This window comes from Nonomuraea sp. NPDC026600, from assembly GCF_040638335.1.
Taxonomy (GTDB): Bacteria; Actinomycetota; Actinomycetes; order Streptosporangiales; family Streptosporangiaceae; genus Nonomuraea.
Map to the genome: position 1 here is coordinate 1 of NZ_JBEZYD010000012.1, position 56,449 is coordinate 56,449.

The 56,449-nt window shown below is 70.0% G+C and carries 56 protein-coding genes (1 of these 56 cut by a window edge); 36 read left to right on the top strand and 20 right to left on the bottom strand.

The features are described from left to right. Positions 1-208: 208 nt before the first annotated feature. Entirely contained in the window at positions 209-706 is a 498-nt protein-coding gene (locus AB0F17_RS26925) for a hypothetical protein (RefSeq protein WP_358027890.1), read from the top strand. 115 nt (positions 707-821) lie between these two features. Beyond that, positions 822-1,214 carry a hypothetical protein gene (locus tag AB0F17_RS26930; protein WP_358027892.1) on the top strand — a complete coding sequence of 131 codons (393 nt, stop codon included), beginning with the start codon at positions 822-824 and terminating at the stop codon, positions 1,212-1,214. Here the strand turns inward: AB0F17_RS26930 and AB0F17_RS26935 are convergent. The 3 genes from AB0F17_RS26935 to AB0F17_RS26945 form a co-directional block, all read right to left on the bottom strand. Then, entirely contained in the window at positions 1,211-2,431 is a 1,221-nt protein-coding gene (locus AB0F17_RS26935) for an SMI1/KNR4 family protein (RefSeq protein WP_358027894.1), read from the bottom strand. The genes AB0F17_RS26930 and AB0F17_RS26935 overlap by 4 nt on opposite strands. A gap of 153 nt (positions 2,432-2,584) precedes the next feature. Next, positions 2,585-3,796 (bottom strand): YbfB/YjiJ family MFS transporter, encoded by a 1,212-nt coding sequence (locus AB0F17_RS26940; RefSeq protein ID WP_358027897.1) that lies wholly within the window; start codon positions 3,794-3,796, stop codon positions 2,585-2,587. 172 nt (positions 3,797-3,968) lie between these two features. After that, positions 3,969-5,135, bottom strand: a complete 1,167-nt coding sequence (locus AB0F17_RS26945; protein WP_358027900.1) for an LLM class flavin-dependent oxidoreductase — start codon at positions 5,133-5,135, stop codon at positions 3,969-3,971. Positions 5,136-5,240: 105 nt separating this feature from the next. Between AB0F17_RS26945 and AB0F17_RS26950 the strand changes: the two genes are divergently transcribed. Next, positions 5,241-5,990, top strand: a complete 750-nt coding sequence (locus AB0F17_RS26950; protein WP_358027902.1) for an SDR family oxidoreductase — start codon at positions 5,241-5,243, stop codon at positions 5,988-5,990. A gap of 202 nt (positions 5,991-6,192) precedes the next feature. On the opposite strand, the gene ugpC is transcribed toward AB0F17_RS26950, so the two are convergent. Further along, positions 6,193-7,410, bottom strand: a complete 1,218-nt coding sequence (gene ugpC, locus AB0F17_RS26955; RefSeq protein ID WP_358027905.1) for a sn-glycerol-3-phosphate ABC transporter ATP-binding protein UgpC — start codon at positions 7,408-7,410, stop codon at positions 6,193-6,195. 170 nt (positions 7,411-7,580) lie between these two features. On the opposite strand from ugpC, the gene AB0F17_RS26960 reads away from it, so the two are divergent. After that, entirely contained in the window at positions 7,581-8,693 is a 1,113-nt protein-coding gene (locus AB0F17_RS26960; RefSeq protein ID WP_358027907.1) for a LacI family DNA-binding transcriptional regulator, read from the top strand. 260 nt (positions 8,694-8,953) lie between these two features. Here AB0F17_RS26960 and AB0F17_RS26965 read toward each other — a convergent pair whose 3' ends face one another. Then, positions 8,954-9,439 (bottom strand): glutathione peroxidase, encoded by a 486-nt coding sequence (locus tag AB0F17_RS26965; protein WP_358027910.1) that lies wholly within the window; start codon positions 9,437-9,439, stop codon positions 8,954-8,956. A 187-nt stretch (positions 9,440-9,626) separates the two neighbouring features. On the opposite strand from AB0F17_RS26965, the gene AB0F17_RS26970 reads away from it, so the two are divergent. Both AB0F17_RS26970 and AB0F17_RS26975 read left to right on the top strand, forming a co-directional pair. Further along, positions 9,627-10,034, top strand: coding sequence for a transglycosylase SLT domain-containing protein (locus tag AB0F17_RS26970; protein WP_358027913.1), 408 nt, complete (start codon positions 9,627-9,629; stop codon positions 10,032-10,034). A gap of 336 nt (positions 10,035-10,370) precedes the next feature. Then, complete coding sequence (locus AB0F17_RS26975) at positions 10,371-10,907, top strand: lytic transglycosylase domain-containing protein (protein ID WP_358027916.1); 537 nt, start codon at positions 10,371-10,373, stop codon at positions 10,905-10,907. 20 nt (positions 10,908-10,927) lie between these two features. Here AB0F17_RS26975 and AB0F17_RS26980 read toward each other — a convergent pair whose 3' ends face one another. Further along, a complete protein-coding gene (locus AB0F17_RS26980) occupies positions 10,928-11,572 on the bottom strand; it encodes a TetR/AcrR family transcriptional regulator C-terminal domain-containing protein (RefSeq protein WP_358027919.1) in 645 nt (214 codons plus the stop codon). An 84-nt stretch (positions 11,573-11,656) separates the two neighbouring features. Here AB0F17_RS26980 and AB0F17_RS26985 point away from each other — a divergent pair, with 84 nt between their 5' ends. The 12 genes from AB0F17_RS26985 (at position 11,657) to AB0F17_RS27040 (ending at position 25,197) form a co-directional block, all read left to right on the top strand. Further along, positions 11,657-12,769, top strand: coding sequence for a ferritin-like domain-containing protein (locus tag AB0F17_RS26985; protein WP_358027921.1), 1,113 nt, complete (start codon positions 11,657-11,659; stop codon positions 12,767-12,769). A 98-nt stretch (positions 12,770-12,867) separates the two neighbouring features. Continuing rightward, positions 12,868-14,106: an NAD(P)/FAD-dependent oxidoreductase gene (locus AB0F17_RS26990; protein ID WP_358027924.1), complete on the top strand. Its 1,239-nt coding sequence runs from the start codon at positions 12,868-12,870 to the stop codon at positions 14,104-14,106. Between the two features lie 123 nt (positions 14,107-14,229). Further along, complete coding sequence (locus AB0F17_RS26995; protein WP_358027927.1) at positions 14,230-15,321, top strand: GNAT family N-acetyltransferase; 1,092 nt, start codon at positions 14,230-14,232, stop codon at positions 15,319-15,321. Then, positions 15,318-16,469: a DegT/DnrJ/EryC1/StrS family aminotransferase gene (locus tag AB0F17_RS27000; RefSeq protein WP_358027929.1), complete on the top strand. Its 1,152-nt coding sequence runs from the start codon at positions 15,318-15,320 to the stop codon at positions 16,467-16,469. The genes AB0F17_RS26995 and AB0F17_RS27000 overlap by 4 nt, the downstream gene beginning before the upstream one ends. Positions 16,470-16,531: 62 nt before the next feature. Further along, complete coding sequence (locus AB0F17_RS27005) at positions 16,532-17,368, top strand: STAS domain-containing protein (RefSeq protein WP_358027932.1); 837 nt, start codon at positions 16,532-16,534, stop codon at positions 17,366-17,368. Further along, on the top strand, positions 17,368-17,733 hold the full coding sequence (locus tag AB0F17_RS27010; protein WP_358027934.1) for an STAS domain-containing protein: 366 nt from the start codon (positions 17,368-17,370) through the stop codon (positions 17,731-17,733). The genes AB0F17_RS27005 and AB0F17_RS27010 overlap by 1 nt, the downstream gene beginning before the upstream one ends. Beyond that, a complete protein-coding gene (locus AB0F17_RS27015; RefSeq protein ID WP_358027937.1) occupies positions 17,730-18,131 on the top strand; it encodes an anti-sigma regulatory factor in 402 nt (133 codons plus the stop codon). Before AB0F17_RS27010 ends, AB0F17_RS27015 begins: the two co-directional genes overlap by 4 nt. Position 18,132: 1 nt before the next feature. Continuing rightward, positions 18,133-19,158, top strand: a complete 1,026-nt coding sequence (locus AB0F17_RS27020; RefSeq protein ID WP_358027939.1) for an ATP-binding protein — start codon at positions 18,133-18,135, stop codon at positions 19,156-19,158. Beyond that, positions 19,145-20,809: an ATP-binding protein gene (locus tag AB0F17_RS27025; protein ID WP_358027942.1), complete on the top strand. Its 1,665-nt coding sequence runs from the start codon at positions 19,145-19,147 to the stop codon at positions 20,807-20,809. Before AB0F17_RS27020 ends, AB0F17_RS27025 begins: the two co-directional genes overlap by 14 nt. Then, a complete protein-coding gene (locus AB0F17_RS27030) occupies positions 20,802-22,394 on the top strand; it encodes a fused response regulator/phosphatase (protein WP_358027945.1) in 1,593 nt (530 codons plus the stop codon). The genes AB0F17_RS27025 and AB0F17_RS27030 overlap by 8 nt, the downstream gene beginning before the upstream one ends. Positions 22,395-22,502: 108 nt before the next feature. After that, positions 22,503-23,255 (top strand): STAS domain-containing protein, encoded by a 753-nt coding sequence (locus tag AB0F17_RS27035; RefSeq protein ID WP_358027947.1) that lies wholly within the window; start codon positions 22,503-22,505, stop codon positions 23,253-23,255. A 91-nt stretch (positions 23,256-23,346) separates the two neighbouring features. After that, positions 23,347-25,197, top strand: a complete 1,851-nt coding sequence (locus tag AB0F17_RS27040; RefSeq protein ID WP_358027950.1) for a CheR family methyltransferase — start codon at positions 23,347-23,349, stop codon at positions 25,195-25,197. 22 nt (positions 25,198-25,219) lie between these two features. Here AB0F17_RS27040 and AB0F17_RS27045 read toward each other — a convergent pair whose 3' ends face one another. Beyond that, the gene (locus AB0F17_RS27045; protein ID WP_358027953.1) at positions 25,220-26,104 is read right to left on the bottom strand and encodes a TetR/AcrR family transcriptional regulator; all 885 of its coding nucleotides are present in this window, start codon (positions 26,102-26,104) and stop codon (positions 25,220-25,222) included. 64 nt (positions 26,105-26,168) lie between these two features. Between AB0F17_RS27045 and AB0F17_RS27050 the strand changes: the two genes are divergently transcribed. The 6 genes from AB0F17_RS27050 to AB0F17_RS27075 all read left to right on the top strand — a co-directional run bounded on the left by AB0F17_RS27050 (position 26,169) and on the right by AB0F17_RS27075 (position 31,361). Next, positions 26,169-27,953, top strand: coding sequence for a right-handed parallel beta-helix repeat-containing protein (locus AB0F17_RS27050; protein ID WP_358027956.1), 1,785 nt, complete (start codon positions 26,169-26,171; stop codon positions 27,951-27,953). An 82-nt stretch (positions 27,954-28,035) separates the two neighbouring features. Further along, positions 28,036-28,209, top strand: a complete 174-nt coding sequence (locus AB0F17_RS27055) for a hypothetical protein (RefSeq protein ID WP_214636116.1) — start codon at positions 28,036-28,038, stop codon at positions 28,207-28,209. A gap of 27 nt (positions 28,210-28,236) precedes the next feature. Then, positions 28,237-29,364 carry a histidine kinase gene (locus AB0F17_RS27060; protein ID WP_358027959.1) on the top strand — a complete coding sequence of 376 codons (1,128 nt, stop codon included), beginning with the start codon at positions 28,237-28,239 and terminating at the stop codon, positions 29,362-29,364. A gap of 40 nt (positions 29,365-29,404) precedes the next feature. After that, a complete protein-coding gene (locus tag AB0F17_RS27065; RefSeq protein WP_358027961.1) occupies positions 29,405-30,145 on the top strand; it encodes a response regulator transcription factor in 741 nt (246 codons plus the stop codon). A gap of 173 nt (positions 30,146-30,318) precedes the next feature. Then, positions 30,319-30,588, top strand: a complete 270-nt coding sequence (locus tag AB0F17_RS27070; RefSeq protein ID WP_358027964.1) for a hypothetical protein — start codon at positions 30,319-30,321, stop codon at positions 30,586-30,588. 5 nt (positions 30,589-30,593) lie between these two features. Continuing rightward, on the top strand, positions 30,594-31,361 hold the full coding sequence (locus tag AB0F17_RS27075; protein ID WP_358027966.1) for a hypothetical protein: 768 nt from the start codon (positions 30,594-30,596) through the stop codon (positions 31,359-31,361). An 8-nt stretch (positions 31,362-31,369) separates the two neighbouring features. Here the strand turns inward: AB0F17_RS27075 and AB0F17_RS27080 are convergent, their stop codons facing one another. Continuing rightward, positions 31,370-32,830, bottom strand: a complete 1,461-nt coding sequence (locus AB0F17_RS27080; RefSeq protein WP_358027969.1) for a benzaldehyde dehydrogenase — start codon at positions 32,828-32,830, stop codon at positions 31,370-31,372. 69 nt (positions 32,831-32,899) lie between these two features. Next, a complete protein-coding gene (locus AB0F17_RS27085) occupies positions 32,900-33,700 on the bottom strand; it encodes an IclR family transcriptional regulator (protein ID WP_358027973.1) in 801 nt (266 codons plus the stop codon). A 94-nt stretch (positions 33,701-33,794) separates the two neighbouring features. Here AB0F17_RS27085 and AB0F17_RS27090 point away from each other — a divergent pair, with 94 nt between their 5' ends. The 8 genes from AB0F17_RS27090 to AB0F17_RS27125 all read left to right on the top strand — a co-directional run bounded on the left by AB0F17_RS27090 (position 33,795) and on the right by AB0F17_RS27125 (position 43,648). Then, entirely contained in the window at positions 33,795-35,096 is a 1,302-nt protein-coding gene (locus tag AB0F17_RS27090) for an ABC transporter substrate-binding protein (protein ID WP_358027976.1), read from the top strand. Next, positions 35,093-35,821, top strand: a complete 729-nt coding sequence (locus AB0F17_RS27095) for an ATP-binding cassette domain-containing protein (protein ID WP_358027978.1) — start codon at positions 35,093-35,095, stop codon at positions 35,819-35,821. The genes AB0F17_RS27090 and AB0F17_RS27095 overlap by 4 nt, the downstream gene beginning before the upstream one ends. Beyond that, positions 35,818-36,531, top strand: coding sequence for an ABC transporter ATP-binding protein (locus tag AB0F17_RS27100; protein WP_358027981.1), 714 nt, complete (start codon positions 35,818-35,820; stop codon positions 36,529-36,531). The genes AB0F17_RS27095 and AB0F17_RS27100 overlap by 4 nt, the downstream gene beginning before the upstream one ends. Further along, positions 36,528-37,403 (top strand): branched-chain amino acid ABC transporter permease, encoded by an 876-nt coding sequence (locus AB0F17_RS27105; protein ID WP_358027984.1) that lies wholly within the window; start codon positions 36,528-36,530, stop codon positions 37,401-37,403. Before AB0F17_RS27100 ends, AB0F17_RS27105 begins: the two co-directional genes overlap by 4 nt. After that, positions 37,400-38,395: a branched-chain amino acid ABC transporter permease gene (locus tag AB0F17_RS27110; RefSeq protein ID WP_358027986.1), complete on the top strand. Its 996-nt coding sequence runs from the start codon at positions 37,400-37,402 to the stop codon at positions 38,393-38,395. The genes AB0F17_RS27105 and AB0F17_RS27110 overlap by 4 nt, the downstream gene beginning before the upstream one ends. Continuing rightward, on the top strand, positions 38,392-39,849 hold the full coding sequence (locus tag AB0F17_RS27115; RefSeq protein WP_358027989.1) for an aldehyde dehydrogenase family protein: 1,458 nt from the start codon (positions 38,392-38,394) through the stop codon (positions 39,847-39,849). Before AB0F17_RS27110 ends, AB0F17_RS27115 begins: the two co-directional genes overlap by 4 nt. A 161-nt stretch (positions 39,850-40,010) precedes the next feature. Continuing rightward, positions 40,011-41,807 (top strand): ABC transporter ATP-binding protein, encoded by a 1,797-nt coding sequence (locus tag AB0F17_RS27120; RefSeq protein WP_358027992.1) that lies wholly within the window; start codon positions 40,011-40,013, stop codon positions 41,805-41,807. Continuing rightward, the gene (locus AB0F17_RS27125; protein WP_358027995.1) at positions 41,804-43,648 is read left to right on the top strand and encodes an ABC transporter ATP-binding protein; all 1,845 of its coding nucleotides are present in this window, start codon (positions 41,804-41,806) and stop codon (positions 43,646-43,648) included. The genes AB0F17_RS27120 and AB0F17_RS27125 overlap by 4 nt, the downstream gene beginning before the upstream one ends. Before the next feature lie 69 nt (positions 43,649-43,717). Here the strand turns inward: AB0F17_RS27125 and AB0F17_RS27130 are convergent, their stop codons facing one another. The 5 genes from AB0F17_RS27130 to AB0F17_RS27150 all read right to left on the bottom strand — a co-directional run bounded on the left by AB0F17_RS27130 (position 43,718) and on the right by AB0F17_RS27150 (position 45,721). Beyond that, entirely contained in the window at positions 43,718-44,101 is a 384-nt protein-coding gene (locus AB0F17_RS27130; protein ID WP_358027998.1) for a hypothetical protein, read from the bottom strand. 160 nt (positions 44,102-44,261) lie between these two features. Continuing rightward, on the bottom strand, positions 44,262-44,570 hold the full coding sequence (locus AB0F17_RS27135; RefSeq protein ID WP_358028001.1) for a hypothetical protein: 309 nt from the start codon (positions 44,568-44,570) through the stop codon (positions 44,262-44,264). A 52-nt stretch (positions 44,571-44,622) separates the two neighbouring features. Next, entirely contained in the window at positions 44,623-44,952 is a 330-nt protein-coding gene (locus AB0F17_RS27140; protein WP_358028004.1) for a DUF202 domain-containing protein, read from the bottom strand. 7 nt (positions 44,953-44,959) lie between these two features. Continuing rightward, entirely contained in the window at positions 44,960-45,286 is a 327-nt protein-coding gene (locus AB0F17_RS27145) for a DUF202 domain-containing protein (RefSeq protein WP_358028006.1), read from the bottom strand. A gap of 45 nt (positions 45,287-45,331) precedes the next feature. Next, positions 45,332-45,721 carry a hypothetical protein gene (locus tag AB0F17_RS27150; protein WP_358028009.1) on the bottom strand — a complete coding sequence of 130 codons (390 nt, stop codon included), beginning with the start codon at positions 45,719-45,721 and terminating at the stop codon, positions 45,332-45,334. Between the two features lie 99 nt (positions 45,722-45,820). Between AB0F17_RS27150 and AB0F17_RS27155 the strand changes: the two genes are divergently transcribed. Further along, positions 45,821-46,078 carry a UBP-type zinc finger domain-containing protein gene (locus tag AB0F17_RS27155; protein WP_358028012.1) on the top strand — a complete coding sequence of 86 codons (258 nt, stop codon included), beginning with the start codon at positions 45,821-45,823 and terminating at the stop codon, positions 46,076-46,078. Here AB0F17_RS27155 and AB0F17_RS27160 read toward each other — a convergent pair. Next, positions 46,075-47,646 carry a Na+/H+ antiporter gene (locus tag AB0F17_RS27160; RefSeq protein ID WP_358028014.1) on the bottom strand — a complete coding sequence of 524 codons (1,572 nt, stop codon included), beginning with the start codon at positions 47,644-47,646 and terminating at the stop codon, positions 46,075-46,077. The genes AB0F17_RS27155 and AB0F17_RS27160 overlap by 4 nt on opposite strands. Positions 47,647-47,709: 63 nt before the next feature. Next, complete coding sequence (locus AB0F17_RS27165) at positions 47,710-48,873, bottom strand: hypothetical protein (protein ID WP_358028017.1); 1,164 nt, start codon at positions 48,871-48,873, stop codon at positions 47,710-47,712. Between the two features lie 250 nt (positions 48,874-49,123). Between AB0F17_RS27165 and AB0F17_RS27170 the strand changes: the two genes are divergently transcribed. Continuing rightward, complete coding sequence (locus tag AB0F17_RS27170; protein WP_358028019.1) at positions 49,124-51,094, top strand: ATP-dependent DNA helicase; 1,971 nt, start codon at positions 49,124-49,126, stop codon at positions 51,092-51,094. Positions 51,095-51,205: 111 nt separating this feature from the next. Here the strand turns inward: AB0F17_RS27170 and AB0F17_RS27175 are convergent, their stop codons facing one another. The 3 genes from AB0F17_RS27175 to AB0F17_RS27185 form a co-directional block, all read right to left on the bottom strand. After that, on the bottom strand, positions 51,206-51,811 hold the full coding sequence (locus AB0F17_RS27175; RefSeq protein ID WP_358028021.1) for a TetR/AcrR family transcriptional regulator: 606 nt from the start codon (positions 51,809-51,811) through the stop codon (positions 51,206-51,208). 113 nt (positions 51,812-51,924) lie between these two features. Beyond that, positions 51,925-53,682, bottom strand: a complete 1,758-nt coding sequence (locus AB0F17_RS27180; protein WP_358028024.1) for a GMC family oxidoreductase — start codon at positions 53,680-53,682, stop codon at positions 51,925-51,927. Then, positions 53,683-54,450 (bottom strand): gluconate 2-dehydrogenase subunit 3 family protein, encoded by a 768-nt coding sequence (locus tag AB0F17_RS27185; RefSeq protein ID WP_358028026.1) that lies wholly within the window; start codon positions 54,448-54,450, stop codon positions 53,683-53,685. It lies immediately after the preceding gene. 80 nt (positions 54,451-54,530) lie between these two features. Here AB0F17_RS27185 and AB0F17_RS27190 point away from each other — a divergent pair, with 80 nt between their 5' ends. Together AB0F17_RS27190 and AB0F17_RS27195 are read left to right on the top strand one after the other, a co-directional pair. After that, positions 54,531-54,812 carry a hypothetical protein gene (locus tag AB0F17_RS27190; protein WP_358028028.1) on the top strand — a complete coding sequence of 94 codons (282 nt, stop codon included), beginning with the start codon at positions 54,531-54,533 and terminating at the stop codon, positions 54,810-54,812. 258 nt (positions 54,813-55,070) lie between these two features. Further along, the gene (locus AB0F17_RS27195; protein ID WP_358028031.1) at positions 55,071-56,324 is read left to right on the top strand and encodes a serine hydrolase domain-containing protein; all 1,254 of its coding nucleotides are present in this window, start codon (positions 55,071-55,073) and stop codon (positions 56,322-56,324) included. On the opposite strand, the gene AB0F17_RS27200 is transcribed toward AB0F17_RS27195, so the two are convergent. Further along, positions 56,312-56,449: the end of a BTAD domain-containing putative transcriptional regulator gene (locus tag AB0F17_RS27200; RefSeq protein WP_358028033.1), read on the bottom strand. 3,084 nt of this gene lie beyond the right edge of the window; only the last 138 of its 3,222 coding nucleotides appear in the window; its start codon lies off the right edge, out of view; it ends in the stop codon at positions 56,312-56,314. The genes AB0F17_RS27195 and AB0F17_RS27200 overlap by 13 nt on opposite strands.

Sequence of the window (56,449 nt, forward strand, 5' to 3'; positions counted from 1 at the left end):
CTTCCTCACCACCGAGGCGGTCATCGCCGAGAAGCCCGAGAAGAACCCTGCCGCCCCGGCCATGCCGGGTGGCGGAGACATGGACTTCTAGGCCGGGTCTCCTCCCGAGGGTCGGGTAGGACCGCCGCGGTTCTACCCGGCTCTCGGGCAGGTGGGACAATAGAGCTGTTCATCCCCCTTGGCGAACTCTCCAGGAAAGGGGGCGGCCATGGCGACCATCGCTCATCACCCGGCGACAGGCGCGGTGCCCGGCGCCCTGCGCCTCGGCGCAGGCCTCATGGCACTGGCCGGCCTGGCGTTCATCGGCTATGCGGTGATCTTCTTCGTCCGTAACTTCACCGGCGGGTTCTTGGAGCTCGGCATCGGCCCGAACGAGGTTGACGTCGGCCGGGCCCAGGTCCAGGCGTTCAGTCCGGAGCTGTTCAGATATATCTCGCACCTGCACATCGCGCTGTCGGGGTTCATCGCCTCGACCGGGCTGGCCACCGCGGCACTCGCCTGGTTCGGGGTCAGGCACGGACTGTGGTGGGCGTACGTGACCGCGATCGTGGCGCCCGTGCTGGCCCTCGTCATCGCCCTGCCCGCGCACTACCCGTACCATCTCGCCACGGTCGGCCACCTGGGGCTCATCTACCTGGCCACCGCCATCTTCGTCGTGGGCGCGCTGGTGGCGCTCAAACCGATGCTGCAGGCGCGACACACCTGATCCGCGATCTCAAAGATTCCCACCCTGTCGGCAAACTGCGGGAATTCCCGGTTGTCGCGCGCGAAGTGCGGGGTATCCACCCTCCCAGATATCACTCCGCACAAGGTGGGAAATCATGGCGTCCACATATGGTACCGACCAGGTCGATGGCACGTCCGGCACCTCGTCAGTCGAATTCATCCCGGAAGACTCTGTCAAGAGCAGCGGCGAATTCGGCAAGATCGTACGCTCAGGCGTCCCTTCGAGCACGTTCTGGCACTTCGTCGACTTCAGCGGGAGCGGGCCCTTCGCCCACCGGGAGTCCCTCGGCACGGATAAAGTCAACGCATTCTCTCAGGTAGCCGTCTCGATGACCGAACTCGACAGCGATGGAAACCCATTTCTGGGAAGTGCCATCATGACGGTGAACAACGTCGTCCCACGCGCCAATGGCGACATCATCGTGAGAGGACATATCCACTGGGACAGCACTCTGCAAGTACGACTTAACTACATCATCGTGAACTAGCCTCGCCGGCGGATATCCCAATCGAGCTCATCGGCGACTGTTCTGGGCTTCCAGTAGCCGATGGAGCCGCCGTTCTCCATGGCGTCGGCGGTGGCCTTCAGCAGGGCGTAGTACGAGCGAATGCGGACCCCTCCCGGCATGAAGCTCATACTTCCCTCGTGATCGGTCTCGCCGACGTCACGTTTCACCGAGTCGATCACGAGCCGGTTGCCCACACCGTCGGACCCGAAGGGGAGCATGCGCCCGTCCCACCACTCCGATCGAGGATCGGCCGGCTCCCCTTCGTCTTCATCGTCCATCTCGCACAGCCTTCGCCACGTGTCACGGATCCCTTGGAGATTCAAGTTCCCGTTGCCCAGGAAGCCGAAGGGCGAGGTGTCATCCACTACGGCGGCTCCATCGTGTCGCAGTAGCGAGGCCCGCAGGTCGTCGGGGAATCGTAAGCCCATCTGCGCCTCCGCCGCCGCGATGCTCTCCGCCTTTCCGGGCTTGCCGAGCGTGCGATAGCTCCTGGGGGCGTGGGCCTTGAGCCATGCTTCGATGCGTTGCCACTGCCGGTTCACCGCCCGGGTCGCCTTGGCGTCGAGCTTCCGCACGCGCGGGGTGCGGTTCTCGGGCCGGCAGTCCGCGTCGAGGCTCGGCTGAGCGGCGGGGACCGGCTCTTGCCTCTCCACGTATTGGGCGGGCTCAGAGTAGTCATTGTCGTCCGGAGTAGGTGCCTGCTCGTACTCGGCGACCAAGCAGCGCTCAATATCGCACGGCTCTTCCTGGTACGAGATCTCCCCGATGGTCTCTACCCCGTCATCCTTGGAGAAGGTGACGAATTCAAGGGCTTGCGAGCCGACTACCAGCAGGCAGAGCGCCAGTCCGGCGATTCCCCAGCGGGTGAGGCGGCGTCGGGTGGCTTCGTCCAGCGGCTCCCCTTTCTGGCCGCCTCCGAAGAACATTTTTACCGCGGGGCGGTCGAAGACGGAGGGCTCGGCGGCGTAACGCTCGAGGTCCTCAGCGGTGGGCGTGCCGAGGATCGGTGCTGGAGGCCACTGCGCTACAGGCTCGACCTGGGCGGGAAACGAAACCTCGGAAGCCGCCCCGTCCGGCTGAACTACCGGCCAACGCGTCGAGCGGCGGCGAGAGCGCACGATCACAGCAACTGTCGCTGCCACAACGGTAGCCGCAAGCACGAGCCATAGCCCGCGTAAGGTGATCAATCGCCGCACGTCCGGCAGAGTACCTCTAATTTGACTACACGGAGATCAAAAAGCCGTTCCGTACGCAGGATGTGCCGATCGAGCTTTATCCCGGACGTGTTCTCACCGGCGCGTAAGTCGAACCATCCGGACGTCGACGAATAGGCGCGCGATTACCGCAGCTCAGTCGGGCGTTCGGGCGTGGCTTGAAAGTGGGGCGGATGGGGCCTGAAGCTGCGGGAACCGGATCCACACGCCGACGGCCGCGAGTACGGCGGCGAGGACCACGGCGCCGCCGAGGAGCAGGGCCTGGCGGTAGCCGTGCTGGAGCAGAGGGGCGGCCAGCACGGGACCGAGGATCTGGCCGGCGCTGTATCCGGCGGTGAGCAGGGCAACGGCGCGCGGTCCCCGGAGGTGGGTGCCGATGGCCAGCGCGAGCGTACTCACTCCCATGAACGTGCCGCCGAACAGCACCGCCGAGATCAGCGCTGGAGCGACGCCGCCGAGGAGGGCGGGCAGCGCGACCCCGACGACCTGAATGGTCAGCGCCGCGAACAGCAGAGAAGGCCGCGACCAGCGGTGCGCCAGCCAGGCCCACAGCGCGCTGGACGGCAGGGCGGCGAGGCCGACCAGGATCCAGGCGCTGCTGCCGAGCGGGCCGGGGACGCTCTGTTCGATCGCCGCGACCAGGAAGGTGCCGGCGATGATGTAGCCGATGCCTTCGAGGGTGTAACTGCCGAACAAGGGCCAGAACCACCGGTGCGTCCTGGGCCGGTCGGGAGCCGCCCCTTGGCCGGCGGAGGCCGGCTGGGGCGCGGGAGTCAGTCCCCACGCGGCGGCGGCCAGGAGGGCGGCCAGGGCCGCGCAGCTCCACCACGCGGCTTGCCACGTGGTGACGGAGCGCAGCAGGAGCACCAGGAGGCCGGACAGGGCGATACCGGCGCCGACTCCGCCGAAGGCCCATCCGGTCAGGTGCTGCACTTGCCCGCGCAGGCGGGTCAACGCCGCGCTGACGGCGATCACGAAGATCAGGGCGCTGGCCACGCCGGCGATCAGCCGCAGCCCGAACCACACAGCGCCGTCGTGGGTCACCGGCATCAGGGCCAGTGTCGCGATCAGGATGACCAGCGAACCGCGCAGAACGATGACCGACCGCACCAGAGCGGGAACGAAGGTGCCCGCGAGCGCCCCCACGAGGTAGCCGATGTAGTTGGCCGTGGCCAGCGACGCGCCGAGCTCGGCGGACAGCCCGGCCTGGGCGTGCATCAGCGGCAGGATGGGGGTGTAGACGAACCGCCCGACGCCTATCCCGGCAGCCAATGCCGCCGCCGCCTGCCCCACGACCAGCCACGGCGACCGCCCATGGACAGAGGTGGAACGGGTCGTCGTGCTCACGTCTTTCTCCGATCGCCGGCTGCCGCCCCAGGCTAACCACCCCCGGACAGGTCGGATCACCCCGGGTCGGCCGACGGAACGCCGGGTCAGGAGCGTTGGAAGGGCAGTGGCGTGCTGAGGCGCGTGATCAACGCCTCAGGGTTCGTCGCCCGGCGGTGGCCCTTCGATGCGATCAGTCCTTGATGTTCGCCTCGGACTGGTACTTGTTCATCATGTGGGTGACCGCGGCCAGTTGCGCCTCGGCGTGCCCCTCGCGGACCGCGCTCGCCCGGGCCCGCGCGTCCAGGGTCGGCTGCGCCTGGCCCTGGAACTCGGGCATCACATGCTGGGCGATGAGCTCGTAGGACCGGTTGGTGGCGGCGGGGTCGGCCCAGTCGTGCGCCATCAACAGCATCGCCCCGAAGCCACCGGACTGGTCGACCAACCGCTGCACCTGGGCCTTCGCGTCCTCGACGGTGCCGATCACGCCGATGCCGGACCCGCGGACGAAGTCGATCATCTCCTTGAGGTCGCCGCCCGAAACGGCCATCTGCGGGAAGGCCGCCACTTTCTGGAAGTACCGGAACCACGCCTCGATGCCGTACTCCACGTCCCTGACGGCCTGCTCGCGGGTCTCGGCCACGTGCATGATGCCGACCAGCCGCCAGGCGTCGCGGTCGACGGTGGTCCCGTACGTCGCGGCGCGCTCCTCCATGACGTTCCAGTGATGCGCCAACGCGTCGAACCCGTCGGCGCTCAGCGTGGCGCCGATCGACAGCAGGCCGAGGCCGTGGCGTCCGGCCAGGCGCGGACCGGTCGGCGAGGCCACCGCCGCGACGGCCACCTCGAACATCGGGTCGGAGTACGGCCGCAGTTGCAGCCGCGCGTCGACCAGCGTGTGCGTACGGGTCCGCGCGGTGACGCTCTCGCCGCGCAGCAGCCGCAGCACGATGTCCAGGTTGTCGTCGAGCAGTTCGCGGGTGTCGGTGGGGTTGAGCCCGATCATCGCCGAGTCGGTGGGCAGCGAGCCGGGACCCACACCGAGCATGATCCGCCCGCGCGTCAGGTGGTCCAGCAGCACCATGCGGTCGGCGACCCAGAGCGGGTTGTGGTACGACAGCGAGGTCACGCCGGTCCCGAGCCGGATGTGCCGGGTCCGCTGCGCCGCGGCCGCGATGAAGATCTCCGGCGCCGCGATGATCTCTGAACCGGCGGAATGATGCTCGCCGATCCATGCCTCGTCGTATCCCAGCCTGTCGAGATGCTCCATGAACGCCAGATCGCGCTCGATGGCCAGGGTGGGATTCTGCCCCGCGGCATGGAAGGGGGCCATGAAGACGCCGAAACGCAGCCTGCTCATCGCTGCTCCTCGTGATCTCGACTATGGCTTCAGTTCACTCGAGAATTTCCGCGGCGGCAATATGACCCGCCAGGCGGTGGGGAGCAGAGCGGCTAAGGTTCTGCCATGCCTACCGCATTGATCACGGGCGCGACCGCCGGCATCGGCGCCGCCTTCGCCCGCCGGCTGGCCGCCGACGGGTTCAGCCTGGTTCTGGTGGCTCGCGACGAGGCCCGGCTGAGGGAAGTCGCGGGTCAGCTCAAGCTCAGGTACGGCGTGAGCGTCGAGCCGCTGCCCGCCGATCTGGCCACGGACGACGGCCTGGCCCGGGTCGAAGGGCGGCTGCGCGACGGGGTCGATCTCCTGGTCAACAACGCCGGGTTCGGCCACCCAGGGAAGTTCCTGGAGGTGTCGGTCGAGGACGAGACGCGCATGCTCAAGCTCCACTGCGAAGCCGTGCTCCGGCTGACGCTGGCCGTGCTGCCCGGCATGCGGGAGCGCGATCGGGGCGCGGTGATCAACGTAGCCTCCGTGGCGGCCTTCTTCACCCGAGGCACCTACAGCGCCTCCAAGGCGTGGGTGGTCAACTTCAGCGAATCGACCGCGTCCGAGGTGGCCGGTCCGCGGATCAAGGTGATGGCCTTGTGTCCCGGCTTCGTGCGAACGGAATTCCACGCACGGGCGTCGATGGACGCGTCGCAGATCCCCGGCTTCCTCTGGCTCAAGGCCGACAACGTGGTCAACACGGCCATGCGCGATCTTGCCATGGGCAAGTGGGTGTCGATCCCCGACGTGCGCTACAAAGTGATCGTGGCGATCGGCAGACTCATCCCCCGCAGGCTCGTCGGCAACGCGGGAGCGAAAATCGGCCGCTAGAAGGCACGGGCCGTAACGGCGGGGCGTACCTGCGGCAAGAAGAGGTCGGGCCCCCGCCGCGGGAGGGGGTCGCGGTGGGGGCCCAGGTGGGTGCGAGCGACTCGCGCCCGGTCGGTCGGAGCAGGCTCACGACCGAGGTCGGGTGCGAGGGGCTCGCATCCGGTCGGTCGAGAGCAGGCTCACGACCGAGATCCGGTGGAGATCACTTGCCGACGTTCGCCTCGTGGCCGATGGCCAGGCCCGAGGTGGGGTCGAAGAAGTGCAGGTTGTGCGTGTCCAGCACCAGGTCGAGGCTCGAACCCGGACGCGCGTGGCTGCGGGCGTTCACGCGCGCGGTCCACAGCGACTTGTCACCCAGCAGCGGCAGCGCCGCCTCCTCGTCGTCGCCCGTGTCGGCGGCGGCGACGGTGTCCTTGTGCTCGACCGGCGGGGCGTCGATCAGGAACAGGACGTTGATCTCGGAGCCGAGCTCCTCGGTGACCTCCGCCTTGACGGCCAGCGTGGCCCAGCCGTTGGCGTTCTGGCCGGCCGAAGCGGCGTCCTCGAAGTCGGACGGGCGGATGCCAAGGATGATCTGCTTGCCGATGTACTGGTCGAGGCCCGGCTTGTCGGTGAACGTCGACTCCGGGATGTCCAGCTTGAGGTCGGCGAACGTGACGGCGGCGCCACCGTCGCGGACCAGCTCGGCGGTGACGAAGTTCATGGCGGGCGAGCCCATGAAGCCTGCAACGAACAGGTTGACCGGCTTGTCGAACAGGTTCTGGGGCGTGTCGACCTGCTGCAGGATGCCGTCGCGCAGGACACAGACGCGGTCGCCCAGCGTCATGGCCTCGACCTGGTCGTGCGTGACGTAGACGGTGGTGACGCCGAGGCGCTCGTGCATCTGGTTGAGCGAGGCGCGCATGGAGACGCGGAGCTTGGCGTCGAGGTTCGACAGCGGCTCGTCCATCAGGAACGCCTGCGGCTCACGGACGATGGCGCGGCCCATCGCGACACGCTGGCGCTGACCGCCGGAGAGTGCGGCCGGCTTGCGCTTGAGGTAGGTCTCCAGGCCGAGCATCTTGGCGGCGTCGTTGACGCGCTTCTGGATCTCCGGCTTGGGCATCTTGCGAAGCTTGAGGCCGAAGGCGAGGTTCTCCTCGACCGTCATGTGGGGGTACAGGGCGTAGTTCTGGAAGACCATCGCGATGTCGCGGTCCTTCGGCGGGAGGTGGTTGACCACCTTCTCGCCGATCGAAATCTCGCCACCGCTGATGTCCTCCAAACCAGCGATCATCCGGAGCGCGGTCGACTTACCGCAACCGGAGGGGCCGACCAGCACCATGAACTCGCCGTCCTTGATTTCAAGGTTGAGCCCGTTCACAGCCTTCACGCCACCGGCGTAGATCTTGTCGACATTGGTCAGAACGATGGATGCCATGCCATTCCTTCGCGCTCCCGAGCGGTGACCCGGATGTTGTGCGGGGGGTACCCACTCTCATGGATACGTTTTCAAGCATCTCACCCGAAACGGACAAGAGTGTCAAGAGAGCAGCCCATGTTGGTGGCACGGGCTTCCAGCGCGACGGAAACCATGATGGAATCGTTTCCATGGAATCGAGGCGGGCGACCATCAAGGACGTGGCCGAGGCGGCCGGTGTGGGCGTCGCGACCGTGTCCCGGGTCCTGTCCGGCGGCTCGGCCAGTCCGGAGACACGGGAGCGGGTGCTGGCCGTCGCCGCCCACCTCGACTACCGCCCGAGCGCGCTCGGGCGCAACCTCCGCCAGCGCCGCACCGGCGGCATGGGGCTGTTCGTGCCCGACCTCACCGACACCTTCTACGGCCAGCTGGCCGAGGGCGTGCTGGCCTGCGCGCGCTCGGCGGGCGAGCCGGTGGTGCTCGGCTCGACGGGCGACGATCCCGAGCAGGAGGCCGAGCTGGTCGGCATGCTGCTGGAGCAGGGCTTGGACCGGGTGATCGCGGTCCCGTCGGGCGGCACCGAGACGTGGGGCCCGGCGATCAAGGCGGGCATGACAGTGGTCTTCGCCGACCGGCTGCCGTCCGACGCGCCAACCGACGCCGGGCCCGGCACACGCCCCGGCTCGCTGTCCGGCTCGCCGTCCGACGAGGGTTCCGGGGCGGCCACGGTCACCGACCTCATGCTGCTCGACGGCCTGCCGCCCGCGTCGCGTGCCCGGCCGCTGGACGTTCCCGCCGTGCTGGCGGATGACCGGGCCGGCATCCGTACGGCGGTGCGCTACCTGAGAGGGCTCGGCCACCGGCGGATCGCCTTCCTGGGCGGCCCGGGGCACGGCAGGCGGGTGGCGGCCTTCCGCGAGGCGGTGGGGGCGCCCGTGGACGAGGATCTGGTGGTGTTCGCCACGGGCAGCCGCGACTCGGCCTACGCCGCCGCCTCCGGGCTGTTCCAGAGCCGTCCCGACCTGACGGCGGTGGTGACCGGAGGCAACGTGCTGGGCGAGGCGGCCGTGCTGGCGGCCAGGGAGCTGGATCTGCGGGTGCCGCGCGACGTGTCGCTGGTGATGTATGACGACGTGCCGTGGGCCGAGCTGTGCTCCCCGCCGCTGACCGTGATCGCCCAGCCGGGCCGCGACATGGGCTACCGCGCGGCGGAGCTGGTGCTGCGGGCGGGGAGCAGGCGGCCACGGAGCGTGCTGCTGCCGACGGAGCTCATCGTCCGCGGCAGCTGCGGCCCGCGCCACTAGCCGCGCTTTCCGCACGAACCGCTTCGTCACCGGCACCGCGAGCGACCGCCACTCCCGCCCCTCCGAAAGACCCCGAGCGACCGCCGCCCCCGCTCCTCCGAAAGACCCCGAGCGACCACCGCCCCCGCTCCCCAGAAGGACCCCGAGCGACCACCGCCCCCGCTCCCCAGAAGGACCCCAGCCGAAGTGCGGCGGGGAGTGCGGAAACATAGGCCAGTCGTGATGACGTGCCGAATACCGGCCCAGCCGGCCGCAAGCCGCTAGACGAGCTTCTCGATCGCCGCGATGACGGCCGGGTCGTCCGGCGTGGTGCCGGGGCGGAAGCGGGCGACGACGGCCCCGTCGCGGTCGACGAGGAACTTCTCGAAGTTCCACTGGATGTCGCCGCCCGCGCCGTCGGCATCGGGCGTCTCGACGAGTTCGCCGTAGAGGGGGTGCCGGTCGGGGCCGTTCACCTCGGCCTTCTCCAGCAGCGGGAAGTCGACGCCGTACGTGGTGGCGCAGAACTCCTGGATCTCCTCGGCCGAGCCGGGCTCCTGGCCCATGAACTGGTTGCACGGCATGCCGATCACGCTGAACCCGCGCTCGCCGTACTGCCGCTGCAGCTCGACGAGACCGGTGTACTGCGGGGTGAGGCCGCATTTGGAGGCCACGTTCACGATGAGCACGGCCTTGTCACCGACGAGTTCGGCGAGCGTGGTCGGGGCGTCCGCGAGGGTGCGGACCGGAATGTCACGAAGACTCATGATCCGACCCTACAGAACGCCTCCGCCCGCAGTTTGTGATGTAGTCCACATTTTCCGGACATTTCCCCTGAACAACCATAAAACGTGATCTTTGCCAACGATCTACTTTTTCATGGTCAATTCGCGATAAATCGGGCTGATAGGGCAGGGTGGCGCGGTCCCCCGAACCCATCGAAAGGGAACCCGCATGCCCATGCTCCGCCGTACCAGCGTCTTGATCCTGTCGGCCACGCTCGTGGCGACAGGCGGCGCGACGGCCGCACAGGCGCAGAGCTCCCAGGCACTCAAAAGCGCGGTCGCCAAGAACAAGGCGATCGCCAAGCCCATGGTCAGCAAGCGCGGCTGGAACAAGGCCCAGTTCCGGTGCCTGGAGCGGCTCTGGTCGAGAGAGAGCGGCTGGAACCACCGGGCCGGCAACGGCTCGGGCGCCTACGGCATCCCGCAGGCGCTGCCCGGCCACAAGATGTCCACCAAGGGCCATGACTGGCGCACCAACCCGCGCACGCAGATCGCGTGGGGCCTCGGCTACATCAAGCAGCGGTACGGCTCCCCCTGCCGCGCGTGGGCGCATTTCCAGTCCCACCACTGGTACTGATCCAAACCCCGCAGCCGCCTCCGTTTTCGCGAAAGACCAGGTCAACGCGCGAACGGGCCACACCATGGCGGTCCAGCGAGAACGCTAAATATCCCTAGCCACCGCGCCAACGTCTTCCCAAAGTCAACCACTGAGAGTGATGAACAGTGACTGACGGTAATAGAAACCGGCTAGAGGAAACGTCGTGGAGCCCTCCGGGCCGCCCAGCACTATCGGGCGTAACGGAAGCCCGGGGGGCCGCGCGGACCCTCCGCGTCCGAGCCACGGACGCGGACCGGCAGGGCGCCGGGGAAGCAAGAGCGCCCGTCCGCACGCGACCCGACAGCTAGGATCGACATGGACAGCAAACGCGCCCTGCGCTACACGTTCATCACTCTGACCGCGCTCACGACCGTCACCGGACCTTCGACGCTCGCCGGAGCCGCATCCGAATCGCGGATCGTCAAACCACCGATCGCCGAACCGCCGATCGCCAAGCCGCGGATATACGAGGGCTCGTGGCACGCCCCCGTGATCAGGACCCGGACCTGGACCACCGCCGCCAAGCCGAAGATCAAGGCCGTGCCGCGGAAGACCAGGAACAAGGGCATCGCCCTGGACCAGGTCGTCCAGCGGGCCTGGTCCTACCAGGAGTTCCAGTGCCTGGACGATCTCTGGACCAGGGAGAGCAACTGGAACCACCGCGCGTACAACAGCTCTTCAGGCGCCTACGGCATCCCACAGGCGCTCCCGGCAGGAAAGATGCGAGGCGCGGGCCCGGACTGGAAGTCCAACCCCGAGACGCAGATCCGCTGGGGCCTGGCCTACATCAAGGGGAGATACGGCCGGCCGTGTGGCGCCTTGGGCCACTTCAGAGCACACAACTGGTACTAGAGAAACGAGGGCATCCGGGATCACCGGGTGCCCTCCCTCTTCGGGAGCACCGCGATCGCCTGGATCAGCAGCTCGACGCCGAAGTCGAACTCGGCGTCGTGGTCACAGCTGGCCAGCAGCGGCGCCAGCCCGCTCACCTCGGGGAACAGCGCCGGATCGACGTCGTCCGGGTTGACCATGTGCCGGTGCAGCGGGGCGAACGTGGGTGTCACCCCGACCTCGCGCAGCAGCGAGCCCACGATGTAGGCGATGAACATCCGCAGCACCCGCACCGCGTCGATCCCGTCGAACCCGGCGCTGCGCAGCGTGGCCAGGGCCCGCTCGACCGGCAGCAGCCCGGCGTTGGAGTGGAGCTGGCGGCTGACGACGAGCATCGTGGAGCGCGGGTGTCCGTGCGCGATCTGGCGGAAGGCGCGGGCCTGCATCCGCACCCGGTCGGTCCAGTGGGCATCGGGATCGTCGGTGAACTCGATCTGGCTGAGCACCGCCTCGGCGACGCCGTTCAGCAGGGCGTCCTTGTTCGGCACGTGGTTGTAGAGCGACATCACGCCGACGCCGAGCTCCGCCGCGATGCGCCGCATGGACACCGCGTCGGCCCCTTCGCGCTCGATGAGATCGATCGCCGCGGCGACGATGCGGGTCCGCGAAAGAGGCTCGGTGGGCATAGCTCATTCTATTGACGGACGTACGCCGTACGTGCAAGCCTCGATGAGGACGTACGGTGTACGTAACCCCCCTGCGGAGGACTCATGTCGACTCACCGCCTCTACACCATCCCCGCCGAACTCTCCACATGGGACGTGGAGATGTCCGGAGCCAGCAGGTTCACGTGGGAGTACGACGACGGCCGGGATCGCATGCTCGCCTTGTACCAGAAGGGCAAGGACAAGCAGTGGGACTCCACCAAACGCATCGACTGGGACCTGGAGGTCGACCCGTACAACGTCCTGGGCATCCCGGACCAGACGATCGCCATCTATGACACGCCGCTCTGGCACCGGATGGACGAGAAGCAGCGTCGGGACGTCCGCCTGCACGGCGCGGCGTGGCAGTTCTCCCAGTTCCTGCACGGCGAGCAGGGCGCGATGATCTGCTCGGCCAAGATCGTGGAATCGGTCCCGGACCTCGACTCCAAGTTCTACGCCGCCACCCAGACCATGGACGAGGCCCGGCACGCCGAGACCTACGCCCGTTTCCTGCAGGAGAAGGTGGGCCTGGCCTACCCCATCAACGAGCACCTCAAGGCGCTGCTCGACTCGACGCTCAGCGACTCGCGGTGGGACATGCCCTACCTCGGGATGCAGGTGCTGATCGAGGGCTTAGCGCTGGCGGCGTTCGGCGTGATGCGCGACATCACCACCAAGCCGCTGCCCAAGCAGATCCTCGCCTACGTCATGCAGGACGAGGCCCGGCACGTGGCGTTCGGCCGGATGGCGCTGCGCGACTACTACGGCAGCCTGACCGAGGCCGAGCGGCGCGAGCGCGAGGACTTCGTCATCGAGGGCTGCTACCTGATGCGCGACCGGCTCAGGGGCCGGGAGACGTGGGAGAACCTGGGCCTGTCGAAGGCGGAGGTCGAAGAGGCGGAAATGGCCACGGAGCACTCGGAGTACCTGCGGCTGTTCCGGTCGCTGCTGTTCAGCCGGATCGTGCCGTGCGTGAAGGACATCGGGCTGTGGAGCCCGCGCCTGCAGCAGGCGTACGCGGACATGGGCGTGCTGGACATGGCGGGCCAGTCGCTCGACACGCTGATGAAGCAGGACGAGGACATCGCCGACAAGATCGACGAGGCCCGCTTCGCCGAGGAGGAGACCGAGCGCCACGCCGAGGTCGCCGAGACCATCGAACTCGGCGCCTCCTGACGTCAGCGGCCTGACCGCAGACCCGGCGAGTGGTTTAAGAGTTCCCCTTTGTGCCATATGCACCGAGACAGCGCATTCGCCAGAGGGGGCACCTCTTGATGGTCCAGGAACCGCGGTCCGGCAGGCCGCCGCACGTCGTCGTCGTGGGCGCGGGCTTCGCCGGGCTGAACGCCACGCGGGAGCTGGCCCGCGGCGGCGCGCGCGTCACGCTCGTCGACCGCCACGCCTACACCACCTTCCAGCCGCTGCTCTACCAGGTGGCGACGGCCGGGCTCGGCCCCGGCGACGTGTCGTATCCGACGCGGGCCTACGCCGCCAAGTATCCGACGGCGCGCGCCCTCAGGGCCGCGCTGACCAAGGTGCACCCGGCCGAGCGGCGCGTGGACCTGGACGACGGCACCTCGCTCGACTACGACTACCTCGTGCTCACCACCGGCGTGACCACCAACTGGTACGGCATCGAGGGCGCGCGGGACCACAGCTATCCCATCTATTCGGTCCACGACGCGATCGTGCTGCGCAGGCGCCTGCAGAACCTCCTGGAGGAGGTCGCGGCGGGCCGGCGGGAGAGCGCGCACGCCGTGGTGGTCGGTGGGGGCGCGACCGGGGTGGAGATGGCGGGCACGATGGCCGAGCTGCGCCACCGGACGCTCCCGCTGACCTTTCCGGAGATCAGCCCCAAGCAGACGAGCGTCACCCTGGTCGAGCGGTTCGACTACGTGCTCGCGCCGTACAAGCCCCGGCTGCGGGACGCGGCCGCGAAAGCGTTGCGCAAGCGTGGCGTGCGCCTGCGGCTGGGCAGCACGCTGACCTCGGTCGAGGCCGACGCGGTCGTGCTGAGCGACGGCACCCGGCTGCCGAGCGACGTGACCGTATGGGCGCTCGGCGTCGCCGCGCCCGCCGAGGTGTCGAACCTGGGCCTGCCGCAGGGCAAGGGCGGCCGCATCACGGTCACCCAGGCGCTCAACGTCGAAGCGCACCCCGAGATCTTCGTCGCCGGCGACCTGGCGGGGCCGCCCGATCCGCTGCCGCAGCTCGCCCAGCCCGCCATCCAGATGGGCAAGCACGTGGGCAAGCAGATCCTGGCACTCGCCCATGGCCGTCCCGCGGCGCCCTTCTCCTACCGCGATCCCGGCATCATGGCCACGGTCGGCCGGGGCGAGGCCGTGCTGCAACTGGCCAACGGCCTGACCATGCACGGCCTGCCCGCCTGGCTGGCCTGGATCGGACTGCACGTGACGTACCTGCTGGGCGGGCGCAACCGGGTGAGCGTCCTGGTCGCCTTCTTCACGCGTTACGCCGGGCCGCGCCGCAGCGCGGCCACGGTCGTCGAGTGACGCCGGGAAAGGACTGACCGGCAAACGCGAGCGGATATCACTTTGTTACGCCTGCTAAGCCCCTTCGAGGCCGGGCTGCTATATACAGTCCACTAGCCATCAATAGCCACAAAAGGGGAATCCTTGGCGAAAGTAACCGTCGTGCCGCCGAGTGAGCTTGGCTCATCCGAGATCGCGGCCTGGCGGCAGATGCAGCAGGCACAGCCGCATCTCGCCAACCCCTTCCTCAGTCCCGAGTTCACGATCGCGGTGGGCGAGGTCCGGCCCGCTTCCCGGGTCGCGATCATCGAGGACGCGGACGGCGTCGCCGGTTTCTTCCCGTACGAGCGGCAGGCCGGAGTCGGCATGGCCATCGGCGCCTGGGTGTCGCTGTGCCAGGGGATCATCCACCGCCAGGGGGCCGACTTCGACGTCCACGGGCTGCTGGAGGCGTGCGGGCTGGACGTGTGGGAGTTCGGCTGCCTGGTGCCGGGCCAGTCGTGGTTCCGGCCGTACGAGACGCTGGAGCAGCAGGCGGTGATCCTCGACCTGGCCGACGGCTACCCGGCCTATCTCGCCGGGCTCCGCGACCGGTCGCCGAAATTCCTCAAGACCACCCAATACAAAGAACGCAAACTCGGCCGCGATCTCGGCGAGGTTTCCGCGGTCTTCGCCGTGGAATCGGCTGACCAGCTGCGATTACTGCGCGCGTGGAAGTCGGCGCAATACGTGCGCACCGGCCGGGCTGATCGTTTCGGCCAGGACTGGGTGATCGAGCTCGTCGAAAGGCTGCACGCCATCGACGGGAAAGAGTTCGGCGGGGTGCTGTCCATGCTCTACGCGGGCGGCGAGCCGGTGGCGGGCCATTTCGGCCTCCGTACGGACTCGGTGCTCGTCGGCTGGTTCCCCGCCTACGATCCGGCGTACGCGAAATACTCGCCCGGCCTGATCCAGCACCTGCGCATGGCCGAAGCGGCCGCCGAGCTCGGCATCACCTCGCTCGACCTCAGCATCGGCGCCGGCTACGAATACAAGGGCGCCCTGTGCAGTAGGAACGTTCCCATCACCGAGGGCATCGTGCGGCGCCGCACCTTCGGCGCCGCCGCCCACTGGATGCGCACCGAGCCGATCCGCCGGGTCCGCCGCCTCATCCTCGACGTGCCCTTCCTGTACGGCCTGGCCGACCGCGTGCTGAAGCGGTACGGCCGGTTGCGCGCCCGGGCCGGCAGCCGATGAGCCCGCTGGAAGACCTCATGCGGCACCGGATCGGCCAGGACTGCCTGCACGTGCCGTCCGCCCGGTTCGGCCTGCTGCTGGCGCTGCGCCACTGGTTCGACCCCGGCGACCGGGTGCTGATCGCGCCGACCAACTGCGAGACCGTGCTGTTCATCGCCCTGGCCGCCGGCCTGGAGCCGGTGATGGCACCGGTGTCGTGGCGCGACGGCAACATCGACGCGCCGCGGGTCAACTGGAGCGGCCTGTCCGGCGTCATCACCACGCATCTGTACGGCCAGCCGGACCAGATGACGAACCTGATGAAGCAGTGCGAGCGACGCGGCCTCGTCCTCATCGACGACGCCGCCCATGCCTTCCTGACCATGGTCGGCGGCCGCGCGGCGGGCACGTTCGGCCAGGCAGGCGTGTTCAGCCTGGCCAAGCACGGCCGGGCGATGTCCGGCGGCTTCCTGACCACCCCCAATCCGGGCGCGCTGGCGGCGCTGGCCGAGGCGAGGGAGGCGCTGCTGCTGCCCGGCGAGCCGCGCGACCAGGCGGAGGCCGTGCTGCAGCCGATGCTCCGCGAGACGCTCTACCGCACCGGCATGGTCCGGCTGATGTGGCACGCCTCGCGGCGGCTCGGGATCGTCAAGTGGACCGGGCACCGCCTCTCACCCCGTGAGGACGCCCTCCTAGCCGTCAGGGGCGATCTGACAGCGATGGACCCATGGCTGGGGATCGACCTCGACGGCTGGCGGATGCGCCCCGGCCCCGCGCTCTCCCGTTACCAGCGCTCGCGCCTGCGGGTGATCGACCGCGAGCGGGAGCGCCGCCTGGCCGGGGTCGAGGCGCTGCGCCGGACCCCGTGGGTGGCGGCGGGCGTCCGCGAAGCCCCCATACGTCCGCTCCTGCGGGTGCCGCTGATGGTCGAGAAGCGGGACGAGATCGTCGCCGGGCTGGAGAGGCTGGGCGTGGTGCCCGGTTTCATCTACGATCCGCCGCTGGACGACTACCTGCCGATGATCCGGCAGGGGCCCACGCCCGAGATCGCCCGCTGGTGGACCAGTCACGTGCTACCGGTCGACCCGCTCGACGCCCCGCGCATGGTGCGGCTGCTGACCCGGCTGGGCGCCCGTCCGGCAGACGGCGCGAGGTTCGACAGAGCATGATGCGGAACAGTGTCGTTAGCATCCCCGGCAATGCCGGTGAATTCTCTCTTCCAGGAGTGACCTTGACCGTCGATGCCGATGTCGCCAGGCGACGTATCGAAGAGCTGCTCCGTGAGAACGAGGAGCGGATCCTGCACCGGTGGACCCTGATCGCCAAGGCGACCGGCGAGGAGCTCACGGAGATCTACCGAGCGCTGCTCTCCTCCCTGGAGCACGGCAGCGGCGACCTCGCCGATCTGCGCGGCCTGCTCGCCGAGCTGTCGCGCACCCGCGCCCGCCAGGGCTTCACCCCCGCGGACACCTCCAGGGCCGTCTTCGGGCTGAAGGAGGCGCTGTACGAGGTCGTCGAGGGCGACGGCGCCCCCGACGCGCTGCGCGGCTTCATCTGGTTCTCCAGGCTCATCGACGACCTCGGCCTGTTCACCTTCGAGTCGTACACGACCGCCCGTGAGCGGATCATCCTCGACCAGGCCGAGCAGTTGCTGGAGCTGTCGACGCCGGTCGTCAAGCTGTGGGAGGGCATCGTGGCGGTGCCCCTGGTCGGCACGCTCGACTCGGCCAGGACCCAGGTCGTGATGGAGAAGCTGCTCCAGACGCTGGTCGACACCGGCGCCGAGCACGCGGTGATCGACATCACCGGCGTTCCGGCCGTCGACACCCAGGTCGCCCAGCACCTGCTGAAGGCCGTCGTCGCCGCCCGGCTGATGGGCGCCGAGTGCGTCATCTCCGGCATCCGCCCGCAGATCGCGCACACCATCGTCACGCTCGGCATCGAGTTCGGTGACATCGTGACCAAGGCCTCGCTGGCCGACGCGCTGGCCTACGCGCTCAGGCGGAGCGGCATCGAGGTGATCGCGCCGAGGGCGACCCGCATCGCGGTGCGGACGGAGCACGTCTGATGGACCGGGTGCCCATCCTCAAGCTGGGCGACATCCTGATCATCTCCATCCAGATCGACCTCGATGATCAGAGCGTGCTCGCCCTTCAGGAAGACCTGGCCGACGCGGTGGTGACCACCGGAGCGCGCGGCGTCATCATCGACATCACCGGCGTGGAGATCGTCGACTCCTTCATCGGCAGGATGCTGTCCACCATCGCCGCCACGACGCGGATGCTCGGCGCCCAGACCGTGGTCGTCGGCATGCGGCCCGCCGTGGCGATCACCCTGGTCGAGCTCGGCCTGTCGCTGGGCGGCGTACAGACCGCGCTCAATCTGGAGAAGGGAATCGCGCGCCTCGACCATGTGAGAGGCGCGACCCCGTGAGCGCCGGCTGGGAGGTGCCCATCGCCGGCAACGCCGACGTCGTGCTGGTCCGCCAGCGGGTCCGGAGCGTCGCCGTCGAGGTGGGGCTGTCTCTCGTCGACCAGACCAAGGTGGTGACCGCGGCCAGCGAGCTGGCCCGCAACGCCCTGGTGTACGCCGGCGGCGGCCTGGCCACGATCGAGCTCATCCAGAACGGGGCCCGCCAGGGCCTGAGAATCGCCTTCAGCGACGAGGGTCCGGGGATTCCGGACATCGAGCAGGCGCTCACCGACGGCTGGACCACCGGCACCGGCCTGGGGCTCGGGCTGGGCGGATCACGGCGGCTGGTCGACGAGTTCGACCTGGTCTCCGCCCCCGGCAAGGGCACGACGGTGACGGTGACGAAATGGGCTCGATGACATGGTGGCGGTGAGATACGCGCACGACGACACCTGGGTACGAGCCGAGAACTCCAGCGCGGTGGGCACCGTCCGCCGGATGGCCGTCGATCTCGCCGAGGCAGCCGGGTTCGACGCCGAGCGTACGGGGCAGACGGCGGTCGCGGTCACCGAGGCCGTCTCCAATCTGGTCAAGCACGCGGTGGAGGGCGTCGTCATGGTCCGTTCCCAGCCGGTGAACCCGGCCGTCGTGGAGCTGGTCGCCATCGACAGGGGTCCGGGCATGCCCGACGTCGCCCGCGCCCTGCGCGACGGCTACTCCACCTCCGGCACCCTCGGCATCGGGATGGGGGCGATGGCCCGCATCTCCTCCTGGTACGACGTCCACTCCCTGCCCGGCAAGGGGACCATCCTGGTCATGCACTTCACCGCCGCCGACGCGCCCAGCGCGGCGCCGCACGCCAGCGGTCTGAGCCGCCCCATCGGCGAGGAGGTGGTCTCCGGCGACTCCTTCGCGATCGCCGCGACAGGTGACGGCGCCACGCCCGAGACGACGGTGCTGCTGTGCGACGGCCTGGGCCACGGCGAGCTCGCCGCCCAGGCGTCCAGGACCGCGGTGGAGCTGTTCCTGCGGGCAGCCGACCAGGAGCCGCTGGCGACACTCGAACGCCTGCACCGGGGCCTCGGACATACCCGGGGAGGGGCGGTCGCGGTGGCGCGCATCAGGACCACCAGCGTGTCCTACGCCGGGCTGGGCAACATCTCGGGCTGGATCGCCGACGCCGAGGGCCGCCGGGGGATGGTCTCGGTGCCCGGCATCGCCGGCCACCAGGCCCGCCACCTGCGCCAGTACGACTTCGACCTGCCCGAGCACTCCACCGTGGTGCTGCACTCCGACGGGCTGACCGAACGCTGGCACCCCTCCGCCGTGCCCGGCCTGTTCGCCCGCTCCCCCGCGGTCGTCGCCGCCGGGCTGCTGCGTGAGGCGGGCAGCCGGAGGGACGACGCCTGCGTGGTGACCGTGAGGCCCGGCGATGACCGCGACTGAGCTGGCCAGGGCCCGGCTCGACCGCGACCAGGACGTCTTCGTGGTGCGCCGCCTGGGCAAGGCCGCCGCCGAGCTGGCCGGGCTGGAGGCTCAGGACCAGGTCAGGGTGGCGACCGCGCTGAGCGAGGTCTGCAGGGAACTGCTCGGCGCCGGAGCGGTCGTCGTCTTCTCGCTGGACGAAGGGAATCTACTCATCACCATGGATCACGCACCGGGAGCCGACCTCGCCCGATCCGAGGGGCTGGCACTGGCCGGCCGCCTGGTCGACGCGGTCACCCTCGAGGCCGGACGTGGGCGGGTCGCGATCGCCAAGCGGCTGCCTCCCCACTCCCCCCGGCTCCCGATCGACCAGATCCGCGAGCGCCTGGCCGGGATGGCGCCGGTCAGCGCGATCGAGGAACTGCGCCAGCAGAACAAGGAGCTGGCCTCGACCCTGGAGGAGGTGCTGCAGCTCAACGCCGAGCTGCAGGAGACCAACACCGGCGTGCTGGCCCTGTACAACCAGCTCTCGACCGAGCTGGAGGAGACCAACAGGGGCGTGGTCGCCCTCTACGCGGAGCTGGACGAGAAGTCCGGCCAGCTCCGCGAGGCGGGCGAGGCCAGGAGCCGGTTCTGGGCGACGGTCAGCCACGAGCTGCGCACCCCGCTCAACTCCGTCATCGGCCTGGTCAGGCTGCTGGTCGGGCCCGGCAGCGAACCGCTCAGCGAGGAGCAGACACGTCAGGTGCGCTTCATCGGCGGCTCGGCGCAGACGCTGCTGGAGCTGGTCGGCGAGCTGCTCGATATGGCCAAGGCCGAGTCCGGGCGGCTCGACCCCCAGTCGTCGGTCGTCCACCTGCCCACGCTGGCCAACCACCTGCGCCTGACGATGCAGCCCACCAGCGAACCCGGCGACGTCCCGCTGCGCGTCGACGTCGCGGCCGACGTCGACGACGTCTACACCGACGAGGTGATGCTGGCCCGCATCCTGCGCAATCTGCTGTCCAACGCGCTGAAGTTCACCCCGGAGGGCGAGGTACGGCTGAGCGCCCACGCCGACACGGGCACCGACGAGGTGGTCATCACGGTCACCGACACCGGCATCGGCATCCCCGAGCGCTATCTGAAGAGCGTGTTCGAGGAGTTCTTCCAGGTGCCGAGCGTGCTCCAGGTCAAGACCAAGGGCACCGGGCTCGGCCTGCCGTACGCCCGCCGGCTCGCCGAGGCGCTGGGCGGCACGCTGGAGCTGGCGAGCGACGTCGGGCGGGGCACCTCGGTGACGATGCGGCTGCCGCACCACGACGGCACGCCCGAGGTGCGCCGGGTGCTGATCGCCGACGACGACGAGGCGTTCCGCGCCGCCGCCCGCAGAATGCTGTACGGCTTCGCCGTCGAGACAGAGGAGGCGGGTGACGGGATCGCCGCGCTGGAGATGATGACGGCGCGCCCGCCGGATGTGATCCTGCTGGACATGCTGATGCCCCGGCTGGACGGCCACGCGCTGCTGCAGCGCATGGCCGAGGACGAGGCCCTGGGGCAGGTGGGCGTCGTCGTGGTGACGATACGGCCCGACACCGCGCCGTCCGGCCATCCAGTGCTGTCCAAGCAGGGGCTACGCCGTGACCAGCTGCTGCAGGCCATTCGCGACGCGGCGGGGACGGATCGTGACTGAGTACGAGCCGGGAGCCGCGACCGGGCCCGCGACCGTGCTGGTGGTCGACGACACCCCGACCAAGCGCTACATCCTGTCGAGCTGGCTGCGCAGGGCGGGCCACACCGTGGTCGAGGCCGCCGGCGGCGAGGAGGCGCTGGCCGTGCTCGCCGCGCGCCGGCCCGACCTGGTCGTGCTCGACGTACGGCTGCCCGACCTCGGCGGCTTCGAGGTATGCGAGCGGATCAAGGCGGACCCGGCGACGACCTCGATCCCGGTCATCCAGGTGTCGGGCAACGCCATCACCTCGGCCGACCGTACGGAGGGCCTCGAACGCGGCGCCGACGCCTACCTGTCGGAGCCGATCGAACCGGCCGAGTTCGCGGCGACGGTAGAGGCGACGCTGCGTTACTACCGCGCCAGGCGGCGGGCGGAGCTGATGGCCGAGCGCATGGCAAAGCTGGCCGACGTCACCTCGAAGATGAACGCGGCCGACTCCTTCGACCGGCTGCTCACGGTGGCCGTCGAGGGCATGGTCGGCATCCTGGGCCGCTACACGGTCGCGCTGGCACTGCCACCGGACGGCCGGATGCGCCGCGTCCGCGCCCGGCCCGGCGAGACGGCCGGCAACAGGTCGGCCATCCCCAAGCTGCTGGACCGGCTCAGCGACATGTCGCTGGGCGAGGCGGCGGGGGCCAAGGTCTTCACCGTGCCGGCCGCCGAGTGGGTCGAGCTGGTGAAGGACGTTCGGGTCAGCGCGCCGATCACGGGGGTGCTGTGCCGTACCAAGAGGGGCCAGCCGCCCGTCTACCTCGGGCTGGAGGCCGACCCGCCGCTGGACGGCGACGAGATGAACGTGCTGAGACAGCTCGGCCAGGGCCTGGCGCTGGCGGTCGACGCGCTGCGCGTCTACACCGAGGAGCACACGACCTCGCTCACCCTGCAGCGCAGCCTGCTGCCCACGCGCATCCCCGACGTGCCCGGTCTGACGGTGACGTTCCGCTACCAGCCGGCCGTGGACAACATCGAGGTCGGCGGCGACTTCTACGAGGTGCTGCGGCTCGGCGACCAGGTGCTGGTGGCGATCGGCGACGTGGCCGGCCACTCGCTGCACGCGGCGACCATCATGGCCGAACTCCGGCACGCGCTGCGTGCCTCGCTGATCGACTCGGTCGACCTGAGCGCGTCGATGGACCTGCTCAACAAGGTGCTGCGCCGATATCACCCTGGCATGACGGCCACCGTCTGCCTGCTGCTCATCGATCCGGAGACCGGCGTGGTCGAGATGGCCAACGCCGGGCACATCCCGCCGATGCTGGCCGGTCCCGGCGCCCATTATCTGGGCCTGGGCAACCTGCTGCTGGGCGTGGCGCACGAGGACTACAAGGTGACCCGGCTGGAGCTGCCCGCGGGCGTCACGATGCTGCTGTTCACCGACGGGCTGGTGGAGGACCGCGGCATCCTGCTCGACGACAGCCTGGAGCAGGCCAGGCAGGTGGCCGAGACGGTCGAGGACGATCTGGAGGAGTTCTGCGACCGGCTGCTCGCCGCGTTCGGCTCGCGGGAGGACGACGTGGCCATCGTGGCGGTACGGCGCGAGACCTGACGCGCGGGAGCCTGGCCCTCTGCCCGATGGGGGAGCACGATGGGCAGGAGCGGAATTTCGCCTCGGAGATCGCGGCCTCGGGCGGGCCTCAGCGGAGGGGATCGAGCGATGTTCCTGTCAGTACGCCTGACGACGGTGTCGGCCACCGTCGTGGTGCTCCACCTGACGGGGGAGCTCGACTCCACCACCGCGCCGGTGCTGGCCGCCACGCTGGAGCCGCTGATCGAGTCGCCGGTCGAGCAGGTGATCGTGGGTGCCGGTGACCTGTGGTTCTGCGACCTGACCGGCATCGACAGGCTCGCCGCCACCCACCGGGCCCTGCGCGTCAAGGGAGGCGGCCTGGCCGTCGCCGAGGCCGGGTCCTCGCTGTGCCGCCTGATCGAGCTGGTGACCGAGCATTCCCGCGCGCCCATGCGGGTGTACGCCACCCTGGAGGAGGCTCTCACGGCGGCGGGCGTCAACCCCGGAGATCCCTTGCCTCCCGCACGCCGCCATCTGCCACGGCTGCGACGGTTGCCCCGTGCCCAGCCCGCGCGGGCCGGCAAGCACTCCCGGCGGCGCCCCGGCCCCGCACTCCCGGAACTCCCCGCCCCGCCTCCGGCGAGCGCCGCCGAGTCCGGCACGAACCTCACCCTCGTCTCGGCCATCGCCCGCGCGCACGCGCTGCGTGAGCAGGCGGCCACGCAGGTGGAGGCGCTGAAGCAGCGGACCCACCGCTACAACCAGGTGCGGCTGACGATGTTGGAGACGCGGGCACGCTGCCTGGCGGCCGTGACCACCATGCGCGCCAACCGGGCCAGAGCCGCCCTGACGTTGTCCGCGAGCGCGCCTCCCGTTCCCGGGAGCGGCCACCTCGGCTGATGGGCGGTGGCCCCGCCGCAGTCACGGATCGCCCGCCATGGTGACAATCTGCTGCCCTCCTGAGCAGCTCGGCTCGGCGTACTCTTCCTCTGTGACACCAGAGGAAGAGCATGATTTCGATGACCTCCTCGTCCTTCTCAAGGAGACACGGGGGTTCGATTTCACCGGTTACAAACGCACCACGCTCATGCGTCGCATCGGCCGGCGCCTGGAGTCGCTGAAGCTGCGCGACTACAGCGAATACCGCGACTTTCTCGAGCTCGAGCCGGAGGAGTTCACCCGGCTCTTCGACAGCCTGCTGATCAACGTGACCAGCTTCCTCCGTGACCCGGCGGCGTGGCAGGCACTGCGCGAGAGCGTGATCCCCAGCTTGCTCAGCGGCAGGAACGCGACCAAGGCGATCAGAGTGTGGAGCGCGGGCTGCGCCACGGGCGAAGAGGCGTACAGCGTGGCCATGGTGCTGGCCGAGGAGCTCGGCATGGAGCGCTTCCGCGAGCGGGTGAAGATCTACGGCACGGATCTCGACGAGAAGGCTCTCCACGTCGCCAGGACCGGGATCTACGACGAACGCCGGCTCCGCGAACTGCCGGCCGACTTACGCGACACCTACTTCGAACCGGTCGAGAACGGTTTCGCCGTCCGCCGCGACCTGCGCCGCCAGCTCATCTTCGGCCGCAACGACCTCACGCACAACGCGCCGATCTCGCGGGTCGACCTGCTGCTGGCCCGCAACACGCTGATGTACTTCACCACCGAGACGCAGCTGAACATCCTGCGCCGCTTCCACTTCGCGCTGGCCGATCCCGGCTTCCTGTTCCTCGGCAAGGCCGAGACGATGCTCAACCACAGCGACAGGTTCGAGCCGGTCAACCTGCGCATGCGGCTGTTCAGGAAGGTCGTCTCCACGTTCCCCGCGGATCGCGCGCCGTGGCCGATGGGCGGATCGGGCGAGGCGCACGACCACCGCCCGCCCGCGCTGGAGACGGCGGCGCTGGGTTCGGGGCCGGTGGCCCAGCTCGTCGTCGACAGCGCCGGCACCCTGGCCCTGGTCAACTCCCGGGCGGAGTCCCTGTTCAACCTCAACCCCCGCGACATCGGGCGCCCCTTCCAGGATCTGGAGGTGTCCTACCGGCCCGTCGAGCTGCGCTCGGTGATCGAGCGGGCCTGTCAGGACCAGCGCCCGGTCGAGCTGCGGGAGGTCACCTGGCATCGGGCCGGCGTGGCCGACGGCGGCGTCTTCGACATCTCGGTCGTCCCGCTCCTGGCCGGCGGCGAACACGTCGGCGTGGGCATCCACTTCTCCGACGTCACCCGCTATCGCAGGCTGCGCGACGAGGTCGAGCAGGCCAACAGGGAGCTGGAGCAGGCGTACGAGGAGCTGCAGTCGCTCAACGAGGAACTGGAGACCACCAACGAGGAACTCCAGTCCACCAACGAAGAGCTGGAGACCACCAACGAAGAGCTCCAGTCCACCAACGAGGAACTGGAGACGATGAACGAGGAGCTCCAGTCCACCAACGGCGAGCTCCAGCACATCAACGACGTGCTGACGTCGCGGAGCGTCGAGCTGGACCAGGCCAACCAGTTCGTGTCCGCGGTGGTGCGCGGTCTCGGCGACGCCGTGGTGGTCCTCGACCACGAGCTACGGGTGATGGTCTGGAGCCGCGGGGCCGAGGAGCTGTGGGGCGTCCGCTCGGCGGAGGCTGTGGGCGGCAAACTCGACGCCCTGGACCTCGGCCTGCCGCTCGACTCGCTGGACCCGTACCTGCGGGCCGCGCTCCTCGACGGCCAGAGCGCCGACCCGGCCGGCCGGATGGTGCTCAACGCCGTCAACCGGCAAGGACGCCCCACCTCGCTCACCCTGCAGCTCTCCCACCTGCGCAAGGCCGACGACTCGGTGCGGGGGCTCATCATGGTCATGAACGTTCTCGACCGCGAATGAGCGCGTCTCCCGGCCGCGATGGTCAGCCGGATCTGCGTTTGCGGTAGGCGCGCTGCTGGCAGGCCCGCGAGCAGTACGCGCGCGGCCGGCCCGACGCGGCCCGTTCGACCGGCGCGCCACATATCCGACAGCTTTCGTCACGCGTTTCATCACGCTCTTGCACCAGCACCTCGATGCCGTCCAGCACCCGGCGCAGGCCGAACTCGAACGGGTCCTCCGGCTCGTCGTAACCCCCCGCCTCCCACAGGTAGGTGAGGGTCGGGTAGCGGTCGAGGCGCGCGTATAGCGTGTCGCGAGCGCCCCACCACTCCTCCTCGCTCACCCCGCTGAGCCGCTCGGTCCGCGCCACCTCCGCCAGCCGGACGGCCTCGGAGTCGACGAACCGGGCGACGAGCCCGACGACGGCGATCATCTCCGCGGGCGCGAGGCCGGTGCCGGAGACGGCGCTCAGCATGTACTCGTAGTGGGCGACGGCGTTGGGACCCGGCACCCGGCGGGTGCCCCGCACCTCGGCCACCCAGGGATGCCGTTTACGCAGCTCCCACCCTTCACGCGCGCACGCCTCCAGCCGCGCCCGCCACCCGCCCGCCTCGCCGCCCGCCTCGCCGGCCGGCTCCGCGACGGCCCCTTCGGGCGGGATCGTGCCCGGGAGGCCGATGACGGCGTCGCGCATGAGGTCGAGCAGGTGGTCACGGCCGGGCACGTGGCGGTAGAGCGACATCGTGGTGAACCCGAGCCGTTCGGCGACCTTGCGCATCGACAGGCCCTCCAGCCCGTCGGCGTCCGCCAGCTCGACCGCGGCCCGGACGATCCGGCCCAGGCTCAGCCCCGGTCGCGGCTCGCCGTCGCCTTCCTGCCACAGCAGCTCCACCCCGTCGTCGGGATCACCCGCGCCGCCTCCGGCCATTGGCACCTCCCTTGTTTATGGTGTAATACCTTGTGTACATCATAAACTGCAAAGGCGGTGCATCATGACCGAGTTCCACGTCGATCCATCGGGCAACGACTCCTGGCCCGGCACTGCGGAGCGCCCGTTCGCCGGCCTGCACCGCGCCCGGGACGCCGCCCGGACCGCGACTGGAGACGTCGTCGTCCAGTTACGGTCCGGGACCCACGTGCTGACCGCGCCGTTCGAGCTCACCGAGGCCGACTCCGGCCGTGACGGTCACCGGATCGGCTACCAGGCCCACGGCTACGGGACCGCCGATCAGGAGGAGGTCGTCGTCAGCGGCGGGCGGGAGATCACCGGCTGGCGGGTCGAGGACGGTGTGTGGCTGGCCGACGTCGGTGATCTGGACACGCGCCAGCTCTACGTCGACGGCCGCAGATCCGAGCGCGCCGCCATAGACGGCCTGCCCGGCACCGCGACCATGACGGAGACCGGCTACGAGACCGACAGCGCGGCCCCCCTGACCTGGCACAGCCCCGCCGACGTCGAGTTCGTCCACCGCGGCGTCTACCCGTGGACCGAGGCCCGCTGCGGCGTCGCCGCGGTCGCCGGCCGCACCGGGGGGACCGCGATCACCATGGCTCAGCCCGGCTTCGGGTGGGCCCTCGACCTCTACAACTTCGCCTGGGAAGGCAACACCTCACGCGGGCCCGGCCTGCCGACCCGGATCGAGAACGATGTCACCTTCCTCACCGAGCCCGGCACCTTCGTCCTGGACCGCTCGCGGCCCGGCCACCACGTCCTGCGCTACCTGCCCCTCCCGGGACAGGCGCCGGACCGTACGCGGGTGGTCGCCCCGGTTCTGGAGACGCTGCTGCGTGTCACCGGCACGAGCGGAGTGTCCTTCCGTGGCCTGGTCTTCGCCGACGCCACCTGGCTGCGGCCCGGCCGGGCGGAAGGCTTCCTGCACTACCACGGGAGCGGCTACTACGAGGGCGGCCCCGTCGACAAGGTGTCGCTGGTCGAGGGGCAGGCGTGGGTGACGGTGCCGCGCGCGTCGGCCACGATTCCCGCGTGCGTGGTGGTCGAGGGCGGTGAACGCGTGGAGATCGAGCGCTGCCGCTTCACCCGGATGGGCGCCGCCGGGCTGGGGCTCACCGGCGGCGCGGACGTCAGCGTGCGCGGGTGCGACTTCGACACGCTCTCGGCCACCGCCGTCTCCGTCACCGGGACCGAGAACGCCCTGGTCGAGGACAACTGGATCCACCACACCGGCCTGGAGTTCGCCGGCTCCCCCGGCATCGCGCTGCTGGGCACCAAGGGCTGCACGGTCGCCCACAACCAGGTCGGGGACGTGCCCCATTGCGGCATCGTGGCCGGGCCCGCCCAGGGCACCCGCATCCTGCGCAACCTCACCGTCGGCACGATGCTGGTGCTGGCCGACGGCGGCGGCGTCTACCTGTCGGGCCCGCAGGGCGACTCGTACGAGAACGGCGCGGTGATCCGGGGCAACGTCATCAAGGACACCCGCACGCCGTACAACTTCGCCCTCTACACCGACTACGGCGCCGCGTGGGTGACCGTCGAGGACAACGTGGTCGCGCGCGCCGACAACACCGCCGTCCTCCAGGTGTCGCCGCCGCTGGAGAACGTCGTCTACCGGGGCAACTTCTGGGACGCCGACCCGGTCGGGTCGGGCGACGTGCCGGAGGGGGTCACGTACGAGGGCAACACCACGCTCCCCGACGAGGAGAAGCTGGACGCCGCCACGGCCGACATCCAACGGCACGCCGGACTGCTCCGCCCCCGCCCGTCAGTGGACGCGGCGCCTTCACGCAAGACCCATGGCCGGAGCCAGGCCGTCTAGGCGCTCCACCCTGCTTCTCCACCCGGATCTCCACCATCCGGCGGTGCCGCTCCACCCGCCCCGATCCCTAGCGTCATGGGCCATGGACAGGAACGAACTGCTCAGGCTCGCAGCCGGCAAAGCGCAGGAATCGCTCAAAGGAGGCAAGGTGAACGGCAAGGCGTTGATCGCGATCGTGGTGGTCGCCGGTGTGGTGCTGGTCGGGTTCATCGCCTACCGGCTCCTCCTGCTCGAGGTCATCACCCGCCTGCGCTGACCACTGCGCACCTGGTGGAATCAGCGCATGAAGGGGAAACGGTCGCTGCCGGACACCATCGCGCCGGGCTGGCTGGTGGTGCAGGTGTTCGGCACGCTGTTCGTCACCGCCACCCTGGTCACCGCCAGGGAGAGCACGCCATGGGTGTGGGGTCTGTACGGGATCGGCGCCGGGTGCTGGCTGCTGTTCGTGGCGTTCGACCGGTCACGGCCCGGGCTCGCGGCCGGGTCGCTGGGTGCGGCGGCGCTGCTGCCCGCCGTGGCACTCGGGGCCGCCGAGGACAGCTCCGCGCTGCTCCTCACGGCGATCAACCTCGCCCGGTTCGCCGCACTGTCCGCCCCACCCGTGGCCGCCATCATGGCCGTCAGCGCGGGCGCGATGGCGCTGGCCGTACTGACCTGGCCGATCTCCGGGGAGCCACCGGCTGACGCGTTCGGACATGCGATGCTGCTGCTGGCGATCACGCTGATCGGCATCAATCACCGCCAGCACGTCGTACGGCGGGAGCAGGCCGAACGGCTCCTGGAGCAGACCCGGCTCGCCCAGGCGGAGCAGGCCCGCGCCGCCGCGCTGGACGAGCGCACCAGGATCGCCCGCGAGATCCACGACGTACTCGCGCACTCGCTGGGCGCGCTGGGTGTGCAACTGGAGCTGGCCGAGGCCATGCTGGCGGAGAAGGGCGACGTGGCCACCGCGCTGGCGACGGTGCGGCGCTCGCGCGGGCTGGCCGCCGACGGCCTGGCGGAGGCCCGCAACGCGGTCGCCGCGCTGCGGCAGGACATCCCCTCGCTGGCCGGCGCGCTCGCGGCGCTGGCCGAGGTGCATCGGCGAGACCACCGGTCGCCGGTGGACTTCCACGCGGACGGGGTCCAGCGCGGGCTGTCGTCGGCGGCCACCGTCTCGCTGCTCGGGACCGCGCGGGAGGCCCTGACGAACGCGGCCAAGCACGCGCCGGACGCGCCCGTGTCGATGACCCTCGACTTCACCGCCGATATGGTGCGATTGCGAGTACGCAACCCGCTGCGCGCCGAGGTATCAGCGGAGGGCGGGTTCGGGCTGACCGGTATGCGCGAACGACTCGCGCTGGCCGGCGGCACGCTCCACTCCGGCCACCAGGACGGAAGCTGGCACGTGACCGCGGAGGTGCCGGAATGATCAGATCGGTGGAGGCAGGGGCGGCCGTGGGGGTGCGGGAGTGATCAGGGTGGTCGTGGTGGACGACCAGCAGGTGATGCGCGAGGGCCTGGCCGCCCTGCTCGGCCTGGTCGAGGACGTCGAGGTCCTGGGCACGGCCGGCGACGGCCGCCAGGCCCTCGCCCTGCTGGCCACGAACACCGCCGACACCGCGCACGACGCGGGCGGCGGGGACTGCGTGGACGACGCGGATGGCGCAGATAGCGCGGACGGCGCAAATGGCGCGGACGGCGCGCACCCCGTGGACGTCGTGCTGATGGACCTGAGGATGCCCGTCATGGACGGCGTCGAGGCGACCGGCCGGATCGTCAGCGAGTATCCCGGCATAGCGGTCGTCGTCCTCACCACCTACATCGACGACGAGTCGATCGCCCGCGCGCTGCGGGCAGGGGCGCGCGGCTACCTGACCAAGGACGCGGGCCGCGCCGAGATCGCGGCGGCGCTGCGTTCGGCCGTCACTGGGCAGTCGACCTTCGACGCCAAGGTGTCGGACCGGCTGGTGGCAGCGATGGACCGCGCACCTCGGCCCACGGCGCGGCAGTTGCCCGGCGGCCTGACAGCCCGCGAGGCCGAGGTACTCGGCCTGATCGCGGGCGGGCTGAGCAATGCGGAGATCGCCGCGGCGCTGTTCATCGGCGAGGCCACGGTCAAGACGCACATCAACAACGTGTTCGCCAAGATCGGGGTCCGCAACCGCGTCGAGGCCACCCACTACGCCGGCCGCCACGGCTTAGGGAGCTGAGCCTGCGGCCGATATATGGGAGTTCAACGGACAAATTCGGAGACCGTCCGTTGGAAAGCCTGCCTTCAGATCTTCGATGCGTTTGGGCGTTGACTCATCGGCCCGCAGAGAGCACCACGCTTGCCGTTGTCGACCCTAGGTAACCTAGGTACCCTGAGGCTAACCGGGAAGTGGTGGTTGTGGTGACGCTGGCAGTGTTGAAGGTCGAGCAGGAGTATGCGGACCTCGCCGATATCGGGGCCCACCAGCTGAAGATGGCGAAGAAGGACTTCGTCGCCGAGGCCATCAAGGCCTATCTGGAGATCCGCCGCGAAGAGATCCGGCAGAACATGCTCGCCACGATGGCCAAGCTCGACGGTAGCGCCCGATCGGAGATCTCGTTGTTGACGGGGCTGAGTGCCGATCGGATCGACGAGCTCGGCGGAGTGCGGGAAGAGCGCTGACTGGCATGGAGCGTGTCCGCCCGACGATCCGCGCACTTCGCGAGGATCTGTCGATCCCCCTACCTCCCGCTGATGACCCGCTCGACGAGATCGACCATCCTCTCCTGGCCAAGGCGAGCGAGCGGTTCGCTGATGAAGGCACCCGGCATGAGCGAATTCGGGCGATCGATGACCAGATCCTGTTCAAGGTCAAAATTCAGCGGTGGCGTGGCGCGGTCTGGACGGAGCAGACTCTGCCCTGGTTGATCGCCGCAGGGTTGCGGGAAGAGGGGTCTGGCGACGACTTCTACGCTGGGCTGGAGCGTGACGCCGTGGCTGCCCGCGCCCGGTACAACGCTGCGCATACCAAACCGCTCTCCTCGTCCGCCTACGTCGGATGGCTGCTGCCTGGTAAAGACGATTACGAGCGATACCAACTGGAGGCGGCCACCCGGCTGCGCCGTCGCTTGGACGCCATCGTCTGCGGCTTGGTGCGCGACTCTCTGCGCGACGGGCATGAGCATGTCGTCGACATGCGAACCTTCGTCCTGGGTATTCAGGTCCGCGCGGAGGATGGATACGCCACCTATGTCGCTGTACGGATCGTCGGGAGCGCCCCCGACGACATCGTCGCGGTGATCCTCGCCCGTATACCGGGCTGCGACCGCGACAACTGGGGATTCGAATACCGGCTTCCGCATCGGCCTCTCTATGGAGCTGAACAGGTCTGGTCCACGCTCATGGATCCGGCCGCCGCCGCCAAGATCCTTGAGGAGGGCGACGCCGATCGCTGATGCGAGTCCTAGAAGGGGTACGTGGGTGGCTCGCCGCGCACGGTGACCCAGCGGGTCTCGGTGAAGGCGTCGATGTTGGCGGACGCGCCGCCGAAGCGGGCTCCCGTGCCGGAGGCGCCGATGCCGCCGAACGGGCTGTTGGCCTCGTCGCTGACCGTCTGGTCGTTGATGTGCACGATGCCGGTCGGGATGCGGTCGGCCAGGGCCAGGCCCTTCATCACGTCCCGGGTGACGATGCCCAGCGACAGCCCGTACTCGGTGGCGGTGGCCAGGCGTACGGCCTCCTCCAGGCCGGAGAACCGGGCGACCGGCGCGACGGGCCCGAAGATCTCCTCGGTGAAGGCGGGCGCGTCCGGCGTCACCTCCGACAGCACGGTCGCCGGGTAGAACAGCCCGTCGTAGGTGCCACCCGCGGCGAGCTTGGCGCCGGCGTCCACGCTCGCGGTGACCACCCGGTGGATCCGGTCGCGCTGCCCGACGTCGATCAGCGGGCCGAGCGCGACCTCCTGGCTCGCCGGGTCGCCGACCGGCAGGTTCGCGGCCTTGGCGGCGAGCCGTTCCACGAAGTCGTCGTAGACGCGCTCGTGCACCAGGTGCCGTCCGGTCGTCATGCAGATCTGGCCCTGGTGGAAGAACGTGCCGAACGCGGCGAGGTTGGCGGCCTGGTCCACGTCGGCGTCGTCGAGGACGATCAGCGCCGAGTTGCCGCCGAGCTCCAGGTGCGCCCGCTTGAGGTGCCGGCCGGCGAGCTCGCCCACCCGGCGGCCCGCGGCGGTCGAGCCGGTGAAGGAGATGACGCGCACCAGCGGGTGCGTCACCATCGCCTCGCCCACGTCGCTCCCGCCGGGCAGCATCTGGAAGACCCCCGGCGGCAGGCCCGCCTCCTCCAGGACACGGGCGATCGTCACGCCGCCGGTCACGGCGGTCCTGGGGTCGGGCTTGAGAATGACCGCGTTGCCCAGGGCCAGCGCGGGCGCGACCGAGCGGATCCCCAGGATGATCGGCACGTTGAACGGCGAGATGACCCCGACGACGCCGACGGGCATCCGCCTGGCCATCGACAGGCGCGGCTCCTCGCTCGGCAGCAGCTCCCCGTAGGACCGGCTGGGCAGGCTCGCCGCCTCGTAGCACTCCTGCTCGGCGACGTGCACGGCGAACCCGGCCATGGCGGGCACCGCACCGACCTCGCGGACGTTCCACCAGGTGATCTCTTCCGCGTGCTCGGTCCAGAGCTGCGCCGCGCGCCGCAGCACGGCCGCGCGCCGGGGGTGCGGGGTGGCGGCCCATTCGCGCTGCGCCTCGGCCGCGCTCTCGGCGGCCCTGCCGAGGTCGGCCGCGTCGGCCAGGCCGGCCTGCCCGAGTACGGAGCCCGTCGCGGGCTCGGTGACGTCGATCGTGCCGCCGCCGCCAGGAGACCAGGCCCCGGCGACGAAGATCCGGCCCTGCCAGGTTGCTGGGTCGAGGAACACCGCTGCCCCCTTCGCTCGCGGACAAGGGCCGAATGTAGTTCCGTGGTGCGCCGCAATCAATACGGCGTTTCAGCTACTGGAACACAAATTTCCGCCGCGGAAGCCGAGCCCGCTGGAGATCTCCGCGGCGGTACGGCGCAGCGGCCCCTCCAGGCGGCCCACGACCGAGTCGACGGGGACGTTCCAGGTCGTCAGGTGCACCGCGATGTTGATGGCCGCCACGACGTTGCCCGACCTGTCGCGCACCGGCGCCGCCAGGGACCGCAGCCCCGGGGCGAGCTCCTCATCGTTGACCGCGATGCCGCTCTGCCGTACCCGCTCCAGGGCGGAGACGAGCTGCTCGCGCGCGGTGATGGTGCGGGGGCCGCGCCGGGCGAAGTCGGTGCGGTCGAGCAGCGCGCGCAGCGCGGTGGGCTCGCGGAAGGCGAGCAGGACCTTGCCCATCGAGGTGCAGTAGGCCGGCAGCCGCGAGCCGACGTGCAGGTTGAGATCGACCGCGAACCCGCCGCCGCCCCGGCCGCTGCGCCGCCGCTCCACGTAGACGATGTCGGGCCCGTCGAGCACGGCCATGCTGGCGGCGTAGCCGGTCTCGTCGGACAGGGCTTGCAGGTGGCGGGCGGCGACCCGGGTGATCTCCATCGAGTTGATCGCGGCGAAGCCGAGGTCGACGACCCGCGGCCCCAGGGAGTACTTCTTCGTCTCGGGGTCCTGCTGAACGTAGCCGAGCTTGGCCAGCGTGGCGACGTAGCGGTAGGTCGTGCTCTTGTTCAGGCCGGCCGAACGGGCCAGGTCGGCGATGCCGAGGATCGGCCGGGCCTCGCTGAACGTCGAGAGGATCAGCAGCCCGCGCTCCAGCGACTGGGAGGTCATGGCGCAAGCGTTTCATATGTTCGAACGCTGTGTTGACTTGCGGCACGCGCGCTCGTACGTTCCGATCACTCTCCACCTCGTCCTGGAGGCGCGCGTGAACCGATCTCCCTCCTCCGGCTTAACCAGGCGGCAGGTGCTCGCCGCCACCGCCCTGTCCGTCCCCCTGCTGTCGGCGTGTCAGAACCCGGCGAGCGGCGGTGGAGGCGGCTCGGCCGCTCTCAAGATCGGGTTCGTCAGTCCGCGGACGGGGCCCGCGGCCGGGTTCGGCGAGCCCGACGCGTACGTGCTGGGGCTGGCCCGCAAGGCGTTCGCCGGCGGGCTGACCGTCGCCGGCGCGAAGTACACCGTCGAGATCATCGACAGGGACGGCCAGTCGAACCCGCAACGCGCGTCCCAGGTGGCCAACGACCTGATCAACGGCTCGGGCGTCGACCTGATGCTGACGACCTCGACGCCGGAGACGGTGAACCCGGTCTCGGACGCCTGCGAGGCCGCCGGGGTGCCGTGTGTCTCGACCGTCGTGCCGTGGGAGGCCTGGTACTTCGGCCGGGGCGCCGAACCCGGCCAGCAGGACGCCTTCAAGTTCACCTTCCACTTCTGCTTCGGCGTGGAGCAGTTCGCCAACGCCTACACGCACCTGTGGCCGCAGATCGCGACGAACAAGAAGGTCGGGGTCATGTGGCCCAACGACTCCGACGGCAACGCCATCCGCCAGGCGCTCGGCCCGCTGCTGACCAAGGCCGGCTACACGATCGTCGATCCCGGGGCCTACACCGACGGCACCAACGACTTCTCGGCGCAGATCGCGAAGTTCAAGGCCGAGGACTGCGAGATCTTCAACACCTTCCCGATCCCGCCGGACTTCGCCACGTTCTGGCAGCAGGCCGCGCAGCAGGGCTACACCCCGAAGATCGCGCAGGTGGCGAAGACCGGGCTGTTCCCGTCGCAGATCGAGGCGCTCGGCCCCATCGGCGTCAACATCGCGGGCGGCGCCTACTGGGCGCCCGCCTACCCCTACACCTCGTCGCTGACGAAGCTCACCTCTCAGGGGCTCGCCGACGGCTACCGGGAGTCCACGGGCAAGCAGTGGAACCAGCAGCTCGGGCCGAGCCTGGCGCTGTTCGACGTCGCCGCGGCGGCGCTGTCGAAGGCGTCCGACCCCAAGGACAAGGCCGCCGTGGCCGCCGCGATCCGCACGCTGGACGTGGCGACGCCGGTCGGCCGCCTCCAATGGGGTAAGGGGCCCAACGCCAACGTGGTGGCCACGCCGATCCTGGGCGGCCAGTGGGTGGCGGCGCCGGCGGGCGGCCGGGACAAGGTGACCTTCGTGCTGTGCGAGAACTCCTCCGACCCCAATGTCCCCGTCGCGGCCAAGCTGCGGCCGTATCGCGCATGACCGCGCCGGTGCTCGCCGGGCACGGCCTGACCAAGGACTACGGGGCGCTGCGGGTGCTCGACGGCGTGGACTTCGAGGTCGGCCCGGCGGCGGCGGTCGGCATCGTCGGGCCCAACGGCGCGGGTAAGACGACGCTGCTCGGCGTCCTGGCCGGGTCCGTCACGCCGTCCGCGGGCCGCGTGTTCATCGACGGGGAGGACGTGACGGGCCTGCGTACCGAGCTGCGCTGCCGCCGGGGCGTGGGCCGGGCGTTCCAGGTGCCCCGGCCCTTCGGGGGGATGACCGTCCTGGAGAACGTCCTGGTCGGCGCGTCCTACGGGGCGGGGCTGTCACGGTCGCGGTTGTACGCGCGCTGCGTCGAGGTGCTGGAGCTGTGCGGGCTCGTCGACGTGGCGAACCGGCGGGCGGAGAGCCTCGGTCTGATGCACCGCAAGCGGCTCGAACTCGCCCGGTCCCTGGCGACGGGCCCCCGTGTGCTGCTCCTCGACGAGATCGGCGGCGGGCTCACGGACGCCGAGGCCGAAGACCTGGTCATCACCGTCAAGCAACTGCTCGCCCTCGGGATCGGCGTCGTCTGGATCGAGCACATCGTGCACATCCTGCTGAAGGTGGTCGACCGGCTGGTGTGCATGGACGCCGGGCGGGTCATCGCCGACGGCGTGCCCGCCGAGGTGCTGCGGACCGCGGTCGTCATCGACGCCTACCTCGGAAGGGGCGCGACATGAGCCTGCTGCGCGTGGCGGGACTCGTCGCCCGGCACGGGCTGCTGACCGCCGTACGCGGCGTGTCGCTCGCCGTGGACGAGGGCGAATGCGTCGCCCTCATCGGCGCGAACGGCGCGGGCAAGACCACGCTGCTGCGCACGATCGCGGGCGCGCATCCGGCCGCGGATGGCACCGTCGTGTTCGACGGCGCCGACATCACCGCGCTGCCCGCCCACCGGCGGGTCGGGCGGGGCATCGCACTGGTCCCGGAGGGCCGCAGGCTGTTCGCCGAGCTGACGGTCGAGGAGAACCTGCTGGTCGCGGGCCGGCGGGGGCGGCCGGGCGAGTGGCGCCTCGACACCGTGCTCGACGCGTTCGACATGCTGAAACCACTCCTGCGCCGGCGCGCCGCCGACCTGTCCGGCGGCGAGCAGCAGGCCGCCTCCATCGGCCGGGCCCTGATGACCAACCCGCGCCTGCTGCTCATCGACGAGGTGTCGCTCGGGTTGTCGCCGATCGCGGTCGACACGGTGTACGCGTCGCTGTCGCGGGTGCTCGCGAGCGGCGCGACGGTGGTCCTCGTCGAGCAGGATCTGCGGCGCGCCCTGTCGGTGAGCGACCGCGTCATCTGCCTCCTCGAAGGCGCGATCGCGCTGGAGTCGGCCAGCGGTGCGGTCACCCGCGACCAGGTGACCGAGGCCTACTTCGGCATCAGCGCGGAGCCGCGATGAACTGGGTCAACGCCGTGGTGCAGGGCGTCTTCCTGGGCGGCCTGTACGCGCTGTTCGCCTGCGGGCTGTCGCTGATGTTCGGCGTCATGCGGATCATCAACCTGGCGCACGGCGACCTGGCGATCCTGGGCACCTTCCTGGTGTGGGCGCTGGTGGACCGGCTGGGCGTCTCGCCGTGGGTCGCGCTGGTGCCCGCGCTGCCCGTCATGCTCGGCGTGGGCTACCTGCTCCAGCGCACCGTGCTCGCGCGCAGCCTGCGGGGCGGGCCGCTGATCCCGTTGCTGACCACCTTCGGCCTGGCCATCGTCATCCAGAACGCGCTGCTGCGCGCCTTCTCCCCGGACGTGCACTCGCTCGGCGCGCAGGCCGGGTGGATCTCCACCGCGAGCCTGCCCGTCACCGGGCAGCTCTCGGTGCCCGTCTTCGGGCTGCTGGTGCTGGCCGCGGCCGTGCTCGTGCTCGGCGGGCTGCACCTCGTGCTGCGCCGTACCGGTTTCGGCCGCGAGATGCGGGCCACCGCGCAGGACCCCGACACCGCCGCGCTCGTCGGCATCCCGGCCTCGTCGGTGTACGCCAGGGCGACCGCCATCGCTGTCGCCACGGCCACGCTGGCCGGGGTGTTCCTGGCGATCCGGTCCACCTTCGACCCCTCGGCCGGTCCCACCCAGCTCATCTTCGCCTTCGAGGCCGTGGTCATCGGCGGGCTCGGCTCGCTGTGGGGGACGCTGGCCGGCGGCGTCGTCCTGGGCATCGCGCAGACCGTCGGGGGCACGATCGACCCGCAGTACTCGATCCTGGCCGGGCACCTCGTCTTCCTCGTCATCCTGGCCGGCCCGCGCGGCAGGTCCGTCGCCACCCGGAGCGCCCCATGACCACCGGCCGGCGGGTCCGCCGCTCCAGCACCGCCTCCCGGGTCGCCTCTACCTGCGTGGTGGTCGCCGCGCTCGCGCTGTGCGGCATGCCGTACATGGTGACCGCCAACGTCGTGCAGCAGCTCACCAGCCTGTTCATCTTCCTGATCCTGGCCGTCATGTGGAACGCGCTGGCCGGTTACGGCGGGATGGTGTCGGTCGGGCAGCAGGCGTTCATCGGCGCCGGCGCGTACGGCACGATCTTCCTCACCCAGTGGGGGATGAGCCCCTACCCGGCCGTGGTGCTCGCCTCGCTGGGCTCGGCGGTGCTCGCGGCGCTGCTGTCCCCCCTGGTCCTGCGGCTGCGCGGCGGCCGGTTCGCGGTCGGCACCTGGGTCGTGGCCGAGGTGCTGGCGCTGCTGGTCACCTTCGACCACGACCTCGGCGGCGGCACCGGGGTGTCGCTGCGCGGGCTGAACGTCTACGGCCCCGACCTGCGCCGCGCCTACACGTACTGGATCACGCTGGCGTTCGCGCTGCTGCTGCTCGCCCTCGTCTTCGCCCTGCTGCGGCACCGGACGGGCGCGGCGTTGCAGGCCATCCGCGACGACGAGGACGCGGCCGCGTCGGTGGGGGTGCGGGTACGGCCGCTGAAGGCGCTGCTGTTCGTGCTGGCCGGGTTCGGCTGCGGCGCGGCCGGGGCGCTGACGCTGGCGAACACGCTGTTCATCCAGCCCCAGTCGATCTTCGGCGTCCAGTGGACCGCGTACATGATCTTCATGGTGCTCGTGGGCGGGCTCGGCACGTTCGAGGGGCCGATCGTCGGCGCGGTCCTGTTCTTTTCCGTGCAGTACGTCTTCGCCGACGCGGGCGCCCTCTACCTGATCGGGCTGGGCCTGGTCGCCGTCGCGTTCGCGCTGTTCCTGCCGCGCGGACTGTGGGGCCTGTTCGCCGGCCGGGCCCAGGTCCCGTTGCTGCCGGTCGGCTACCGTCTGGAAGACTCGGCCTCGTGATCCTGGCGGTGCGGCACTACATCGACGGGCGCTGGTCCGACTCCGGCACCGGGCGGCGATACGACAAGCACAACCCGTGGACGGGCGCCGTCCTGGCCGAGGTCGCCGCGGGCGACGCCGAGGACGCCCGGCACGGTGTCGAGGCGGCGCACGCCGCGTTCGCCTCCTGGGCGGCGACGTCGCCGACGGACCGGCAGCTCATCCTGCTCCGCGCCGCCGACGTCGTCGAGCGGCGGACCGAGGAGATCGCCGGGCTCCTGACGGCCGAGATCGGCTGCACCCGGCAGGTCGCCATGACGCACATCGGCTTCTGCACCTCGCTGCTGCGTCAGGCGTCCGGGCTGGCCCACGGCGCGGTCGGGCAGATCATGCCGTCGGACGTGCCCGGCACCCGCGCGTACGCCATCCGGGGCCCGGTCGGCGTGGTGGCCGCCATCGCGCCGTGGAACGCGTCGCTGGTCCTGGCCGCGCGGGCCATCGTGGGGCCGATGGCGCTGGGCAACACCGTCGTGCTGAAGCCCTCCGAGGAGTCGCCGCTGACCGGCGGCGCGCTCTGGGCGGAGGTGTTCGCCGAGGCCGGACTGCCTGCCGGGGTGCTCAACGTGGTCACCCACGCGCCGGGCGACGCCGGTGCGATCGCCGAGGAGCTCATCGGCCACCCGCACGTGCGCCGCGTCAACTTCACCGGCTCGACCGTCACCGGCCGGCGGCTGGCCGAGGCGGCCGGGCGGCACCTCAAGCGCATCGTGCTCCAGCTCAGCGGCCACAACCCGCTGATCGTGCTGGCCGACGCCGACCTCGGCTACGCGGTGAACGCCGCCGCCTACGGCGCCTTCGTCCACCAGGGACAGGTGTGCATGTGCGCCCGCCGCATCTACGTCGAGCGGGCGATCGCCGGCGAGTTCACCGAACGGTTCGCCGCCAAGGCGGCCACGCTGCCGATGGGCGACCCGGCCGACCCGCGCACGGTCATCGGCCCGCTGATCAACAAGTGGGCGCTCTCACTCGTCACCCGCCGCGTCGAGGAGGCCGTCGCGATGGGCGCCGGCGTGCTCGCGGGCGGCACCCCCGAGCCGCCGTGCTACCCGGCCACCGTACTCACCGGCGTGCCGGCCGGCGCCGAACTCGCCTTCGACGAGACCTTCGGTCCCGTCGTCATCCTCGACGTCGTCGAGGACGCGGACGAGGCGGTACGGCGGGCGAACGAGTCGCGCTTCGGCCTGACCGCGGCCGTGCTGACCGGGCGGCCGAGCCGGGGACTGGAGATCGCCCGGCGGCTGGAGGCGGGGATCGTGCACATCAACGACCAGCCGGTCAACGACGAGCCGCAGATGCCGTTCGGCGGGGTCAAGGACAGCGGCTGGGGGCGCTTCGGCGTGGGCTTCGCCGCCGAGGACTTCACCGAACTGCAGTGGGTGACCTCACGCGACACCCCGCGCCCCTTCGCCTTCTGACTTTCAGACCAGGGCGGCTCGGCCGGCGGGCAGCACCGCTTGCCCTCTGACCGGGCTCCTTTCCATGGGCCAAGCGGTTGGAAAACTGTTCCGCTTTGGCCGCACGGAGCAGGCGGTGCCTGCCAGAAAATCGGTTGATCCAACGTATTAGCCTGGATGGGATGCCTCCCGATACGCGTTCTCCTCGCCGTCCCCTGCCCATCTCCAAGCCGCTCACCTCCAACGCACTGTGGCGGATGAAGCCCTATCTCCGCCCCTACGTCCTCAGGTTGGTCTTCATCTGGCTGGCCGCGGTCATCGGCATCGGGGCGAGCATCGCCCTGCCTCTCGTGGGCAAGGAGGTCGTCGACGGGCCCGTGCTGCGCGGCGACTCCGGCGCCCTGCTCCCCCTCGGGCTCATCGCCCTGGGCGTGGGCGTACTCGAAGCGTTCCTGATCTTCTTCAGGCGCTGGACGCAGACCGGCCCGGTCCTCGGGCTGGAGACCCAGATCCGCGACGACCTCTACGCGCATCTGCAGCGCCTGCCGATGGGCTTCCACAACGACTGGCAGTCGGGCCAGCTGCTGTCGCGGGCCACCACCGACCTGTCCACGATCCGCCGCTTCCTCGGCTTCGGCATGCTCTTCCTGGTCATGAACATCCTGCAGCTGACCACCGTGACGGTGCTGCTGCTGAACATGTACTGGCCGCTCGGGCTGCTGGTGGCCGCGTCGGCGGTGCCGATCGTGCTGGTGTCACTGCGCTTTGAGAAGAAGTACATCAGGATCTCCCGCCAGGTCCAGGACCAGCAGGGAGACCTCGCCACGGTCGTCGAGGAGTCGGCGATCGGCATCCGGACGATCAAGGCGTTCGGCCGCCGGCACCACGTGTTCGACCAGTTCGACGACACGGCGCGCACGGTCTACGGCACCTCGATGGACAAGGTGCGGCTGTCCGCCCGCTTCTTCACCTTCCTCGAAGTGATCCCCAACATCACGCTCGCCCTGGTCCTGCTGCTCGGCGCGCTGGCCGTGGGCGGTGGCTCGATGACGCTGGGCACGCTGGTCGCGTTCACCACGCTGATGCTGCAGCTCGTCTGGCCGGTCGCCAGCCTCGGCTACATCCTGGCGATGGCCCAGGAGGCGATGACCTCCGCCGACCGGGTCATGGAGGTCATGGACACGGTCCCGGCCATCGAGGGCGGCACCGGGTCGATCGAGCGGCCGCGCGGCCACCTGCGCTTCGAGGGCGTGGAGTTCCGCTTCCCCGGCGCCGACCAGCCGGTGCTCCGTGACGTGTGGCTCGAGGTACGGCCCGGCGAGACGGTCGCCATCGTCGGCGCGACCGGCTCGGGCAAGACGACGATGACCTCGCTCGTACCCCGGCTGATCGACCCCACCGGAGGCCGGGTCACGATCGACGGACACGACGTGCGCGACCTGTCGCTGCCCGCGCTGCGTGAGGTGGTGGCCACGGCGTTCGAGGAGCCGACGCTGTTCTCGATGAGCGTGCGCGAGAACCTCACGCTCGGCCGCCACGACGCCACCGAGGAGGAGCTCGACGACGCCATCCGCACCGCCCAGGCCATGTTCGTGTACGACCTGCCCTGGGGCCTCGACACCCGGATCGGCGAGCAGGGCATGTCCCTGTCCGGCGGCCAGCGGCAGCGCCTGGCGCTGGCGCGGGCCGTGCTGAGCAAGCCGCGCATCCTGGTCCTCGACGACACGCTGTCCGCGCTCGACGTCGAGACGGAGGCGCTGGTGGAGGAGGCGCTGCGGCACGTGCTGCGCGAGGCGACCGGCATCGTGGTCGCCCACCGCGCCTCCACGGTCCTGCTGGCCGACAAGGTGGCGCTGCTCAGGGACGGCACGATCACGCACGTCGGGCGGCACCACGACCTGCTCGACGAGGTGCCCGAATACCGCGAGCTGCTCGCCCAGGACGCCGATTTCGACCCCTCGGAAGGAGCACTCCGATGACGACCACGACAACCAGCACGGCATCGAGCGCGGCCGACTGGCGGGGCGTCGCCTCCGAGAATCAGGACGACCTGTCCGAGGCGGTGACGGTGTTACTGCGGGAGCGCTCCCGCAGACTGCTCGGCGACCTGCTCACGCCGCACCGCAAGGCGATCGCCCTGCTCACCGGCATCATCATCGTGTCCAACCTGGCCGGCCTGGCGATCCCCTACCTGGTGAAGGTCGGCATCGACGCGGGCATCCCGCCGATGCTCAAGGGCACCGGGCCCGGCACGCTGCTGACCGTCGTCGGGGTGATCCTGGCGGCGGCGGTGACGCAGGCCCTCACCCGGCAGGTGTTCCTGCAACTGTCGGGCCGCATCGGCCAGAACATCCTGCTGGAGCTGCGCAGGCGGGTGTTCGACCACTTCCAGCGGCTGTCGCTGAGCTTCCACGAGAAGTACACCTCCGGCCGCGTCATCTCGCGGCTCACCTCCGACATCGAAGCCATCGCCGAGCTGCTGCAGTCGGGCTTCGACGGCCTGGTCACCGCCGTGCTCACCATGTTCGGCACGGCCGCGCTGCTGCTGGTGCTCGACGTCCACCTGGGCCTGGTGGCGCTGATCCCGCTGCCGCTGCTGCTGCTGTTCACCCGGTGGTTCCGCATCCAGTCGGCGATCGTCTACCGGCGGACCAGGGAGACGGTGGCGCTGGTCATCGTGCACTTCGTGGAGTCGATGACCGGCATCCGCGCCGTACAGGCCTTCCGCCGCGAGCCGCGTAACCAGGAGATCTTCAAGCAGCTCAACGACGACTACCGCGGCGCCAACGCCAGCAGCATGCACCTCATCGCGGTGTTCATGCCGGGCATCAAGCTCATCGGCAACGTGACCGTGGCGGGCGTGCTGGTCTACGGCGGCTGGCTGGCGCTGCACGGCGAGGTCACGGTCGGCGTGCTGGCGGCCTTCCTGCTCTACCTGCGCCAGTTCTACGAGCCGATGCAGGAGATCAGCCAGTTCTACAACACGCTCCAGTCGGCGGGCGCCGCGCTGGAGAAGCTGTCGGGCGTGCTGGAGGAGGAACCGGCCGTGCCGGAGCCGCGCGAGCCCAAGGCGCTGCCCAAGGCCCGCGGCAAGGTCAGGTTCGAGGGCGTCAGGTTCGCCTACGTCGAGGACCGGCCGATCCTGCCGGGGCTGGATCTGACGATCCCGGCCGGGCAGAGCATCGCGCTGGTCGGCTCGACCGGCGCGGGCAAGACGACGCTGGCCAAGCTGATCTCCCGCTTCTACGACCCGACCGCGGGCCGCGTCCTGCTCGACGGCGTCGATCTGCGCGAGCTCGACGAGCCGACGCTGCGCAAGGCCGTGGTCATGGTGACGCAGGAGAACTTCCTGTTCAGCGGTACGGTCGCCGACAACATCAGGTTCGGCCGCCCCGGCGCGTCCGAGCGCGAGGTGCGCGAGGCGGCCAAGGCGATCGGCGCGCACGAGTTCATCGCCGCGCTGCCCGACGGCTACGACACCGAGGTGGGCAAGCGGGGCGGGCGCATGTCGGCCGGTCAGCGCCAGTTGGTGGCCTTCGCCAGGGCGTTCCTGGCCGATCCCGCGGTGCTCATCCTCGACGAGGCCACCTCCAGCCTCGACGTGCCGAGCGAGCGGCTGGTGCAGCGGGCGCTGCGCACGATCCTCGCCGACCGGACGGCGCTGATCATCGCGCACCGGCTGTCGACCGTGGAGATCGCCGACCGGGTGCTGGTCATGGAGCGGGGCGAGATCGTCGAGGACGGCTCGCCGGACCGGCTCATCGCCGCCTCCGGCCGCTTCGCCGGCCTGCACCAGGCCTGGCTGGACAGCCTCAGCTAGCGACCTCGGCTCGACGCCGTCGGCTGCGGGCGCCCGAAGCGATCGGCTACGGGCGCCCGCGGTCGGCCGTCAGTGCGGGTGCACCGCGCGCGTCATGTTCTCGTACAGCTCATAGCCGACGAACAGCGCCACGGGCAGCCCGACCGCCAGCAGCAGCCGTCCGGGGAGGGGTGCCCGCACCATGGGCGCCCGCACCATCACGTCGGGCACGGCGGGCAGCTCCGTCACGGGCTCCGGCGCCGGCGCCGGCATGGGCACCAGCTCGGGGTGACGTGACAGGTAGCCTGTCGGGAACGACGTGACGTGGTAGGCCCCGCAGCCCGGACAGCACATGTCCGAACCCGGTGGCTGCACGGTCACGCCGCCCCGCAGCCAGATCTTGACCTGGTTGCCGTAGTCGTCGGTCAGATGCCTGACGACGTACTCTTCCTCCCAGACATGCAAACAGCGCATGCACTCGAAAGGCCATCTCTCCTGGGTATTGAACCCTTCACGCACCAGGACCACCCCCGGTCAGGTACCGCCATCCGATTTCGAGTGTCCGCCCCACCCTTAACCCGGACAAGACGGCACTATGACACTCAGGGCTATGAAATGCTCACCTACTGTCAGGTTAGAGAGGGTAAACCCGTCTCTGAACCGGACTGAGCAGGGGCGTCGCGTCGGGCGGCGCGGGCTCGGCCGGAGATCTCAGCTCCGGATGCCGGCTGAGATAGCCGGCCGGGAACATCGTGGCGTGCTGGCAGCCGCACTTGGGGCAGATGGCCCCCGACGAAGGCGGTGGGACCGGCACACCGGAGCGCAACCAGATCTCGCGCTCGTTGCCGTGGCGATCGTCGAAGTGCCTGACGTGGTATTCCTCTTCCCACACGTACCAGCACCCTTGGCACTCGAACGGCAGACTCCTGATCTCTTCTTCCATGAGTCACCCCCTCCTTCGAGTGTCGTCCTATTTGTCGGGAAACCGCAACCGCTTACGCGAGAGCCAGCACGAACGCGAGCGCTCCGGCTACCACGCTGAACGTGCCGAGCCAGGCGAACAACGCGTCGAGCCCGGCGTCCACGGACCGGCCGCCGTGCAGCGCCTCCTGGACGCGACGGAACCGGATCCTGGTCCTGAGCAGCAGCACGGCACCGCAGAACGCGGCCGGCACGAACGCGGCGATGGCGGCGGGGGGCAGCCCGTGCCGCGCCGACAGGCCCATCGCGCCCAGGCCGCCGGACGACAGGGCCACGGCGGTGCGTACCCAGGCCAGGCGGGTCCGCTCGCTCTGCAGCCCGGGGTCCCAGATCTCGTCGGACACGGCCGGATCAGGCTCCCATGACGATGACCACCAGCGCGATCACCGCGACCGCCGCCACTCCGTACCCGAAGACCGCGGCCAGGGCGGGCGGCGGCAGCGGCGTCTTGTCGCGCAGCGCGCGCTGGATGTTGCGCCAGCGCGGGTAGGCCATGCCCGCCGCCAGCGCGGACAGGGTGACCAGGACGACGGCCAGGGCGGTGCGCACCCACGGGAGGAACAGACCGTCCGGGAGCGCGGCCATGGCCACCCCACCCGCGCTGAGTGCCAGCGCGGTGCTCAACCACGTGAGGAACGTGCGCTCGTTCGCAAGGGTGAAACGCGGGTCAGGATCCATACGAACGACGCTAGTTTGCACATATTCCCCCTAGAGAAGCCGGGGTTAGCCGCCGCAGGCCTGGGCGACCGTCTTCAGGTAGGTGGCGGTTTCCGTGCCGACCTTCTGGACCGCGTCGACGGCGCCGTTGACGTCCTTGACGTCGATGCCGCTCAGCGTCTTGGCCAGGTCGTCCGAAGCCTCCTTGAGAGTGGTGTTGGCGGCCTTGTCGGCCACCTCGTTGAGCTTGGCGGCGCTGTCGTCGAGGGCCTTCTCCATGGCCTTGGGGTCGTCCTTGAGCTCGCCGATCTTGGCGACCAGCTCGGTGACGATCTTCGGGGCCTCCAGGCAGGACTGAGCCTTGTCGATGGTGTTGTTGACCTCACCGCATCCGGCGGCGAGAACGAACATGGCGAAGGCTGCGAGGGGCACGAACCGGCTTTTGAGGCGACGCATACAGGGGACCCTACCCAACGGATTCGCGCCCCCGGCTTGTCATCCGGCGCCAAGGGGTCCGAGCACGGGGAAGCGCGGCAGGCGTTCTAGGATTTGCCCATGACAACGTGTGAGCATCTTCTCAAGGCAGCCGACCCGCCTCCGCGCACGCCCGAAGGCTGCGAGGAGTGCCTGGCCGCCGGTGGCCGGTGGGTGCACCTGCGCCGCTGCCTGGAGTGCGGTCATATCGGGTGCTGCGACTCCTCGCCCAGCAAACACGCCACCAAGCACTTCCACGCCACCTCCCACCCGGTGATGCAGTCGTTCGAGCCCGGTGAGGCCTGGAAGTGGTGCTTCGTCGACAACGCGATGGGTTAACGCTCCAGGATGGCCTCCTCGAAGTCGAGCTCGGCCATCACCTCGCGGAGCACCTCGTCGTCGAGGCGGCGTTCGTCGCGTAGCCGGACGAACATCTCGCGCTCGGCCTGCAGCATCTCGCGGCGCAACCGGCGATAGAGGGAGCTGGGCGTCTCGGCGCCGCCCTGGGCGGTGCCGCCGCCCAGGCGCTCCCACGCCGTCAGCGAGCGCCGCCACGACTTCTCCTTGAGCTGATCGATGACCTGCTTCTGGATCTCGTCGGGCTCGCCTTCGATCTCGGCCAGGCGCTCGAGCACCTCCAGGCCCGCGGTGAGCGCGGCCTGCTGCGCCGACGCCTCGGCCAGCCTGTCCTCGTAGCGCTCCTGCTCGCTCGAGACGCGCAGCCGCCTGATCAGCATGGGGAACGTCGTGCCCTGGACGAGCAGCGTGCCGATCACCGTGGTGAAGGTGAGGAAGAGCAGGATATCCCGGTTGGGCATGCTGACCGGGATGGCGAAGGCGGCGGCGAGCGAGACGACCCCGCGCATGCCCGCCCAGCTGATGATCACGACATGCGAGGGCGCGGGCCCCGGCTCGTTCCTTCTGAACAGCCTGGTCAGGTACGTGACCGGGAACATCCAGACGAACCTCGCCAGCACGGTCACCAGGAACACCACGCCCGCGTACAGGGCGACCTCCCACGCGCTGTAGCCGCCGATCCCCTTGATCACGGTGACCAGTTGCAGGCCGATCAGCGCGAAGACGATCGCCTCCAGGAAGAAGTCGGTCACCTTCCACACCGCGTCGGACACCAGCCGGGTGCCGAACCCCCGCTGGTGCATCTGGTTGCCGAGATAGAGCCCGACGATCACCACCGCGATGACGCCCGAGGCGTGCACCGACTCGGCGGCCAGGTAGGCGGCGAACGGGATCAGCAGCATCAGCGTGTTCTCGACCAGCGAGTCACGGGTGTGCCGGAAGACCCAGGCGAACAGGAACGCCAGCGCCAGCCCGATCGCCACCCCGACCACCGCCGAGTACAGGAACTCGCCGACGCCTTCGAGCAGGTCCACCGTGCCGCCCACGGCCGCGCCGATCGCCACGCGATAGAGGGTCAGCGCGGTCGCGTCGTTGAACAGGCTCTCGCCGATGAGGATCGTCAGCGCCCGGCGCGGCAGGCCGAGCCGCCTGCCGACCGCGACGGCGGCCACGGCGTCGGGCGGCGCGATGATGGCGCCCAGCGCGAACGCCGCCGCCAGCGACAGCTCCGGCAGCAGCAGGTGGACGACCAGCCCGATGACGGCCGTGGTGAACAGCACCAGCCCGACCGACAGCAGCGCCACGGCCCGCTTGACGTCACGCAGGCGCAGGTAGGAGCTGTCGAGCGCGGCCGAGTAGAGCAGCGGCGGCAGGAACACGTACAGCACGAGATCGGGGTCGAGCGGCACGCCGGGGACCAGCGGCGAGACCAGCAGCCCGGCGGCCACCAGCAGCAGCGGCGCCGGCCAGCCCTTGCGGCGGGCGACGGCGGAGACCGCGACCGCTCCTGCCGCCATCAGCAGCAACTGCAGGCCCATGGTGGTGTTCACGGCGCTCCTCCACGTCGGCACGGGCACGCGATCGCAGCGTACCGCTCCTGGAGACGCGTCGGCTCACCACTCCCTGCGGCGGTCCCTGTCGTCGTCCTGCTCCTGGTCGGGACGGAGTCGCTCACCGGTGGAGAACATCGGATCGCCCACGTAGGGGCGGGACATGCCCGTCTGGTAGGGCTGGGCCTGCTGCTGGCCGGCGCCCGTCGAGAACAGCGGGTCGACCGCGTCGGGCGGGGTCTGGTAGGCCGGGTAGCCGTCCGTGGACGGGTAGGGCACCTGCTGGTACGCGTCGCGGTAGGTGATGGGCTCCTGGCGCCTGCCAGCGCCGGGGATGCCGTGCATCGGGGTGCCGAGCCCGGCGGCGCTCGGGTCCGGCATCGGCGCCGGGGGCGGCTGTTGCGGCTGGTATCCGCGGTTGCCGTAGAGGTCGTGAGCCGGCTGCTGGGTGAAGGGGTCGGGCTGCTGCCGGTTCGGCTGGGCGCTCTGGGAAGGGAAGCCGAGCGGGTCGGTGGACGTGGGCGCCTGACGGCGGCGGTCCCCCGGCATCTGGTAGACGGGCTCGCCGGGGTCCTGCACCGGCGCGGGCTGCGCGTACTGCTGGGGGCCGGTGAACGGGTCTCCGGTGTACTGGGGGGCGCTGTAGGGCTCCGGGGAGCTGGGGACGGCGTACTGCGGGCCGGTGAACGGCTCGGGCGGCTCGGGCTCGGTGTACTGGGGGCCGCTGAACGGCTCGCGGGGATTCGGCTGGCCGTACTGCGGGGCGCCGAAGGACGCCCGCTCGCCGTACTGCTGCTGGGCATGGGGGTCGCGCGCCCCGGTCGTCTCGCTGTAGGAGGCCACCAGCTTGTCCGGAGGCGGCGGGGCGCCCCTGGCCACCAGGACGTCGTTGGGAGACAGGGCGGCCGTGGGCCGCTCGTCATGCGGCGGCGGGGAGCTCTGGCGCGGCCGTTGGTACTGGCCGGTGCCGGGGATCACCTCGGTGCCCGGGTCGTGCGCGGGCACCGCGGGCTGCTCACCCGTGGCCTCGGCGAACCCGTCGTCGAGGGTGTCGAGCAACCGGCCGACATCGTCCATCGGCATGCGGAAGCTGGCGGTGCACATCTCACCTCGCCACAGGCTGAGCACCAAGGTGCCCTCATGCCACGTGACCCGGAGGCACCGCTCCTGACCTCGGGCATCGAAGAACACTTCGCCGAACGACGGCAACGGGACAACTTCCGACATGGCAGACATACTGCTTTAACCAGCCTTTATCCGTCCACTCAACCCCGGTAAACCCTACTGAACCGGCTTTCCCCATCTAACCTGGTACCCCACTGGCCCCATCCATGGTAGATCTTTGTGGCTAGTTGGAGTTCCGATCGTTCAGTGTGCCACGCGAGCCGCCGAAGGCGGCCGGGAACGCCAGGATGCGTCCACCCGATCACACCGCGTTCGGCGCGTCGACCCCCAATTGCCGGTACCGTTTACTGCCGTGCCGGACTCCCATCTGCCCCCAGCCGAAGAACTGCTCAGCATCGCGGTCAACGCTCTCGGCGGGAGCGAACGACGGGGCCAGATCACGATGGTGCAGGCCGTGCAACGGGCCATCGAGGATGAGGAGCATCTGGCGGTCCAGGCGGGCACGGGCACCGGCAAGTCGCTCGCCTATCTGGTGCCGTCGATCAGGCACTCCATGGAGGCCGACAAGCCGGTGGTCATCTCCACGGCCACGATCGCGCTCCAGCGGCAGCTCGTGGACCGCGACCTGCCGAGGCTGGCCGAGGCGCTCGGCAAGGAGCTGCCGCACGAGCCGACGTACGCGATCCTCAAGGGCCGCCGCAACTACCTGTGCCGCTACAAGGCGACGGCGGGCTGGCCCGAGGACGACGAGCAGGACCAGCTCTTCGACCCGCGCGAGGTCGGCGCGACGGGCCGGATGGTCCAGCGCATCCAGGAATGGGCCGAGGAGACCGAGACGGGCGACCGCGACGAGCTGGTGCCCGGGGTCAACGAGCAGGCGTGGCGGCAGTTCTCGGTGAGCGCCCAGGAATGCCTGGGGGCCACCCGCTGCCCGAGCGGCGCCGAATGCTTCGCCGAGATGGCCAGGAGCCGGGCCGGCGAGGTCGACGTGGTCGTCACCAACCACGCGCTGCTGGCGATCGACGCGATGGGCGACATCCCGATCCTGCCCGAGCACGACATGGTGGTCGTCGACGAGGCCCACGAACTGGTCGACCGGGTGACCTCGGTGGTGACCGCCGAGCTGTCGGAGAGCTCGGCCACCCTCGCCGTACGCCGGGTCGGCCGGCTCATCGAGCAGCCGATCGCCGACCAGCTCCAGGAGGCGTCCGAGGACCTCAAGGCGCTGCTGGCCGCCGCTCCCCCCGGCCGCGTCGACGAGCTGCCCGAGGTGCTCGGGCTCACGCTGGCGCTGCTGCGCGACACCTCGGCGCGGTGCGTCTCGGCGCTCGGCCCACGCGGCGGCGACAAGGACGATCCGGACAAGGCCGGCCAGCGCAAGGCCGCCTTCACCGCGCTCGACGAGGTGCACGACACGGCGGTGCGCATGCTGGAGGCCTACGGCCACGCCTCGGAGGAGGACCGCGCCGAGGTGGTCTGGCTGGAAGGCGCCACCGACCGCCGACCGCCCGCGCTGCGGGTGGCCCCGCTCAACGTCGGCGGCATGCTCCGCGACCGGCTCTTCGGCGACCGCACGGTGGTCCTCACCTCCGCCACGCTGGCGCTCGGCGGCACCTTCGACGGCCTGGCCCGCCAGTGGGGGCTGGGCGACAAGGGCTGGCAGGGCATCGACGTCGGCTCGCCGTTCGACCATCCACGTGCGGGCATCCTGTACGTCGCCAAGCACCTGCCGCAGCCCGGCCGTGACGGGCTGCCCCAGGCCTACCTCGACGAGATCGCCGAGCTGATCGAGGCGGCGGGCGGGCGCACGCTCGGCCTGTTCTCCTCGATGCGGGCCGCCAAGGCCGCCACCGAGGCCCTGCGCGACCGGCTCGACGTGCCGCTGCTCTGCCAGGGCGACGACTCCACGATGCTGCTGGTCAAACAGTTCGCCGAGGACGAGGCGACCTGCCTGTTCGGCACGCTGTCGCTGTGGCAGGGCGTCGACGTCCCCGGCCCGTCGCTGACGCTGGTCATCATCGACCGCGTCCCGTTCCCGCGCCCCGACGACCCGCTCACCTCGGCCCGGCAGCGGCACGTGGCGGCCAAGGGCGGCAACGGCTTCATGACGGTCGCCGCCACCCACGCCGCCCTGCTGCTCGCCCAGGGCGCCGGCCGGTTGCTGCGCGCCCAGCACGACAAGGGCGTCATCGCCGTCCTCGACCCACGCCTGGCCACCGCCCGCTACAGCAGCTTCCTGCTGGGCTCCCTGCCACCGTTCTGGCGCACCACGGACCCGGCGATCCCGCGAGCGGCACTCAAACGCCTGTCAACGGAAGACTGACCCGCCCCTGAGCCGGGTACGCGTTCGGGCCCAGCCCGCACTGCGGCGGGCCCGCCCACGAGGCTCGCCTACGTTCGCTGCGGGTCCGAAAGGGGGCCGAGAGACACCTGGTCAAGGACCGGTGTCGGGTGAACGAGAGGAGCTGGCCGCGGCGCGCAGGTCGGCGACCGGCGTGTGGAGAACCGTGCGGCGCCCGGCCCCCACCAGCAGCCGCTGAAGCCCTTCCGGGACGACCTGGTCGGGGTGGCGGGGATCGAGATGAAGAAACGTGACCGACGTCATCAGCCCGATGGCGAGCTGGGCGAGGATGTGAGCCTCAGCCCGGGAGAGCTCGGGCCGCATCGCCGCAACCGTGTCCGTCCACATCCAGATGTAGACCTGGTGCACCCCGCCGATGCGCTCGCGCACGTCGTCGGACAGGTTACGGCGCTCCTCCAGCCAGATCATGGACAGGCCGGGCCGCTGCACGCTGAAGGCCGCGTAGCTGTCGAGCAGGTATTCCAGCGCATCAGCGGGCGGCAGGGCGGGGGCCTCGGCCGCGGCGGTCTCCATGAACTGCGGGAAGACGTCGAGCACGGCGGTCAGTAGATCTTCCTTGTTGGCGAAGTGCCGGTAGAGCGCCGGGCCGCTGATGCCCGCCGCCGCTCCCACGTCCTTCGTAGACGTGTTGCGGTATCCGAACTTGTGGAACAGGTCGAGCGCCGCATCGATGAGCATCTCCCTCCGTGGCGTCCGTCCCGGCGGACGCCCTCCGCGACGCGCTGTTCGCTGCTCAGCCATGGATGTGACGTTACCAACCAATCGCACGGGTAGTGATCATGCCCTTCGGGCTACACCAGCGGCCCCGGGTTCTTGCGGTACTTGCCAACGATGGCGTCGGCAGCGCGGTAGGCGAGCGCGCCGACCGTGCCGGTCGGGTTGTAGCCGGCGTTCTGAGGGAAGGCCGACGCGCCGACCACGAACACGTTGGAGAAGTCCCACATCTGCAGGTAGCTGTTGATGGCCGAGGTACGCGGATCGGGCCCCGTGATCACGCCGCCGGTGTTGTGCGTGGATTGGTACGGCGCCGCGTCGTAGTGGTCGGGCAGAACGCCGCCGCCCATGGTGAAGTCGGCGCCCATGACGCCCGCGATCTCTTTCAGCTTCTCGCCCAGGTAGGCGACCATCTTGCGTTCGTTGGGCTGCCAGTCGAACGTGATGCGCAGCAGCGGCAGGCCGTAGGCGTCCCGGTAGGTCGGGTCGAGGTCCAGGTAGTGACCACGATAGGCGGGGCTCTCGCCCTGGGCGCCGATGATCAGCGAGTGCGTGTAGTACTTGCGGATCGCCCGTTTCCACTCCAGCCCCCACGCCGGCGTGCCAGGCGGCGCCAGGACCCCGGTGACGGGCAGCGCCGGGTTACTGCCGACCTTCACCAGGCCGCCGCCGATGAAGCCCAGGCCGGCGTGGTCGAAGTTGTCGCCGTTCAGGTCGTCGATGGCGGTCGCGTTTCCGCACGCGGTCATGTACGGCTTGAAGTCCTTGTCCTCGAAGTAGGCGTAGGCGCCGGCCCCGTCGGACTGGTAACAGTAGTTCTTGCCGATGACACCCTCGCCGGTGACGGGGTCATAGGGCGTGCCCATCTTGGACAGCAGCAGCAGCCGGCAGTTGTTGAGCGTGAAAGCGGTGAGCAGGACGATGTCGGCGGGCTGCTCGCGCACGGCGCCGGAAGCGTCGTAATAGCGCACGCCCGTGGCCTGCTTGCCATCGTGCAGGATCTCGATCACGTTGGTGTTCGTGCGCAGCTCGAACCGGCCACTCTTCATCGCCTGGGGGATGACGGTCACGGTCGGGTCGCTCTTGGCGCCGATCTCGCAGCCGAAGTGCCCGGTGAAACCGCAGTAGGTGCAGGACGGGCGGGAGATCCCGGCCGGGTTGGTGTACGGCTTCGACAGCGCCGCCGCGGGCCCGGGGAAGGGCGTGTAGCCCAGTTTCGTGGCTGCCTCGCGGAACACGGCTCCGGCGTATGACTCGATCTGGGGCGGCAAAGGGAAGTCCCGGCGGCGCGGGCCTTCGAACGGGTTGCCGCCGGGCATCTTCTTACCCTTGAGGTTTCCTGCTTTGCCGGTGATGCCGGCCATGTACTCGAACTGGTCGTAGTACGGCTCCAGGTCGTCGTAGGTGATCCCCCAGTCCTGGATGGACATGTCGGCGGGGATGGCCTTCGCTCCGTACCGTTCGACCGTGCGGCTGCGCAGCTCGAAATCGCGCGGGTTGAAGCGCCAGGTCTGCCCCGCCCAGGAGACCCCGGAGCCGCCGACGCCGGAGGCCGGGGCGAAGGAGCCCATGCGGCGGATCGGCAGGGCGCGCTCGCGCAGGTCGTGCCGGAGCGTCCACGTCTCGGCCGCCACGTCTTGCGCGAGGACGCGATCGACCGCGTAGCGGATCTCGTCGTGGCCGTGGGCGAAGTCCTCGGTGCCGCGATGCCCGCCGCGTTCCAGACCCACCACGGTCATTCCGGCTTTCGTCAGCTCTGCGGCGAGGATCCCGCCCGCCCAGCCCACCCCGACACAGACCGCGTCGACCTTGGGCAACACCGTTGTCCGGGTCATCTACTGCACTCCCTTCGGAGCCACGTTGTACGGCTTGTTCCAGCGGCCGATCTGTTCGAAGTACCGGTCGCCGTACGCCATGGGGTCGCCGGGAAAGCCGAGCCAGCGCCAGCCGATCATCTTGCGGTTGCCCCCGTGACTCGGGTCGGAGAACAGACCCTCGGTGACGTTCTTCACGAACATCGCGAAGAACGAGGCGGAGGTGAACCCGTGCTCACCACCGGCCAATCCCAGGTCGATCTCGCCCTTCTCCATCGAGGTCAGCACTTTGTCCTGTTGATCGGCGGACAGTCGGGTGAACGCCCTGCCGTCGACCTTCTGACGGCAGTACGCATCGATCCGCGGCAGGACGTGCTTGTAGACCTCACACGGCGTGAGCGGGAGCTGGTAGCCGTGCCCCCCGTGCTCCGGCTCGTGAAACGGCCCCCGCAGGTAGAGCCGGTCACCATTGCCCCAACCCCCGGCCAGCCGGCTGTCGATGTAGGACGTCACTCCGGCCTCGGTCGCGCCGGGTCCCTGCTCGTCGGCGGGAAAGACCCGTTCCGCCATCGCCGTCACGGTCGCCGCCTCGGCGTCGCTCAACACCCGCAGCGGAGAGGGCGCGGTGATCGCCACCTCCCGCACCTGGGTCTGCCCGCCCGTCGCCAGCGTGACCCCGACGCCGATGGCGCCACCGGCGACCACTCCCCCGGCACCGGTCAGCAGGCCGCGCCGCGACGGCCCTCGCCGCCCCTCCGGGGCGGGATCCTCATCTGGCCTCTTGGCCATGTCCACTCCTTGGTCCGTGTCATCCCTCGTTGCCTGTGTCCACGCGCCGGCTGCGGTGAGCGCAATCAACGGATCGAGCTGTGTTCCTGTTCGACGATGCGTGCGTCCAGGACCTCGCCAACGATCTCGGCGGGCACCACGAGGAAGCCTCGTGGATCGAATCTCCGGACGCCGTCACGCACACACCCGCATGGGGAGCTCCGGCCCCACAATCCAATATGTTATTTCGGATTAACTTTCTGCGCAAGATCGCCCTAACCGCCGCCTCCGTGCGAATCGACGGGCCGTTGCTGAGATGGCCGGAGGGGGGTCCCGGTAGCAATGGCGGAAAATCCAACGAAGTAGCTTCTGATCTGCGGTGACGGGCTCCCGATCAGGCCCCAGCTCGGGTCCATGCAACCAGCCCCAAAGTAACTGTCAGTAATCGCAGGATTGGGCCCGGCAGGCCGCCACTCCCCCGCGGCGGTGGCGTGCTGGGTCCAGGGCGATGCCGGTCGGGTGGCTGCGAGCGTGCTGTGTGCGGTTTGTGAGCGGCGGGTTGGAGGGTGAGGTCGTCCGCGTCACCTATCACCCGGAGGAACGGGTCAATGTCCCAACGTGATTGTTCGTCTGATCGTGCGGTGTGGCCACGTTGGCTGCGCACGCTCACAGCTTCGGCGCTGGCCGTGAGTCTGGCCGTGGCCACGGCGTTCCCGGCTGCCGCCGCGGCCACGCCGTTCGCGGCGCGGAGTGGCGCCAAGGCGCAGCGCGCTCAGCTACAGCAGTTGGCGCGAAAGCTGGTGGAAGCCGGTGCGCCCGGCGTGATCGTGCGGGTCGACGACGGTCGCGGCCGGCCGGTCGAGATCGTCGAGCAGGCCACATGGGCCAAACGGGATCACCTGCTCAAGGTGGGGGACGAGTTCCGGATGGGGTCCAACACCAAGACCATGGTGGCCACGCTCGTGCTGCAACTGGTCGCCGAGGGCAAGCTCGCCCTGACTGACCCGGTGGAGAAGTGGCTGCCGGGCAAAGTGCCCAACGGCAAGGCGATCACGTTGCGCATGCTGCTGAACCACACCAGCGGCCTGTTCGACTACACCGAGGACACCGCGGTCCGGCCCTCGATGCTCGGCAAAGATCGGCGGCGTTGGACCTCGGCGAAGCTGCTCGCTGTGGGGGTGAAGCACGATCCGCTGTTCGCACCGGGCACGAAATGGTCGTACAGCAGCACCGGCTACGCCGCCATCGGCGCCGTCCTGGAGCGGGTCACCGGGGTGAGCCTGGCCGATCTGGTCCGGGACCGGATCGCCCGACCGCTCCGCCTCAAACACACCTACTACGCTGCGGACTCCACCTGGCGTGCCTCTCATGCCCACGGCTACGAGCTGGATGCCGCCCACATGCCGCCGAGTGTGCCGGCCGAGTTCAGGCACTTCGCCGGGCCGCGCCACCACGGTCATGTGAACGTCTCCGACAACGACCCCGGGTGGGGCGGGGCGGCCGGGGCGGTGGTGTCCACCACGCAGGACTGGTCCCGGTTCTACACCGCGTTGATGTCCGGCAAGTTGCTGCCCGCCGCCCAGATGGCACAGATGCGCATCACGGTGCCGGTGGACTCACGGCAGCCGGACGGGCCTGGCTACGGGCTGGGAATCCAGACCGGTGCCAGCCCGTGCGGCACGTTGTGGGGTCACGACGGCGGCATGCCCGGCTACCTGACCTCCAACCTTGCTGACCGTACCGGCGGCCGCACGGCGACCGTCCTGATCTCGACGGAGTTCTGGGCCGAGTTCGAGGCCGACCCGAAGATCGCCAAGGCCGCCCACGCGCTCCAGACTGCCGTGACCTGCACGATGTTCGGCAAGCCCGTGCCGACCACGGCTCACGCTGACTGACCGGTGCGGCCGGCCGCGGGTGCGGTGATGATCGCGGACACCAGGCCTTCGGCCTCGGCCCGCGACATCGCCGCGCCCGCGGCGTGCGCGGCCGCGAACCCGTCAGCGCCCAGGGCAGCAGTGGC

Bases quoted from the DNA above. Each gene is read 5' to 3' on its own strand.
- AB0F17_RS27155 (WP_358028012.1), top strand. From the start codon at position 45,821: ATGACAACGTGTGAGCATCTTCTCAAGGCAGCCGACCCGCCTCCGCGC.
- AB0F17_RS27010 (WP_358027934.1), top strand. From the start codon at position 17,368: ATGGACCGGGTGCCCATCCTCAAGCTGGGCGACATCCTGATCATCTCC.
- AB0F17_RS26960 (WP_358027907.1), top strand. From the start codon at position 7,581: ATGGAATCGAGGCGGGCGACCATCAAGGACGTGGCCGAGGCGGCCGGT.
- AB0F17_RS27055 (WP_214636116.1), top strand. From the start codon at position 28,036: ATGGACAGGAACGAACTGCTCAGGCTCGCAGCCGGCAAAGCGCAGGAA.
- AB0F17_RS27120 (WP_358027992.1), top strand. From the start codon at position 40,011: ATGCCTCCCGATACGCGTTCTCCTCGCCGTCCCCTGCCCATCTCCAAG.
- AB0F17_RS27000 (WP_358027929.1), top strand. From the start codon at position 15,318: ATGAGCCCGCTGGAAGACCTCATGCGGCACCGGATCGGCCAGGACTGC.
- AB0F17_RS27085 (WP_358027973.1), bottom strand. From the start codon at position 33,700: ATGACCTCCCAGTCGCTGGAGCGCGGGCTGCTGATCCTCTCGACGTTC.
- AB0F17_RS27180 (WP_358028024.1), bottom strand. From the start codon at position 53,682: ATGACCCGGACAACGGTGTTGCCCAAGGTCGACGCGGTCTGTGTCGGG.
- AB0F17_RS27020 (WP_358027939.1), top strand. From the start codon at position 18,133: ATGGTGGCGGTGAGATACGCGCACGACGACACCTGGGTACGAGCCGAG.
- AB0F17_RS26925 (WP_358027890.1), top strand. From the start codon at position 209: ATGGCGACCATCGCTCATCACCCGGCGACAGGCGCGGTGCCCGGCGCC.
- ugpC (WP_358027905.1), bottom strand. From the start codon at position 7,410: ATGGCATCCATCGTTCTGACCAATGTCGACAAGATCTACGCCGGTGGC.
- AB0F17_RS27135 (WP_358028001.1), bottom strand. From the start codon at position 44,570: ATGGAAGAAGAGATCAGGAGTCTGCCGTTCGAGTGCCAAGGGTGCTGG.
- AB0F17_RS27150 (WP_358028009.1), bottom strand. From the start codon at position 45,721: ATGCGTCGCCTCAAAAGCCGGTTCGTGCCCCTCGCAGCCTTCGCCATG.
- AB0F17_RS27050 (WP_358027956.1), top strand. From the start codon at position 26,169: ATGACCGAGTTCCACGTCGATCCATCGGGCAACGACTCCTGGCCCGGC.
- AB0F17_RS26975 (WP_358027916.1), top strand. From the start codon at position 10,371: ATGGACAGCAAACGCGCCCTGCGCTACACGTTCATCACTCTGACCGCG.
- AB0F17_RS26985 (WP_358027921.1), top strand. From the start codon at position 11,657: ATGTCGACTCACCGCCTCTACACCATCCCCGCCGAACTCTCCACATGG.
- AB0F17_RS27110 (WP_358027986.1), top strand. From the start codon at position 37,400: ATGACCACCGGCCGGCGGGTCCGCCGCTCCAGCACCGCCTCCCGGGTC.
- AB0F17_RS27075 (WP_358027966.1), top strand. From the start codon at position 30,594: ATGGAGCGTGTCCGCCCGACGATCCGCGCACTTCGCGAGGATCTGTCG.
- AB0F17_RS26980 (WP_358027919.1), bottom strand. From the start codon at position 11,572: ATGCCCACCGAGCCTCTTTCGCGGACCCGCATCGTCGCCGCGGCGATC.
- AB0F17_RS27045 (WP_358027953.1), bottom strand. From the start codon at position 26,104: ATGGCCGGAGGCGGCGCGGGTGATCCCGACGACGGGGTGGAGCTGCTG.
- AB0F17_RS27060 (WP_358027959.1), top strand. From the start codon at position 28,237: ATGAAGGGGAAACGGTCGCTGCCGGACACCATCGCGCCGGGCTGGCTG.
- AB0F17_RS26945 (WP_358027900.1), bottom strand. From the start codon at position 5,135: ATGAGCAGGCTGCGTTTCGGCGTCTTCATGGCCCCCTTCCATGCCGCG.
- AB0F17_RS26970 (WP_358027913.1), top strand. From the start codon at position 9,627: ATGCCCATGCTCCGCCGTACCAGCGTCTTGATCCTGTCGGCCACGCTC.
- AB0F17_RS27130 (WP_358027998.1), bottom strand. From the start codon at position 44,101: ATGCGCTGTTTGCATGTCTGGGAGGAAGAGTACGTCGTCAGGCATCTG.
- AB0F17_RS27025 (WP_358027942.1), top strand. From the start codon at position 19,145: ATGACCGCGACTGAGCTGGCCAGGGCCCGGCTCGACCGCGACCAGGAC.
- AB0F17_RS26965 (WP_358027910.1), bottom strand. From the start codon at position 9,439: ATGAGTCTTCGTGACATTCCGGTCCGCACCCTCGCGGACGCCCCGACC.
- AB0F17_RS27175 (WP_358028021.1), bottom strand. From the start codon at position 51,811: ATGCTCATCGATGCGGCGCTCGACCTGTTCCACAAGTTCGGATACCGC.
- AB0F17_RS27105 (WP_358027984.1), top strand. From the start codon at position 36,528: ATGAACTGGGTCAACGCCGTGGTGCAGGGCGTCTTCCTGGGCGGCCTG.
- AB0F17_RS27095 (WP_358027978.1), top strand. From the start codon at position 35,093: ATGACCGCGCCGGTGCTCGCCGGGCACGGCCTGACCAAGGACTACGGG.
- AB0F17_RS27145 (WP_358028006.1), bottom strand. From the start codon at position 45,286: ATGGATCCTGACCCGCGTTTCACCCTTGCGAACGAGCGCACGTTCCTC.
- AB0F17_RS26990 (WP_358027924.1), top strand. From the start codon at position 12,868: ATGGTCCAGGAACCGCGGTCCGGCAGGCCGCCGCACGTCGTCGTCGTG.
- AB0F17_RS27100 (WP_358027981.1), top strand. From the start codon at position 35,818: ATGAGCCTGCTGCGCGTGGCGGGACTCGTCGCCCGGCACGGGCTGCTG.
- AB0F17_RS27165 (WP_358028017.1), bottom strand. From the start codon at position 48,873: ATGTCGGAAGTTGTCCCGTTGCCGTCGTTCGGCGAAGTGTTCTTCGAT.
- AB0F17_RS27125 (WP_358027995.1), top strand. From the start codon at position 41,804: ATGACGACCACGACAACCAGCACGGCATCGAGCGCGGCCGACTGGCGG.
- AB0F17_RS26950 (WP_358027902.1), top strand. From the start codon at position 5,241: ATGCCTACCGCATTGATCACGGGCGCGACCGCCGGCATCGGCGCCGCC.
- AB0F17_RS27185 (WP_358028026.1), bottom strand. From the start codon at position 54,450: ATGGCCAAGAGGCCAGATGAGGATCCCGCCCCGGAGGGGCGGCGAGGG.
- AB0F17_RS27035 (WP_358027947.1), top strand. From the start codon at position 22,503: ATGTTCCTGTCAGTACGCCTGACGACGGTGTCGGCCACCGTCGTGGTG.
- AB0F17_RS26930 (WP_358027892.1), top strand. From the start codon at position 822: ATGGCGTCCACATATGGTACCGACCAGGTCGATGGCACGTCCGGCACC.